This window comes from Microcoleus sp. PH2017_28_MFU_U_A (genome assembly GCF_020738035.1).
GTDB lineage: Bacteria > Cyanobacteriota > Cyanobacteriia > Cyanobacteriales > Microcoleaceae > Microcoleus.
In genome coordinates this window covers 1-44,242 of record NZ_JAEQCX010000047.1, presented here as the reverse complement: position 1 = coordinate 44,242, position 44,242 = coordinate 1, and the positions used below count along the sequence as shown (strand labels likewise).

The 44,242-nt window shown below is 43.9% G+C and carries 51 protein-coding genes; 24 read left to right on the top strand and 27 right to left on the bottom strand.

Annotation, left to right across the window (positions count from 1 at the left end; translation table 11 throughout):
- The first annotated feature begins 523 nt into the window (after positions 1–523).
- Positions 524–2,236 (top strand): zinc metalloprotease HtpX, encoded by a 1,713-nt coding sequence (locus JGK14_RS11810; RefSeq protein ID WP_293281285.1) that lies wholly within the window; start codon positions 524–526, stop codon positions 2,234–2,236.
- A gap of 365 nt (positions 2,237–2,601) precedes the next feature.
- Here the strand turns inward: JGK14_RS11810 and JGK14_RS11805 are convergent, their stop codons facing one another.
- The 6 genes from JGK14_RS11805 to JGK14_RS11780 all read right to left on the bottom strand — a co-directional run bounded on the left by JGK14_RS11805 (position 2,602) and on the right by JGK14_RS11780 (position 5,171).
- A complete protein-coding gene (locus JGK14_RS11805) occupies positions 2,602–3,021 on the bottom strand; it encodes a hypothetical protein (protein WP_293176223.1) in 420 nt (139 codons plus the stop codon).
- Positions 3,014–3,274 carry a hypothetical protein gene (locus JGK14_RS11800; RefSeq protein ID WP_293176221.1) on the bottom strand — a complete coding sequence of 87 codons (261 nt, stop codon included), beginning with the start codon at positions 3,272–3,274 and terminating at the stop codon, positions 3,014–3,016. Before JGK14_RS11800 ends, JGK14_RS11805 begins: the two co-directional genes overlap by 8 nt.
- A 247-nt stretch (positions 3,275–3,521) precedes the next feature.
- Entirely contained in the window at positions 3,522–3,854 is a 333-nt protein-coding gene (locus JGK14_RS11795) for a DUF5615 family PIN-like protein (protein WP_293191128.1), read from the bottom strand.
- The gene (locus tag JGK14_RS11790) at positions 3,851–4,075 is read right to left on the bottom strand and encodes a DUF433 domain-containing protein (RefSeq protein WP_293191190.1); all 225 of its coding nucleotides are present in this window, start codon (positions 4,073–4,075) and stop codon (positions 3,851–3,853) included. The genes JGK14_RS11795 and JGK14_RS11790 overlap by 4 nt, the downstream gene beginning before the upstream one ends.
- A gap of 280 nt (positions 4,076–4,355) precedes the next feature.
- Positions 4,356–4,778, bottom strand: a complete 423-nt coding sequence (locus JGK14_RS11785; protein ID WP_293176213.1) for a type II toxin-antitoxin system VapC family toxin — start codon at positions 4,776–4,778, stop codon at positions 4,356–4,358.
- Positions 4,779–4,790: 12 nt separating this feature from the next.
- Positions 4,791–5,171 (bottom strand): hypothetical protein, encoded by a 381-nt coding sequence (locus JGK14_RS11780; protein ID WP_293203327.1) that lies wholly within the window; start codon positions 5,169–5,171, stop codon positions 4,791–4,793.
- A 340-nt stretch (positions 5,172–5,511) separates the two neighbouring features.
- On the opposite strand from JGK14_RS11780, the gene JGK14_RS11775 reads away from it, so the two are divergent.
- The 3 genes from JGK14_RS11775 (at position 5,512) to JGK14_RS11765 (ending at position 8,602) form a co-directional block, all read left to right on the top strand.
- Complete coding sequence (locus tag JGK14_RS11775; RefSeq protein ID WP_293176209.1) at positions 5,512–5,961, top strand: hypothetical protein; 450 nt, start codon at positions 5,512–5,514, stop codon at positions 5,959–5,961.
- A gap of 83 nt (positions 5,962–6,044) precedes the next feature.
- Positions 6,045–6,641 carry a Uma2 family endonuclease gene (locus tag JGK14_RS11770; protein WP_293176207.1) on the top strand — a complete coding sequence of 199 codons (597 nt, stop codon included), beginning with the start codon at positions 6,045–6,047 and terminating at the stop codon, positions 6,639–6,641.
- Between the two features lie 218 nt (positions 6,642–6,859).
- Positions 6,860–8,602, top strand: coding sequence for a hypothetical protein (locus tag JGK14_RS11765; protein ID WP_325315095.1), 1,743 nt, complete (start codon positions 6,860–6,862; stop codon positions 8,600–8,602).
- A gap of 26 nt (positions 8,603–8,628) precedes the next feature.
- Here JGK14_RS11765 and JGK14_RS11760 read toward each other — a convergent pair whose 3' ends face one another.
- Positions 8,629–9,924 carry a helicase-related protein gene (locus tag JGK14_RS11760; RefSeq protein WP_325315094.1) on the bottom strand — a complete coding sequence of 432 codons (1,296 nt, stop codon included), beginning with the start codon at positions 9,922–9,924 and terminating at the stop codon, positions 8,629–8,631.
- A 219-nt stretch (positions 9,925–10,143) separates the two neighbouring features.
- On the opposite strand from JGK14_RS11760, the gene JGK14_RS11755 reads away from it, so the two are divergent.
- Positions 10,144–12,516 (top strand): restriction endonuclease, encoded by a 2,373-nt coding sequence (locus JGK14_RS11755; protein ID WP_325315093.1) that lies wholly within the window; start codon positions 10,144–10,146, stop codon positions 12,514–12,516.
- Here JGK14_RS11755 and JGK14_RS11750 read toward each other — a convergent pair whose 3' ends face one another.
- Entirely contained in the window at positions 12,517–12,972 is a 456-nt protein-coding gene (locus JGK14_RS11750; RefSeq protein WP_325315092.1) for a zinc-ribbon domain-containing protein, read from the bottom strand.
- A gap of 19 nt (positions 12,973–12,991) precedes the next feature.
- Here JGK14_RS11750 and JGK14_RS11745 point away from each other — a divergent pair, with 19 nt between their 5' ends.
- From JGK14_RS11745 to JGK14_RS11725, 5 genes are all read left to right on the top strand, one after another.
- Positions 12,992–13,816, top strand: coding sequence for a restriction endonuclease (locus tag JGK14_RS11745; RefSeq protein ID WP_325315091.1), 825 nt, complete (start codon positions 12,992–12,994; stop codon positions 13,814–13,816).
- 173 nt (positions 13,817–13,989) lie between these two features.
- A complete protein-coding gene (locus JGK14_RS11740; protein WP_293205634.1) occupies positions 13,990–14,586 on the top strand; it encodes a Uma2 family endonuclease in 597 nt (198 codons plus the stop codon).
- A gap of 216 nt (positions 14,587–14,802) precedes the next feature.
- Positions 14,803–16,305 (top strand): DUF1565 domain-containing protein, encoded by a 1,503-nt coding sequence (locus tag JGK14_RS11735; protein ID WP_325315090.1) that lies wholly within the window; start codon positions 14,803–14,805, stop codon positions 16,303–16,305.
- 265 nt (positions 16,306–16,570) lie between these two features.
- Entirely contained in the window at positions 16,571–16,906 is a 336-nt protein-coding gene (gene psb28, locus JGK14_RS11730; RefSeq protein WP_293149588.1) for a photosystem II reaction center protein Psb28, read from the top strand.
- Between the two features lie 83 nt (positions 16,907–16,989).
- On the top strand, positions 16,990–17,496 hold the full coding sequence (locus JGK14_RS11725; RefSeq protein WP_293149586.1) for a MogA/MoaB family molybdenum cofactor biosynthesis protein: 507 nt from the start codon (positions 16,990–16,992) through the stop codon (positions 17,494–17,496).
- Positions 17,497–17,591: 95 nt separating this feature from the next.
- Here the strand turns inward: JGK14_RS11725 and JGK14_RS11720 are convergent, their stop codons facing one another.
- The 3 genes from JGK14_RS11720 to JGK14_RS11710 all read right to left on the bottom strand — a co-directional run bounded on the left by JGK14_RS11720 (position 17,592) and on the right by JGK14_RS11710 (position 19,602).
- Positions 17,592–17,978 carry a tautomerase family protein gene (locus JGK14_RS11720; RefSeq protein ID WP_293176199.1) on the bottom strand — a complete coding sequence of 129 codons (387 nt, stop codon included), beginning with the start codon at positions 17,976–17,978 and terminating at the stop codon, positions 17,592–17,594.
- A gap of 167 nt (positions 17,979–18,145) precedes the next feature.
- On the bottom strand, positions 18,146–18,469 hold the full coding sequence (locus JGK14_RS11715; RefSeq protein ID WP_293176197.1) for a hypothetical protein: 324 nt from the start codon (positions 18,467–18,469) through the stop codon (positions 18,146–18,148).
- 197 nt (positions 18,470–18,666) lie between these two features.
- Positions 18,667–19,602, bottom strand: coding sequence for a class I SAM-dependent methyltransferase (locus JGK14_RS11710; protein ID WP_325315089.1), 936 nt, complete (start codon positions 19,600–19,602; stop codon positions 18,667–18,669).
- Positions 19,603–19,975: 373 nt separating this feature from the next.
- Here JGK14_RS11710 and JGK14_RS11705 point away from each other — a divergent pair, with 373 nt between their 5' ends.
- Positions 19,976–20,887, top strand: a complete 912-nt coding sequence (locus JGK14_RS11705) for a hypothetical protein (protein WP_293176193.1) — start codon at positions 19,976–19,978, stop codon at positions 20,885–20,887.
- A gap of 313 nt (positions 20,888–21,200) precedes the next feature.
- On the opposite strand, the gene purU is transcribed toward JGK14_RS11705, so the two are convergent.
- From purU to JGK14_RS11685, 4 genes are all read right to left on the bottom strand, one after another.
- Complete coding sequence (gene purU, locus JGK14_RS11700; RefSeq protein ID WP_293176191.1) at positions 21,201–22,055, bottom strand: formyltetrahydrofolate deformylase; 855 nt, start codon at positions 22,053–22,055, stop codon at positions 21,201–21,203.
- Between the two features lie 585 nt (positions 22,056–22,640).
- The gene (locus tag JGK14_RS11695; protein WP_325315088.1) at positions 22,641–23,006 is read right to left on the bottom strand and encodes a DUF6745 domain-containing protein; all 366 of its coding nucleotides are present in this window, start codon (positions 23,004–23,006) and stop codon (positions 22,641–22,643) included.
- A complete protein-coding gene (locus tag JGK14_RS11690; protein WP_325315087.1) occupies positions 22,954–23,778 on the bottom strand; it encodes a DUF6745 domain-containing protein in 825 nt (274 codons plus the stop codon). The genes JGK14_RS11695 and JGK14_RS11690 overlap by 53 nt, the downstream gene beginning before the upstream one ends.
- Positions 23,765–24,058, bottom strand: coding sequence for a hypothetical protein (locus tag JGK14_RS11685; RefSeq protein WP_293176189.1), 294 nt, complete (start codon positions 24,056–24,058; stop codon positions 23,765–23,767). The genes JGK14_RS11690 and JGK14_RS11685 overlap by 14 nt, the downstream gene beginning before the upstream one ends.
- Before the next feature lie 296 nt (positions 24,059–24,354).
- Between JGK14_RS11685 and JGK14_RS11680 the strand changes: the two genes are divergently transcribed.
- Positions 24,355–24,561 (top strand): DUF6887 family protein, encoded by a 207-nt coding sequence (locus tag JGK14_RS11680; protein WP_293176187.1) that lies wholly within the window; start codon positions 24,355–24,357, stop codon positions 24,559–24,561.
- Positions 24,562–24,653: 92 nt separating this feature from the next.
- Here JGK14_RS11680 and JGK14_RS11675 read toward each other — a convergent pair whose 3' ends face one another.
- Genes JGK14_RS11675 through JGK14_RS11665 form a run of 3 tightly spaced genes read right to left on the bottom strand, consistent with a single transcriptional unit; the run spans position 24,654 to position 29,878 of the window.
- Positions 24,654–26,384 (bottom strand): leucine-rich repeat domain-containing protein, encoded by a 1,731-nt coding sequence (locus JGK14_RS11675; protein WP_293274370.1) that lies wholly within the window; start codon positions 26,382–26,384, stop codon positions 24,654–24,656.
- 55 nt (positions 26,385–26,439) lie between these two features.
- The gene (locus tag JGK14_RS11670) at positions 26,440–27,021 is read right to left on the bottom strand and encodes a Uma2 family endonuclease (RefSeq protein WP_293274368.1); all 582 of its coding nucleotides are present in this window, start codon (positions 27,019–27,021) and stop codon (positions 26,440–26,442) included.
- Positions 27,022–27,046: 25 nt separating this feature from the next.
- Positions 27,047–29,878: a diguanylate cyclase gene (locus JGK14_RS11665; protein WP_325315086.1), complete on the bottom strand. Its 2,832-nt coding sequence runs from the start codon at positions 29,876–29,878 to the stop codon at positions 27,047–27,049.
- Positions 29,879–30,384: 506 nt separating this feature from the next.
- Here JGK14_RS11665 and JGK14_RS11660 point away from each other — a divergent pair.
- The 5 genes from JGK14_RS11660 (at position 30,385) to JGK14_RS11640 (ending at position 36,163) form a co-directional block, all read left to right on the top strand.
- Positions 30,385–31,080: a class I SAM-dependent methyltransferase gene (locus JGK14_RS11660; RefSeq protein WP_293216245.1), complete on the top strand. Its 696-nt coding sequence runs from the start codon at positions 30,385–30,387 to the stop codon at positions 31,078–31,080.
- A 302-nt stretch (positions 31,081–31,382) separates the two neighbouring features.
- The gene (locus JGK14_RS11655; RefSeq protein WP_293216247.1) at positions 31,383–31,928 is read left to right on the top strand and encodes an RNA 2'-phosphotransferase; all 546 of its coding nucleotides are present in this window, start codon (positions 31,383–31,385) and stop codon (positions 31,926–31,928) included.
- 71 nt (positions 31,929–31,999) lie between these two features.
- Complete coding sequence (locus JGK14_RS11650) at positions 32,000–33,208, top strand: AAA family ATPase (RefSeq protein ID WP_293191152.1); 1,209 nt, start codon at positions 32,000–32,002, stop codon at positions 33,206–33,208.
- A 288-nt stretch (positions 33,209–33,496) separates the two neighbouring features.
- Positions 33,497–35,689: a PAS domain S-box protein gene (locus JGK14_RS11645; RefSeq protein ID WP_293176173.1), complete on the top strand. Its 2,193-nt coding sequence runs from the start codon at positions 33,497–33,499 to the stop codon at positions 35,687–35,689.
- Between the two features lie 180 nt (positions 35,690–35,869).
- Positions 35,870–36,163 carry a TIGR03792 family protein gene (locus JGK14_RS11640; protein WP_293149554.1) on the top strand — a complete coding sequence of 98 codons (294 nt, stop codon included), beginning with the start codon at positions 35,870–35,872 and terminating at the stop codon, positions 36,161–36,163.
- A gap of 177 nt (positions 36,164–36,340) precedes the next feature.
- Here the strand turns inward: JGK14_RS11640 and JGK14_RS11635 are convergent, their stop codons facing one another.
- Positions 36,341–36,661, bottom strand: coding sequence for a type II toxin-antitoxin system RelE/ParE family toxin (locus JGK14_RS11635; protein WP_325315085.1), 321 nt, complete (start codon positions 36,659–36,661; stop codon positions 36,341–36,343).
- The gene (locus JGK14_RS11630) at positions 36,658–36,924 is read right to left on the bottom strand and encodes a hypothetical protein (protein ID WP_293216253.1); all 267 of its coding nucleotides are present in this window, start codon (positions 36,922–36,924) and stop codon (positions 36,658–36,660) included. The genes JGK14_RS11635 and JGK14_RS11630 overlap by 4 nt, the downstream gene beginning before the upstream one ends.
- 26 nt (positions 36,925–36,950) lie before the next feature.
- Between JGK14_RS11630 and JGK14_RS11625 the strand changes: the two genes are divergently transcribed.
- Genes JGK14_RS11625 through JGK14_RS11615 form a run of 3 tightly spaced genes read left to right on the top strand, consistent with a single transcriptional unit; the run spans position 36,951 to position 37,794 of the window.
- Entirely contained in the window at positions 36,951–37,085 is a 135-nt protein-coding gene (locus JGK14_RS11625) for a hypothetical protein (RefSeq protein WP_325315084.1), read from the top strand.
- A 23-nt stretch (positions 37,086–37,108) separates the two neighbouring features.
- A complete protein-coding gene (locus JGK14_RS11620) occupies positions 37,109–37,444 on the top strand; it encodes a DUF5674 family protein (RefSeq protein WP_293197080.1) in 336 nt (111 codons plus the stop codon).
- Positions 37,441–37,794, top strand: coding sequence for a hypothetical protein (locus JGK14_RS11615; protein WP_293197081.1), 354 nt, complete (start codon positions 37,441–37,443; stop codon positions 37,792–37,794). Before JGK14_RS11620 ends, JGK14_RS11615 begins: the two co-directional genes overlap by 4 nt.
- 95 nt (positions 37,795–37,889) lie before the next feature.
- Here the strand turns inward: JGK14_RS11615 and JGK14_RS11610 are convergent, their stop codons facing one another.
- The 5 genes from JGK14_RS11610 to JGK14_RS11590 form a co-directional block, all read right to left on the bottom strand.
- Positions 37,890–38,348, bottom strand: a complete 459-nt coding sequence (locus JGK14_RS11610; protein WP_293205616.1) for a type II toxin-antitoxin system VapC family toxin — start codon at positions 38,346–38,348, stop codon at positions 37,890–37,892.
- Positions 38,348–38,590, bottom strand: coding sequence for a hypothetical protein (locus JGK14_RS11605; protein ID WP_293197083.1), 243 nt, complete (start codon positions 38,588–38,590; stop codon positions 38,348–38,350). The genes JGK14_RS11610 and JGK14_RS11605 overlap by 1 nt, the downstream gene beginning before the upstream one ends.
- A gap of 40 nt (positions 38,591–38,630) precedes the next feature.
- Complete coding sequence (locus JGK14_RS11600) at positions 38,631–38,867, bottom strand: hypothetical protein (protein WP_293205614.1); 237 nt, start codon at positions 38,865–38,867, stop codon at positions 38,631–38,633.
- 72 nt (positions 38,868–38,939) lie between these two features.
- On the bottom strand, positions 38,940–39,293 hold the full coding sequence (locus tag JGK14_RS11595; RefSeq protein WP_325315083.1) for a hypothetical protein: 354 nt from the start codon (positions 39,291–39,293) through the stop codon (positions 38,940–38,942).
- Between the two features lie 78 nt (positions 39,294–39,371).
- The gene (locus tag JGK14_RS11590) at positions 39,372–39,827 is read right to left on the bottom strand and encodes a hypothetical protein (RefSeq protein ID WP_293205610.1); all 456 of its coding nucleotides are present in this window, start codon (positions 39,825–39,827) and stop codon (positions 39,372–39,374) included.
- Positions 39,828–40,049: 222 nt separating this feature from the next.
- Between JGK14_RS11590 and JGK14_RS11585 the strand changes: the two genes are divergently transcribed.
- The 3 genes from JGK14_RS11585 (at position 40,050) to JGK14_RS11575 (ending at position 42,477) form a co-directional block, all read left to right on the top strand.
- Entirely contained in the window at positions 40,050–41,429 is a 1,380-nt protein-coding gene (locus JGK14_RS11585) for an NB-ARC domain-containing protein (protein ID WP_325315082.1), read from the top strand.
- Positions 41,430–41,576: 147 nt separating this feature from the next.
- On the top strand, positions 41,577–42,053 hold the full coding sequence (locus tag JGK14_RS11580) for a Panacea domain-containing protein (RefSeq protein WP_325315081.1): 477 nt from the start codon (positions 41,577–41,579) through the stop codon (positions 42,051–42,053).
- Positions 42,034–42,477: a hypothetical protein gene (locus tag JGK14_RS11575; protein ID WP_325315080.1), complete on the top strand. Its 444-nt coding sequence runs from the start codon at positions 42,034–42,036 to the stop codon at positions 42,475–42,477. Before JGK14_RS11580 ends, JGK14_RS11575 begins: the two co-directional genes overlap by 20 nt.
- Positions 42,478–42,671: 194 nt before the next feature.
- Here the strand turns inward: JGK14_RS11575 and JGK14_RS11570 are convergent, their stop codons facing one another.
- The gene (locus tag JGK14_RS11570) at positions 42,672–42,806 is read right to left on the bottom strand and encodes a hypothetical protein (RefSeq protein ID WP_325315079.1); all 135 of its coding nucleotides are present in this window, start codon (positions 42,804–42,806) and stop codon (positions 42,672–42,674) included.
- Between the two features lie 88 nt (positions 42,807–42,894).
- Positions 42,895–43,113 (bottom strand): hypothetical protein, encoded by a 219-nt coding sequence (locus JGK14_RS11565; RefSeq protein ID WP_293210443.1) that lies wholly within the window; start codon positions 43,111–43,113, stop codon positions 42,895–42,897.
- 127 nt (positions 43,114–43,240) lie between these two features.
- On the opposite strand from JGK14_RS11565, the gene JGK14_RS11560 reads away from it, so the two are divergent.
- On the top strand, positions 43,241–44,071 hold the full coding sequence (locus tag JGK14_RS11560; protein ID WP_293223783.1) for a hypothetical protein: 831 nt from the start codon (positions 43,241–43,243) through the stop codon (positions 44,069–44,071).
- Positions 44,072–44,242 lie beyond the last annotated feature (171 nt).

Below are 44,242 nucleotides of genomic sequence, written 5' to 3'. Positions count from 1 at the left end.
GTTGACAATCAAAAATCTTCAATCCCCAATCGAAAATCCAAAATCCAAAATCCAAAATCGTTTGACAGTTGACAGTTGACAGTTGACAGTTGACAGTTGACAGTTGACAGTTGACAGTTGACAGCTTGAGGGCGACCTCGAATTGTCTGATTTTAATTTCTCCATACAAGGGTTCCGGCTTGAAACCAATTCTTTTTTGTAACTTTGAAATATAGCCTTTCTCAAAAAGATGAGGGATAACTGACAGCTTATATAACCAATTAAACCAAGAAGGGCCCAAGCCCAACAACGTACCTCATCTTTCTGATGACCGCTATAAATAGTTTTGATTGTTGAGTTTTGAAATGGGAATTGGATTTTTGGAAATAAATTGGGCGGGCGGTTTTCCATCTTAACAATTTACAGGAAATTATATATTTTTGTTGAGACTCCTTAGCGCGCTCCGTAGTGACAGGTTAAAACAGTGAAGTATAGATAAATTCCCACGGTAATTACCTTTTGTCAATAACCTTAGGAGAATATTATGTCATCTCAAGCTCCTTTACGCAAGGCAGGGCGATCGCCCAAAGCCGGGATTAAACTGATCCAGAAAACTGGCGGAAACCTCGTTTTAGCTTCCGGCGCCACTATCATCATGCTATTTGGTATGGTGTTCGTGTTATCCTTAGCCTCAGTTTTCATTCTCAACGGCCCCGATCCAGTTACCGGATTGGCGATCGCACTTCCCATAACTCTGATTTTTAACATTGCGGCTTTTTTCCTATCGCCTTACTTGATGGACTTAACTCAAAATTGGCTCTACAATACTCGCTGGGTTTCCCTAGCAGAAATTGACAGCCTGAGTCCAGAAACGGCGAAAGTTATTCAGAAGGTTTGCAAACAGAAAAACCTCAAACAGCCGCGTTTAGGAATTATCGACGACCAAAACCCTACTGCTTTTACCTACGGTTCTTTTCCTAACAGCGCTCGCTTAGTCGTCAGTCAAGGTCTTTTCACCTATTTAGACGACGATGAAATTGCTACTGTTTACGCCCACGAACTAGGTCACATCGTCCATTGGGACTTTGCAGTAATGACTTTAGCTTCGACTTTAGTGCAGATTACTTATTTAATTTACACTACAGCTCAAAGCCTCGGTCGAAGCGCTGGCGATAAAGCTAGAAGTGCGGCAGGTAGCGTCGCTGCTGTGGCTTATTTTTTTTACATCGCCGGCACTTATTTGCTGCTGTATTTGTCGCGGACACGAGAATATTTTGCAGACCATTTTGCCGCCGAAACTACCGGAAACCCCAACGCTTTATCGCGCGCTTTGGTAAAAATTGCTTACGGTATTTTGGAAGAAGGAGAAAGAGCAAAGGAACCCAGCCGCTTGTTAGAAGGAACTCGCGCTTTAGGCATTTACGATGCAAAAGCTGCGGTATCTAGCGGTACTGCTTACCGGATTTCGTCGAAACCGGAAAAAATTGGACGAGTTTTTCTGTGGGATATGTTCAATCCGTGGGGTTGGTGGATGGAGTTGAATTCGACTCACCCGCTGACTGGTAAGCGAGTTCGCGCGTTGAGCACCTATGCGGAACAATTAGGCTTGGATATTGAGTTTGATATGGGTCGGATTGTGGGCGAAGGCCACAATTTGAGCAAGCGGAAATTGTACGGAAATTTCTTTTTTGATTTGCTGCTGTACAGTGCGGAAACTCTGGGCTTGGCGGTGGGTTTTGCGATCGGCATTTCCCTCTCGGCTGCGAATCCGATGATGATGGTTGCTTGTGCTTTAATCGGTTTGGGCGTGGGAATTTTAATCAAAGCTTTGGTGATGTTCCCGAATTACGCACAAGCAGAAGAGTTGGATGTTTTAACTTTAATGTCTGACCCTTATGCTAGTCCTTTACGCGGTCAACCTGCGAAACTACAAGGCGAATTAATTGGTCGCGGTGATGCGGGTTATGCGTTTGGTTCTGATTTGAAATTGCAAGACAGAACGGGAATGATGTATCTACATTATGCTTCTCGTTTTGGGCCGATTGGTAATTTTCTGTTTGGGATGAAACGGGTTAAAAGTTTGATTGGTATGGATGTTAGTGCTTTGGGTTGGTTCCGCCGGGGTGTGGCGCCTTGGATGGATTTGATTCAGCTTGAAAGCGATAGCGGTACGACGGTTAGCAGCTATCACCGTTTCTGGTCTTTTGTGATGGGGATTGGTGCGATCGCGATCGGTATTGCAGTTCTATTTGTGTAATTTCCAGCTTAACCTTTGAAAGGACTGAAGTCCTTACTACAAACCTGGTTCGTAGTGAGGACTTCAGTCCTCTTAAGTCAGGGTTAAGGACTAGAGCATTAGTGTCAAATTAAGCAATATATGTCAGAAAGGGCGATCGCCCTACGGGATAGCTACGCTTCACGCTAAGAGTCTGCAATCAGTGCCCTTTGAGATGGTGGAAATCGATCGGATTGTCGGTGGAAAAAGAGGTTGGGGTGACGCGAGGGTTAAGCGAATATGTAGGAAAGGGCGATGCCAAAGGTCGGCTTCGCCAACGCACTAATTTACCTCATCCCAGTTTGCACAAGCATAAAATCGCATTGCAATGACTGTGCAGCCTCTCTTCATTTCTGTATTGGGTAAACCTCAAAAGCTAACTCATGACGAAAAAAGCAGACATTAAACTCCGCAAAAAAGTTGAGGTGTCCAAGGATTACCGGCGCATCTGTCGATCGACTCCAGGCAAATGCAAGTAAGATCGGCGAAAATTGAGCAACTGTACCCGAAAGAACCAATCCCCTGGCCTCGCTGCTAGCCAAATTCCCGCTCAACTGAATAGGAACGGTTTGCTGTTCCCATATTGCCCCTAGTTGTAGACCAATCTCATAGGGCAAGACGTTGACACTCGCACCCGTATCCAATAATGCCATCACTTCTACAGAGTTGCTGCCATTGGAGAGTGTGATGGGCAAATATGGCAGAATGCTCGAACGGCCAAGGCTATCAATTCGTTCTGTAAATGCAAATCTTTGACGATTAAGCATTGGCTGATTCCTGGGTGGCAACTAGAAGTTCTGATAATGCTTTAACTCCTGCACTATCTGCCTGTGGAGACCATACAACTGCGCTGGTTGATGCTAGTTGATTCAGGAGTACATTTTTTGAATTACTATCTTCATTAGGTTCTAAGCTGCATCCTTCTTCCTTGGCAACTGCAAGCAGGAGAAAGTGAATAAGTCGAAGTTTATCTTGATGGGATAGTTGGTTGACGGTAGGTAAAAGTTCGCTGAGAGGCATATCGTTTATTTAAGATTATATACATCTAGTTTAGCCTCTAAACTCGCGTTCTCAGAATAATCGCCCTTTTTTTGCTGTGGCGATCGCCCTACGGGATAGCTACGCTTCACGCTAAGAGTCTGCAATCAGCGCCCTTTGAAATGGTGGAAATCGATCGGATTGTAAGTGGAAACAGAGGTTGGGGTGACACGAGGGTTAAGGGAATATGTCGGAAAGGGCGATGCTTTCTGCGGGCAACGCCAACGCATTAAGCCAATACTAAGATGCTTTCTACTTCGCTATTCCAAAATTGAATTATAATGTCAAAATTATCTCTTAATATTTGAACAATCTTGGAGGTTGGACTGTTACCAATCCGAAGGTAGATAAATTTTGGTGGATGACCGTACAGCAAACTCCGTTGATGAAAATCAGAATCCTTGGAAACAATTACGAAATTATTCGCACGAGCATATTCCCAAATAATTGAATCATCAGTATTGGTAAGTGCCAAGGTTTTGACATGAGCGGAATCGGGATACAGATCGATAATCCTGTGAATAATTCCGTCTGATAAGTTTTCGTCCAGTAGTAGTTTCAAATCGATGCCAAAAATAATTTTCTCTCACGGTCAGCAGCAAAGGCAAGGCAAGCTTTGATATCTTGGGAAGTGAGTTCCGAAAAATCTTCTAGAACTTCTGCCTCTGTCATACCACCAGCTAGATACTCTAGGATATCGTACACAGTAATTCGCATTCCCCGAATACACGGCTTGCCGCTGCGTTTTCCAGGTTCAATCGTGATAATTTGATTGTATTCCATAGGTTTTTGAGAATAATTGCTTAAATCTATCATAGATCGTATTTTTCCCAATCTCCACTATCATCGTCAATATCTTTTTATAGGGCGATCGAGCAATAAAAAAGGGATCTCGCACTTTTTTGCTGTGGCGATCGCCCTACGGGATAGCTACGCTTCACGCTAAGAGTCTGCAATCAGCGCCCTTTGAAATGGTGGAAATCGATCGGATTGTCGGTGGAAAAAGAGGTTGGGGTGACGCGAGGGTTAAGCGAATATGTCGGAAAGGGCGATCGGCTACGCACTAAAGCGTCCAATCTTCGATTGACAATCCGGGAACTTGAGCAAAGTCTCGTTGGTTGCGGGTGACAACGGTAGCACCGACGGACAACGCAATGGCTGCAATCCGCATATCTTTTTGCAGGCGATTTTTCCGCAGAGGCGGATGATCTTTTAACAGTTTCTTGAGACAACTATCAGCTTCTGCTGTAAAATCCAGTACCTCAATAGTTTGGAGATATTTTACAGTTGTCCAAAGTTTTGAATAGAGTGTAGGTAGGTTATGCAGCATCGACGGATCGTTAATCCTGCCAATCCAGCCATTAAAGAGTTCTTGAACCGTGACAATCGTGACAGAAACTTGATGCTTTGCGACGTTAGCGGTGACTTGGGGATGATTGTAAAGAATCAGCGAAACGCAATCGGTATCCAGAATATATCGACACACTTTAAGCCGCCTCTACAAGTAATAGGAAGGATCGACTTCCGAGTCATCATCTGAGGTTCGTTCGGCGCGAATTGATTCCATAATTGCCGCAAAATCGGAATCGTCTTTAAAGACACCTGCAAACTTCATCCAGGTTGGTTCTGAACCCTGAATTGGCACGTTCCAGGAAATCGCTTCTATATTTTTGAGCCGTTCTAAAAAGGTAGCTTGAATTTGGGCGATCGCCATTTCTCGTGTTTCTGCTTTCACTCGACAGTCTGGAAACTCTCTGACAGATGCCACAACTTGCCCGGATGTCAGTGCTTCTAGCAGGAGCGTCACTTTGAGGTTTGTGAATGGATCAGATGGCGGTAAGTCTATGTTTATCATGTTAATTTTTGAAAGACTAATCATGAGCTTTACGTTTATTGTAGCGCATAGGGCGAGATCCCTTTTTCGCTGTGGCGAGATCCCTACGGGATAGCTACGCTTCACGCTAAGAGTCTGCAATCAGTGCCCTTTGAGATGGTGGAAATCGATCGTCGGATTGTCGGTGGAAAAAGAGGTTGGGGTGACGCGAGGGTTAAGGGAATATGTCGGAAAGGGCGATCGCTCTGGTTTGAAAAAATAAGAAGGGCGCTGGCTCGCAGCCCCAGCGCACAACAACAATCAGGCTATCTGAAATTACCATCATCATATATTTTACACTTTCCTACTTCAATTTTTCCCATATCAACAATGCCTCCCAGCTCAATTGTCTTACCTCTACGCCGCACGGGAAATCCTCAGAGATTATGGATTAGCAGACATCGACAACTACTCAGCATTGATTCAGCGCTACCAAGGCAATCTCCTCTGGTTAAAAAGCGTCGCGACTCTGATTCAAGAGTTGGGCGGATGCGTCACAGAGTTATTACCAGATGATACTATATTGTTACCCGAAGATTTGAAAGATGTTTTACAGCAGAAGTGCGATCGCCTATCCGAACTAGAAAAACAAGTCCTCTCCTGGTTGGCGAAAGCAAGCGATACAATAAACCTCACCCAATTGCTAGAAAATAGCCGAATTCCCCCATCAGATTTGGTAAATGCGCTGCAATCTTTATCCCGGCGTTGTTTGATTGAACAACAAGCAAATTTTTACACAATTTCACCTGTACTGAGGCAATATGCGATCGCCCAGAATCATCGCAGTAATATTTGACCGTCAAATTAACTTTGATGAATAGTCCCTATTTAGGTTATACTAAGGCAGGGCTACTGATTTTTATTCGGAGCATTGCGCCCATGGTCGTACAAGTTTCAGAACCAATAACAATTGTTAAAGAAGAACGCTTTACCTTACCCGGTTATTATACTTGGGAGCAATTTGAGGCGCTACAAACCTTAATAGAAAATGCCCCAGGCTTGCGAATAACTTATTTAGATGGGTGTGTGCAGTTTATGACGCTAGGCGAAGACCACGAACAGATAAAAAGTGTTTTGGCTATATTTATAGGACTTTACTTTTTTGAGAAAGGGATTAATTTCATTCCTGTAGGGAGTGCAACTCGCAGAAACCAGGCAAAAGACGTATCCTTTGAACCTGACGAGTCTTATTATATAGGTTCAAGGAAAGAGCATCCCGATTTAGCCGTGGAAGTGACGATTTCTAGCGGTAGCACAAATAAACTAACTAAATATCTGCGACTTCGCATCCCAGAAGTTTGGTTTTGGGCAAATAATCAGTTGGCTATCTATCGGCTGCGCGACGATGATTACGAGCAAGTTTTAAGAAGTGAGTTTTTGCCGGAGTTGGATTTAGAATTGCTGGTACGGTGCGTTTTGATGCCTTCAATAATTGAGGCAAGAACGGAGTTTCTCAACGGGATTCAGCCGCAGTAATTCGGTTAATTAATAGGATTTACGCAACGGGCACCATTACTGAGGCAATATGCCACCATAAGACTCGGCGGTTGAAACCGTGGCTACTGTAAAAACGATCGCGATTGGGAAGCACTCGTTAACCGAATTCACATTTCGATTACAGTAGCATAATCTTTGCAAGGTAAACTGGTTCGTGTTGTGCGTCCTTCACATTCTTTCCCAATCTCAAATCTCAAATGGTATTAATTGCCCGCTTACACAAGTTTCTGACGGCGACTGTGGATGAAAAATCCCGATCGCGCACAATATTCTGGTTGATGCTGAGCTTGACATTTGCCGCAGTTTATGGTGTTTTAGGAATTGCTCAAGCTTTCAGCGCCGAGTATGTGGTGCAAGACGATGCGAGACAGCACGTTTTCTGGATGATGCGGTTTGTCGATCGACAATTGTTCCCCAACGATTTCATTGCTAACTACTTTCAATCAGTCGCCCCCGCCGGATACACCACGCTCTACAAAATAGCTGCAACCATCGGCATTCACCCGCTATTTTTTCACAAAATATTGCCGCTATTTCTCGGCTTAATCTCCACCTATTACTGTTTTGGGCTTTGCTTGGAAATGCTGCCAGTGCCGCTGACTGGATTTATCGCATCTTTGCTACTAAATCAGCATATGTGGATGACGGATGATTTGGCTTCCACAACGCCCAGAGCTTTTATCTATCCGATATTTCTCGGTTTTTTATATTATTTGTCGCGGAGTTCGTTGCTGCCCTGTTTGGGGACGATCGCCCTAATCGGATTATTCTATCCTCCCTACGCCTTGGTTGCTGCCGGAATTTTAGTTTTGCGCCTGCTAATCTGGGAAAACGGCCGTTTGCGCTTGTCGGGCGATCGCACAAATTACCTATTTTGCAGTACCGGTTTGGGACTAATCTTTCTAGTAATGCTGCCCTATGCCTTGGATAAATCGGAATTTGGCCCGACTTATACCGCAGCAGAAGCCAAGCAAATGGGCGTATTTGCAGCCGACGGCAGAAATGCTTTTTTTCGTCCAAATCCGGTAGATTATTGGCTGACTGGTAGAGGTAGCGGGATGTTTCCCAAGTCGCTGTTTACGCCTGTAACTCACTGTGTGGGGCTGTTTTTGCCGCTGCTGTTGCTGTGGAGGCGATCGGCTTTTCCGTTAGCGAGTCGGATTAATAGCAAAATTTGGCTGTTGCTTCAGCTATTTTTAGCATCCTTTGCGATGTTTTTGGTGGCTCACGCTACCATTTTTAAGCTTTATCAGCCTGGACGCTATACTGCGTATAGCTTGAGGTTTATTGTTGTGTTTATAAGTGCGATCGCCCTGACGTTAATTATCGATGGCGTCGGCAACTGGGCATCAACAACGGAAACAAAATTTAAGTTAAAAAATCTAGTTGCACTAATTACAATGGTGATAATTGCGATCGCAGTTGTGCTTTATCCATGCTTAGTGGAAAAATTTCCCACAGTCGGGTATGTAGAAGGTAAAATGCCCGCTTTGTACAAATTTTTTCAGCAACAACCTCAAGATATTGTGATTGCTTCGATCGCCCCAGAAGCCGATAATCTGCCAACGTTTAGCCAGCGTTCGGTTTTGGTGGGAAAGGAATATGCAGTGCCGTATCAGAAAGGCTACTACAGCGGATTTCAGCAGCGAGCAAGCGATTTAATTCGCGCTCAATATACGGGCGATCGGGCTGTATTGCAAAACTTCATTAACATTTATGGAATTGATTTTTGGATGCTCGATCGCAATGCCTTAACTCTTAAGTATGTAAAGGATTACGGCTGGATCGATGACTTTGATGCGACACCGGAGGCAATGCTTTCTCTCAAACAAGGGAAAGTTCCTGTTTTAGCACAAGCAATGACAAGTTGTGCTGTGTTTCAGAATGAAATTTTAGTGGTTTTGGAAACATCTTGCATTGCGAAATTGGCTGGGAGTTAAGACAAAAACGAATTTTCAAAAGACCTCTAACTCTTAATAGCACGGATATGGGTAAATTTCCACATATCCTGAATGCTGATAACGGTAAATCCCAAAGCTTCTAAATCAGTTGGGAATTGACCCCAATCGCTAAACCGTGAAGCTGACTCGATAATATGCAACTGACCATCAAGTTTAAGGGTACGATGTGCTTCCCGTAGGTAGTTGGTGAAATTTGAACCCATCAAAGCAAGAGAAAAAATAGCCACATCTAGAGTTTCATCATCTAGCGGAACGTGCGTCATATCGCAGGCGATCGCATTATCATTGATCGCAATATGGTCAAAGCTGTAAATTGTATGTCTATCCGATACAGCCTCAGCTAATTTTGCTTCACCGCAACCAAAATCACCAATAGTGTAGCCGCTACGTTGTTGACACAAGCGAATCATCTCCTCGTAGGGAATAACTGCCCAATCTTTTCTTGATTCTTGATACAAAGTATGGTAATGCGCCCACTCTTCTGGGTTTTCCTGTAAGCGTTGGTGAGTGGTGGCGCTGTGGGTTTGGTTCCAGTGGCGATTCATGGTGGAGAAGTCGCCGTAACGCGCCAGTCGTTGCTGTACTTCCGCTGGGTTAGTATCTGGAATGGGGATAATAATTTTCGGGCGGGTGATGATTTGGACTTCGCCAGATGCGAGGCGTTCTAACCAGCCGATCGCATTTTGGTAAGCTTGTGCAGGCGATCGCAGGTGTCCTTCTGGTACAATGCCATCAACAGCAGCATCAGCGATCGACTTTTTGAATTTTAAGCGCTGCATTTTGGAATCACACCACGACCAGCGCTGACTGTTAACAGTTGCATAGGTCAGAGGAATCACCATTTTGACTGTATCGCGGGTTTGTCCTTGGCGATAGATGCGACCTTTCAATTGTTCAAATTCGGCATGAGTCCAAGGTAGGACGTTGACAATTAGCTGGTTGCAAACGTGCTGTAAGCCATCTACACCAGTCCCTATGGCGCTAGAACCGATGAGAACATCAATTTTGCAGTTTAAAAAGCCTTCTAAACCGGACTTGTCTTCGCCCGTGTAGAAACCCACTTTCCAGCCATCATTTACTAAGGCATCTCTCAATATGCGATCGATTCCCTGAATGTAATGAGTATAAATTAGGGTTTTGGGTTGGATGTGCTGGCGAATAATGGGTAATCTGGCAACAGTGAGAATTTTTTCTAATTGCAATGGAGTCCCATTTCCACCTAAAGCGCGAATTTTTTCGATGTAGTCGGCACAATCTACCGGAATTTCGATTTGTTCGTAATCTATATTATATTCTGGCATCCAGCGTATTCCCAAAGTAACGAGTCGCTGGTGTAGTCTCATACAGTTGTCAATAGTTGGGCGATCGCTTATTACGTGGTTATCTGTCCCCTAAATATGGTTAGGGAGATGGAAGGTGCGATCGGGGAGGTGCTAGAGGTTGAGGTCTAACGTGGGGCGTGTTATACTGAGTCATGGTTATGCAAGGCAATAAGTCACCTATAGGAACGACCAAAAAAAATGAATGTAAATGAGCCTAAAATAAGATTTAAAGTAGTCATACTACCTGAATGGAATAATAAGGAAAAAGGTAATTTCTGGGAAGAGGTGTCAGCAGATTTATTCAGTCAATATGACTGGAAAGTGATTGAAAATATAGAATTTGACGGAATGCAGACTGATATCTATATCAAGCACGATGAAGCTAGGGAAACAGGATTAATTGAATGTAAATTCCAGCAAGAAGAAATAAATGCTCCTACTATATTCAAGTTAATGGGTCAAGCTCTTTACAAAAAAGTTGACTTTGCTCACCTACTCTCAACTTCCGCTCTTAATGGAAAAGCAAAAGCGGTTGTTGATGAATACACAAAAACACAAAAACCATTTCGTTTATTCATTTGGAGTTCAGATAAACTTGCTGAAAAGTTTATGAAGATACATGGTATTCAACTCCCAGAGCGAAAATTTATTAGTAATGTTAGAACCATTACACTATTAGTGACTCATAAAAAAGAGTTTTTTTGGATAGCGGAAGAAATGGGAGAAAGCGCTATCCCATATCGTGCTATTATTTTTGCCACTTCAAATACAAAAAATAATTATAATTCAGAATATTGGAAAAAATATTTTTCTACTAATGAAATTTGGGAAAATCTTGAAATTACCGTTTTCGATGAAACACTAACAGAGCATGAAAATAAATCAACTAACGAGTCATTTTCAGAAGTTAAGAAAGTAATAGTATCGAATATTAATCAGGCTGAGAATTTTTATGATTACCATCGTCCTTGTCGCCCACAAGATTTTTTTGGACGTTGTAAACCTCAAGATGAATTTTGGAATTTTGTCAAAAATGTAAGAGATGAGGAAACAGACTTAAGAGTTGTTTCTTTTTCAGGAAGTACGGGGTTAGGCAAATCCTCTTTAGTTCTTAAGTTAGCATCAGACTGTCGGCAAAAACCAGAATATAAAGATAATTTTTATATACACCATGTAGATGTTACAAGCATCAACCAGGAAAAAGCAACTCTATTTGTCATAGCGGTTATTAGAAAAGCATTACAAGAGGCTATTGATAGTGGATTTGTTGATCTTCCCGATCATCAAGTATCTATTGAAAGTGCTGAACCACCTTATTTTGATAGTAAATCAATTAAATTATTAATAGAAACCCTTAAAAAAAGTGGTAAAGTTATTGTAATCTTTTTTGATCAATTTGAAGAAATATTGACTAAAGATTCACTTTCATATCTTTACGGGTTGTTTGAGCAAGCAGCTAAAGAAGTTGATTCCTTAAAACAAAACATAGTCTTAGGTTTTTGCTGGAGAACAGATGTTAATTTATCTGCAAAACATCAAGCCTATTTTACATGGCATAATCTAGCCAAAATAAGAAAAGATATTTATTTTAGTGAATTTTCTCAGCAAGATTCATTGAGCTTATTAAATGAATTTGAGAACTATTTGAATCAAAACGGAAATCGCTTACAAAACAGTATAAAAAAGTGGCTTCTGAATAATTGTCAAAATAAACCTTGGTTATTAAAAAGATTTTGCAGTGACATCTACCATCAACATAATGAAGCCGATCTTTATTCAGAACAGAAAAAAGTAATAACCAAGTTTGATATTAAAGCAATTTTTGACAAAGATATCGAAAGAGCTACTCTCATTCCAGGGAGTTATAAGTGTTTAATGAATATAGCTGAACTGTCTCCAGTTGATAAGGTGGATGTAGGTAACCAGTTTAATCACGATGTAATTAATAGCCTATTAAACAGCAAGCTAGTTATTCAAAATGGGCAAAATTATAAAATATACTGGGATATGTTTCGTGAATATTTGTTGGAGGATAAGCTACCTGAAATGACAATAAACTATAGACCCAGAACCAAGATTTCAACAGTTTTAAAAATATTTAGACTGCTTAAGACGTGTGAAACAATCTCCGACTTAGCAAGTGGATCGGGATATGCGAATGACACTGTTCAAAATGCTATTCTGGATTTGCAAAACTTTTTTCAAGTAACAAGAAATAAGGAAAACGGTAAAATAATAGCATCAGAGATATTTTTAAATTTAAAAGATGAGGAAATAGCTGAAAAATTAGCGGAACAAATAGAGGCTCATGTAGTTATTAAAAAAATCTATGAACAACTGAAGCCTGGTGAATCGATGTCGCTATATAAATTTCAAAAGTTGTTGTCTAATAGACAAACAACTGCAAAAGATTACGCCAGTAAAATGTTGTCATGGTTTTATTTTACTGGTTTGCTTGAAAAAAGACTTAACGGTATAGTAAGACCAACTCATGCAAAGCAGGGAAAAGAAAAGGGGAAACTTTTAGATCAATCAGATTGGGCACAACCTAGCTTATTAGACTTGTTATAATCACAAAGTGATATTTGCTAGGGAATTAGTAATTGACTGTCCAGCACAAAAAGGGCATCCTTTTCCTTTAGTCCTATTAGCAGGAGAAGCATCCCACTCATGCTCAGGATAATTGAAACATTGCCACCAAACTTTTTTTTCCGAATGCCTTGTCACTTGATCTGGAGTAAGATTTTCATTCTTAGTCGGATGCCATTCTTGAGCAAGTTTGGGGTCAAGACTTGCTAGGGAATTAGTTACTGAAACCTTCTGTCCAGCACAAAAAGGGCATCCTTGGCTTGACTTAGTTCTTTTACTGGGCGATGTATTCCATTCATGATCAGAGCCTTCGGGACATTTCCACCAAACTTTCTTGTGTGAGCCTGCCGAAACTTGGTCTGGAGTGAGTCCACCATTTTTTGCGGGATGCCACTGCGCGGCTAGTTGAGGGCTTATAATTGATAGAGTCTTTTTCATATTGAAGATGGAGATAGGTATGAAGTGGGAAACTTACGAAGAAACGGTCAAGAATATATACGAAGTATTGGGTGCTAGAAATGGAGTTAAAATTGAATGTTATGGCAACTCTTGTAAATGTACTGGCAAATCTGGAGTCAAGCATCAAATCGACGTACTGACTGTTCACACTGACGGACTTCATGACTATAAAACATCTATAGAATGTAAATATTGGAATAAAAAAATTAACAAGGATATAGTCATGAAGGCTTGGGGAATTCGTCAAGATTGTAATTTGCATAAAGGAATTATCGTTTCCAAGATTGGCTTTACTCCTGATGCCATAAAATTTGCTAAATACTATGATATTGGGTTGGTGGAACTGAGAGAACCGTTAAAGCAAGATATAGAAAATCGGATCACCGAAGTCAATATCAATACAATTACTCTCATACCTAATATAACTCGTTTCTACAATATTGTCCATGAGGAAGAAGAACAAAACCATACACAGTTTGAAATTAACACAAGTGAGAGTTATTATCTTTTCCCTGATGGTTGCCATAAAACGATTATAGATTTAATTGATGATTGGTTAAGGGAAATCAAGCAAGCTGGAAAATTGAATGTAGTTATGGAAGAAGTCATACCATTCCCTAATGGCACTTATCTTAAAACTCCTGAATTGAGTATTAAAGTTAACGCTGTTCATATTAAAGGTTCTTGGGTGACAGGTAGTATGGAAAAAGTGGAATTTAAGTGGGAGGATCGAATCAGTCTGATTATGAAGGATATTTTTGAAGAAAAGATGTTTACAGTTTCCCGCTCCGGAAATATACAAGAAGTTTCGTTTTTTGCTTAGCTCGATAAATGTCTACTTACCTCATTGTAGCATTAATCAACTGGCATTGTTACTGACTCTGATAGAACGAGAAAAACTGTTCGGATTCCTCAGCTATAATTGCTGCACGTATCTTCTTTAGCAGCGATCGCACAATACGCTATAATTCCCATAGGAGATAATGGTGTAGCTCAATGACACAAGTTCTCGATCGCGAAATTCTCGATGGGCGAGTGGTGCTCAACGGCACCTGGGAGCAATTCAAGTTAATCCAGAAGGGCTCCGAAGATTCCCCTGGGGTAAAATTGTCTTTTTTTGCAGGTGCGATCGAAATTATAATGCCGGGATTCCAACACGAAAATTTTTCGGAAATTATTGGTTACTTGGTGACAACTTTTTTGCTGGCGCAAGGCCTTAGGTTTTACCCTTCTGGTTCAATGACGCAGGAGAAAACGGGAGAAGTTTCAACCCAAGCTGATAAATCGTTTTGTTTGGGGCTACCTAAGTTGATTCCCGATTTGTCTATCGAGGTAGTTTATACTAGCGGTGGATTGAGCAAGTTGCCAAAATATCGGGCTTTGGGTGTGCCAGAAATCTGGTTTTGGGAGGATGGTACTTTGCGGTTGTATCACCTCCGCGAAGATGGATATGAAGAAGTAATTCAGAGTGAATTGTCAGGATTGGAAACCCTGGATATTGATTTGCTAAAACGCTGCATTTTGATGGGCGAAACTGATTTGGCTGAAGCGGTAAAGGTTTTTGGGCAGGGAATCTCGACTCGATCCGAATGAAAAAGCCTAATACCCAGGTACTCGACTTCTTCAAGAAGTCGGGTACCTGCTATTTCGGGTAACGAGAAATCAAGTATTTTGTAGGGGCAATCCCCCAGGGGTTGTCATCCCCTATGGCTGTCTTCCCAATCAAAGCTAAATATATATCCGCAGTCAAATTCGTACAGAATGAAAATTGCCTAAAAGTCGATCGCAAATTATCCATACAGCAAAAACATGGCAACACTTTACGTCAACCCCCAAACAGGCAGCGATGCAGCAGCCGGCAGCCAATCGGCTCCATTCAAAACGATCGCCCGCGCAATCAGTCGCGCTGCATCAGGAACAGTTATTCAGCTAGCAGCGGGAACTTACAGCGCAGCCAGCGGCGAACAATTCCCCTTAGAAATTCCCTCAGGAGTCAAAGTAACCGGCAATGAAGCCAGCAAAGGAAGCGGTACTCTAATTCAAGGAAGCGGCAAATTTGTCAGTCCCACCGCTGCGAGTCAAAATATCACTCTACTGCTAGCAACTGATGCGGAGTTACGGGGAGTAACTGTCACCAATCTAGATATTCGCGGTACCGGAGTCTGGATGGAGTCAACTTCTCCTACTGTGGCTAACTGCACTTTTACGCTTTGTAAGCGCGAAGGTGTTTTTGCTACAGGTACTGCTAATCCTGGGATTCTAGACAACATATTTCTGGAAAACTCAGCCGCTGGGGTAATTATGGCTGGAAGTGCTAAAGGTGTGCTGCGGCGCAATCTTTTTCAAAATACCGGTTTCGGCATTTCTCTACAAGCTCAATCGGCTCCTTTGATTGTTGACAACCAAATTGTCGCCAATCGCTCCGGTATCGTTTTAACGGGGAACTCTAAGCCGGTTGTGCGGAAGAATCGCATTGAAAAAAATACCGAAGATGGTTTGACTGCGGTGGAAAAATCTCTGCCAGATCTTGGTACGGCTCAAGATTTAGGGGGAAATATTTTTGCCAACAATGGCGAATTTGATTTGCAAAATGCTACTGCGACTAAGATTTTTGCCCTGGGAAATCAGCTCAATCCTTCGCGAGTAAAAGGTTTATTTGAGTTGGGAAATGTGACGCCAACTCCAACTCCAACTCCGACTCCAACTCCGACTCCGACTCCAACTCCAACTCCTGGAGGTGTAAAGTTTAGCGATATCAGCACTCACTGGGCTAAGGATTTTATCGATCGCCTCGCTAAGATGAATATTGTTAACGGGTTTCCCGACGGCACTTTTAAACCTGATGAGAGTTTAACTAGAGCTCAGTATGCGGCGTTGTTGGCGAGGGCGTTTCAGTTGGCGCCGCGCCGTGAAGCAACGGTTTTTAAGGATGTGGCGGCAGATTTTTGGGCCCAAAGTGCGATCGTCAAAGCGAATCGAGGCGGGTTTTTGGTTGGATATCCCGACAGCACGTTTCGCCCGGAACAGAATTTGACTAAAGCTCAGGCGATCGTATCATTGGTAAACGGGTTGCAGTTGGCGGGCGGCAATCCTAATTCTTTGAGCGTTTATGCCGATCGGGCTTTAATTCCCAGTTTTTCCACCGACTCCATCGCCACCGCCACAGAGCGCAAAATCGTAGTCAACTATCCCGCCCGCGACAAGCTTTCCCCCGCCCGCGACATCACGCGCGCCGAGATATCCGCCCTCGTCTACCAAACTCTGGTAGCCACAAACCGCGCAGAGCCAATTAACTCTCCCTACATCGTCTAAAGGTACGTAGTTGCGCTTGGGCGCTCTCTTTGGTACGTAGTTGCGCTTCAGCGCTCTTTGGGGATATCGGAAAAAACGAAGATAGCAAAACAGCGAATAGTGAAGGAGAGAGCCAGGGCTCAGGCAACTACGTACCTAAAAAATAGCCCCTCTCCTCCGATCCCCATCGGACAATCTCCGCAAGTCTTGCTTTCCGAGCGTCCAAATCGTTTTATGATAAAAATATTAAGAAATTCAGCAATCTTTAAGGTTCCACTCTCAGATTATGGCTAAAATTCAATTCTCCCGGGGTATAGACGAAGATACTGTACCCGAAGTCCGCCTAACTCGTTCTAAAAGCGGAGCTCAAGGCACTGCCACATTTATCTTTGAAAATCCGAAATCTCTCAGCAACGATAGTACCCAAGACATTACTGGAATGTACATGATCGACGAAGAAGGCGAACTTCTGACTCGCGAAGTTAAGGCTAAGTTCATCAATGGTCAACCTGCGGGTTTAGAAGCTCTTTATCTGATGAAAAGTGCCGCTGACTGGGAACGCTTTATGCGTTTCATGGAACGCTACTCGGAAGCAAACGGCTTAGGATTTAGCAAGGCATAATAGATAGTTAATAATTGGTAGTTGGTAATTGGTAATTGGCCGATAGCCGATTGCTGGTTGCCGATTACTTACGACAAGAAACAATGACGCAAATTCCTCACCCCGATTTATCTAAAATAACCGTAAATTGCGCTATCATGACTGTTAGCGATACGCGCTCTGCTGACACAGACAATAGCGGTTTGTTAACGAAAAAATTGCTAAAAGATGCAGGTCACTCTGTGGTAGCTTACACTGTTGTTAAAGATGATGCTGCAAAAATTGTATTGCAAATGCAGGCGCTTGCCCAGCGCGAAGATGTGGATGCGATAGTTTTGAGTGGCGGGACGGGTATTTCTCCACGAGATACTACTTACGATGTGATGGAGAGTTTGCTCGACAGGATTTTACCTGGATTTGGCGAGATATTTCGGTTTTTGAGCTATCAAGAAATTGGTTCAAGGGCGATCGCATCTCGCGCTGTTGCAGGCGTGTATCAAGGCAAGTTAGTCTTTTCTCTTCCTGGATCTAGTAATGGCGTGAAACTAGCTGTGGAAAAGCTAATTTTACCAGAGTTAGTTCACTTGGTCAAGCAGTTGAGGGGTGGATGAGGGCGGAAGTTGCTTTTTTCACTGAGGGGAGAGATTGGCGGTCGATCGAGCTTTACAGTCGATCGACCGCTTTGTTGTAAGTTAAGAGCGATCGGCTACACTTCGATTTTATAATTGAGTTGATGTTCGTCACCCGGTAAGCCTCGAAAACCCCAATTGTGTTTCGGATTCTCAAAAATCGTGATTTCTAAATCCTGTGTGGAAATTCCAAACGGCTGTAATCGCTCAAACAATAAACGCATCAACTGCTTTTTCATTTCCACACTGCGTCCTTCAATCATGCTCACCTCAATGATAGTGTAACGTTCTGTGCGCGCTGTAGGATAAAAGAAATCAGAGGAGTCGAACAGAAAGAATCGATGTGAACGTTTATCCGGTGGATACTGGAGTGCATCTACGACACAGGAATTAATGACATCAGAGAGTTGGGGCTTAATGGGATGGAGATGCTCTCTCAAGCCGGATATTTTGACCTGTACCATAATTCTATGTATGACAACAACTCTCTATTAAAACCTAATTGCCGCGCTTGAATTTGTCAAGATCACATAAATTTAAGGGTGCCAATAAGTTGGTAGTGAGGACTTCAGTCCTCATAGTTTTATGTTTTCTGAGGACTGAAGTCCTCACTACCAACCTGGATCTGACATCATGCTATGAAAATCCCAGCAACCTTGTCTCCATTCATAGTCATGCGTGCCACAAATTCATCTCCACCATCTGCAAAACTCAGCTTCCACAAATAAATCTGAAAACCATCTTGTGTCAACTCACCAAAATAACTAATTGAATATCCATTTTGCAGGCGCGAACCGAGTTCATCGCTAACATTATCAAACATTTCTTGTGCAATTCCCGTTTTGTAGTCTGCATCGCCCACCGTGGTAAACAGCTCGTAATTTTTTGAGGCTGTGGCATCCAAAATAACCTGCAAACAATCAATGACCTTTTGAGGGGGGGCTGTCGGGTTCATGATGATATCCTTTTTTTAGGTTTCTCTCAACACGATATAGCTAAGACTGCTGTCTAAGTATTAATTTTACCACATTTGCGATCGCATCCAGTTTTAGAGCCTCATTGACCGCCAACATTTTTGACATTAAAATACAGTAGGGACACAGCACTGCCGTGTCCTACCCAAGCATCTCAAATACAGTCAACTAAAAACCGCTATATCGCCTCAGCAACAATAGTCCGGTGTCTGAGAGTATTGCAAGTGATTGTCGGCGCCGCAAAACCCGAATCAACCAAAGCCTGCTCAATATCCAACCCAAAATACTGATCCAAATAAGGCTCCGTACTCTTGAGCAAAGTCAAAATATAAGGAGGCATTTTGGCATAAACTTCCGACTGAGGATTCATATCCATAATTGTCAAATGTCCGCCAGCGCGTAGCAAACGCCTCGCTTCCCGGAATACTTCCTTAGAAGCTTTCTGGGGCAATTCGTGACAAACTAAACAAATAGAAACTAAATCAAAAGAAGCCGTAGCTAAACCAGTAGATTCAGCAGCAGCGTGCACCCAAGTCGGAGATTTTTGATTAGAAAATTCTGCTTCTCGCTGTTGAGAACGGTATTGAGCAACCGACAAAAAATAAGGCGACAAATCCACCCCAGTCATCTTTGCTTCCGGGTAAACATCCCCAAGCGCAAACGTACTCATTCCCACACTGCATCCCAAATCGACAATATCTTGCGGTGTTTGGGAAATTTGAGCTTTGACGATTTCGTGATAGCTAGCGCGGAGTTTAGCATCGCCTTCTGCACCCGCTTCTGGCCAAATTCCCGCATGAACTGCACGGGCTGCAACTTCAACTTCTGTGGCAGCTTCCCAACTCATATTACCTTTTTCGTAAGCGTGGAATGAAGTTAGATAATATTTCGGGTAAACCAAATCGGGATTTTCTACGCTGAGCAATTCTGCATCCCAATTTCGGGACAAAAGTGTTTGCGCTTCTTCTCGCCAATGCACTCCGATTTTTTCGGCTCTGTTTATCATCATTTCCCGCGCTTGGTGCTTGGCTAGAGCGGCCAAAGGTTTGATGGAGAGTACGCCATTTACTAAACGCGATGCTAATCCCGGAGTTTTGTTAACTGCAACAGTCATATTTTATTGTTTTCGATTTAGCGCTATCGATTTTAACACACTTGGGTCATTTTTACTTATTTGATATAAGGAAACTTTACAAGGTTCGTAGTGAGGAATGCGAGTCCTTTCTTGGATGCGGACTCGCATTCCTCACTACAAGCCAATCAAGGTTCGTAGTGAGGAATGCGAGTCCTTTCTTTGATGCGGACTCGCATTCCTCACTACAAGCCAATCTGTCCTTTCTTGGATGCGGACTAAAGTCCTCACTACGAACCAATCTGACTATTAGCATTAGATCTCAGATGAGATGGCCGGGAAATCTGGAATCGGATTTGTCGGAGTTGGAGTATTTGGAAGAACACTATCAAATATGGTTATTTAGGAGTTTGTTGTGAGCAAGTCAATTGTGGAATTGGTTGATAATTTGCCGGATTCTGGGATTACTGTGATGATGCTCAAATCCCTGGATTTTGTGGTTCCGGGAGAATGGAATAATTTATCTGGTTTTGATAATACTATTCGATCGCTCACAGGGGAAACCGATCGCGCTTTAGTGGAAAAAATTCGCGCCCGGGCGATCGAGCTTTACGCCAACTCCAACGAACCCTATCAAGGCGCAGTCAAGCTTTACCAGCTTGCAGACAGCGCTGACAGTGCCTTAGGAGCGACTGCTATGGCGAATAAAATCGGCGAAAAAATCGGCTTTCTGTCGTTTATGAGCCGCCTGACTCCCAAGGCTGACACCACTCAAACGATCGACTTATGCGTCAAAGTGGCGATCGAACTCATCGTCTTCTGCAAACTCAACAAAATTTCCCTTGACAACGTGGGAAGCTTTGCCAATTACTTATCAGAATACAAAAGCGAATCTCTAATGCGGATGGCTGCATTAGTATGCGCTGATGGCTTAATTCCCCTCGGCCCGGACTTTATCAAAGTAGCGCAAAATACCCTAAGCAGCTTAAATCCTGGAACCTTGCAGCAAAACTCAACCTTTCAAAACATCAGCAACCTAATTCCCGGCGCCAACAATGCCCAAAAATTCGGATTCGTGACAGCAACCTTCGCCTCAGCCCAAGGTTGGATGAACAATTTAGTGGTATCTCGCGGCTTAACTCCCGCCACAGTTTTAGGCAATCTCAAGCAATACGTCGATGTTACCGATGACAAATTGGATTATGTCGCCGCGTTTTTGGACATGACTACCAATTATTACGAGCATACCGGAATTCAGACGGTTGCTCGCCAATTGATCGATCGCGCTTACGCCGAAACATTATCCGCCCGGATTTCATTCAGTTGACAGTTGACAGTTGACAGTTGACAGTTGACAGCAACCTCTACCTGGAAGTCCGAGGATTGGAGCAATGAATCGTCTGATTTTAATTTCTCCCTAAAACGGAGACGCTTTCAATCAATTATTTCTGGTAATCTCGTGAGATTAATCAAATGCGAGGAGCTATTTCAGGCACCTCGCATCTTTCCAGGATTGCTTATTATCCGTCTTATAAAAATAGCTGGACAGGCAAGATGCCTATCTCACATTTTTGTTGTGGGATGGGCATCTTGCCCGTCCCCAAAATTAGAGCAACGCACTAGCCAATCAACTCAAAAATTCAAGCAAAAACAACAGTGCGATTGCCATAAACCAAAACACGATTTTGTAAATGATATCGAACCGCCCTTGCCAAAACAATCCGTTCTAAATCTTTACCTTTCCGAACCAAGTCCGACACTTCATCGCGGTGACTCACCCGCACAACATCTTGCTCAATAATCGGGCCAGCATCTAGATCGGGCGTCACATAGTGGGCTGTGGCACCAATAATCTTCACTCCTCTTTCATAAGCCCTTTCGTAGGGATTTGCACCCACAAACGCGGGTAAAAATGAATGGTGAATATTAATCACATTGGGGAATTTACTCATAAAATCTTGACTCAAAATCTGCATATATTTTGCTAAGACTACTAAATCAATGTTATATTTTTTGAGAGTATCTAACTGTTGTGCTTCTTGAATAGCCTTGTTCTCTTTATTAATGGGAATATACTCAAAATCGATACCATATTGTTCGGCAATGGGCTTTAACTTTTCATGGTTACTGATAATCAGGGGGATTTTCCCAGGCATTTCTTTAGAGCGTTCTCGCCAAATCAAATCTAACAAGCAATGATCTTGGCGGCTTACCCAAAGCGCAATCCGTCGAACTTCCTCAGAGAAATGTAATTGCCAATTTGCTTGTAAATCCTTGGCAAGTTCACTAAAAGCATCTGTCATGTCTTCAATGCTTAAGTCAAAACCGTCTAATTGCCATTCGAGACGACTTAAAAATAATCCTGCGGTAAAATCAGTATGGTGATCCGCGTGGATAATATTGCCATTATGGGAAGCGATAAAATTAGCAAGTAAGGCGACAAGCCCTTTGCGATCGGGACAGGAAATCAAAAGAGTTGCAGTAGGGCTAGTCATGATCTAATGGCAAGGGTATTAATTTTTAATTGATTATATCAGGTCGGTCGTCCTATGGAGCATCTCAGTTTTACTTTTGTAGTGCTGTCGCGAGCTGGTGACAGCTTGCACTGTAAAAAATGATTTTTGTTAAAATGAGATGTTTCCGGTTTGATGTCTGATATTTAATTGCCAGTGAGCTCCAGGTAAGCATCGCGAATTAAATAATTTACACATATTTGTGGGATGGGCGTCCCGCCCGTCTAGAAAGGACGGGCGGGACGCCCATCTCACAAGAACAATAAAAACTGTAAGTTATTTAATTTTCATTCGTTAGTATCAACTTTCTACGCGACTGCGGCACTATCCGGCAGGGGTTTAAACCCCTGCTTCATACATAGCGAAAGTCGGTTTCAACGGACTGATTTTAAACATAAATTAAGGAGAGTAAGAGCGCAATTTCATAAAATAGTGGCTGTTAATTTGTGGGGTGTTTTAATACTACCAGTCCGTTAAAACGGACTTTAGCTAAAAGCCCCGTGGGTTTAAACCCCTGGCGGGCTTTCATAAGGACGAACTAACTGACTTTTAGGTAAATAGAAATATTCAAGTTTGCACCGAAAACTCCTCCGGTTCAATTCCCCAGTTTACCCAACGAATTGCTTCTTGTGCAGAGGTCACATTTGGAGGAACTCGCAGCGCATGAACAAACCCCGTACTCGGACAGGTCATTTTTAACAAAAAAACTGGTAATGGCATCCCATCGGCGTCGAAATCGTCCTCAAAATCCATTTTTAACAGGGTATATTCCTGCCAAGTGTCTAACTCTGTGGCTGCTAGTTCTTGACAAATACGATCGCACCCGATGCCCTGAATTAACGCTCGCCGAACCTCTGCGTTGTGCTCCTTCAACAGCCATTTAGACTGCCACTCGCGGGGTTGCAGGCGGCCGTACCATTCGGGTAAAATCACGCCGTGATAGGCGTAAATCGCCAAACCGTCGGCAAATTGTACGGCGGGTGCTGCTTCCGGCGTGCAAGCGGTGGTTGTTGTCTGCGGAAAGTGCGATCGGCTTTTCGCACACTACACAAACTTTGTCATAGGGAAAAATCCAGCCGCAAGTCTTGACAAGCGATTGAAAAATTGTCCAGATATTGCCGTAGGAGTGCGCGCAATTCAACACAGAAATGCAAAAATCTAACAAACTCCCGCCACTAGCCCACAATTCCGGTTGAATGCAATTATCTAGTTGTTTGTTGAGATGGGTGTAGTGCAAATACCGGGCCCGCTGTCCCCTTAAATCGATCGGCAATTTGCTCGCTATTTCCATCGCTAAATGATCGCGCAGGGGACTCCACAGTTGGCTTTGCAGTTGGGTGTAAAGTTCATTTTCGAGTTGATTTTGCAGTTGACGTTTTAGCTGGTTTTCTAGTTGTCCGCGCAGACAAGTCAGCAGTTGTTTTTCAAGTTCGCTGCGAAGTTTGCTCTCTAATTGGCTCCGCAGGTGACTCCTGGGCTTGTCTGCGTGGCTGGCGATGATGTTAGCGGCTTGGTAGGGACGATCGCAAAAAATGATTTCCGGTGCTGGTTTGCCGATCGCCCTGTAAGCTAATGTAATAGTTTCCGCAGCTTGAGAGCGATCGATCGGGCCAGTCGAAAGTGCGATCGCCTTCCACTTGTCGCGATAAACTCGAATCAGAGCCTCTTGTGCTGGCGTGAGTTTTTTAACCTTAGTCTGCGACATACCTCCAGCCTTGGGGTTCGTATTCGCGCTGAATCCGCACCATCCAATTACCTTCAGGAATTGCGATCGCTTTGTGCTCTTCGTGACTCAATAAAGCTGTCGGCGAAAGCACTCGCAAGTACAGGGTGCCGTCTTTTTCGTACAGTTCAGCTTGCCCCTCAATAATCTGGTGAGAATGTCCGGTGACTTCACCTTCGGCGAGGGTGAGGTGAGGTTTTTTGTCACCTTGGATTTGCGGTACGGGGGTGAGAATTACGTCGCCTTGGCGAATGGGTTGCATAGGTTTTTATTAATTTTGGTTGGTGGTTTTGGTAAGTCGATCGGGCTTTTCTACCACTATTTTATACTACATTGGTAATACAGGAGCGTCAAGGGTGGCAATCCATGTTCCATAAGTCTTTGCTGTACTGATAGGGGTTAGGTTCGAGGGTGAAAGTGCGATCGACAATAGAAATGCTATAATTGATGCCAGTTTCGAGAAAGTCGCCTGGGTGGGGGCGGGTTTATAGATATTGTCGGTGTGAATGAAAGATTGTTGGTGAAACCCGCCCCTACATGAATTACGGTTAATTTACAATGAGCCAAGTAGATTATACTGCAATGGGCGATCGAGAATTGAAGCGTTATTTCCTGAAAAATCGCGGGGATAAAGCAGCACTGCAAGCTTACTTAGACAGGCGGAAAGAGCGATCGAATTCAATCATCACGAAAGTGGGAGATCCGGATTTCGATACTAAGATTGAGGCAGCCATTCGCCAGCAAATGAAAGAATATAAAGATTAGTCTTCAGTCCCTCGCTCGCTCGGACATTGTTTGTATAGATGCGGTTTCAACCGCCGACTCTTATCAACGAGGTTTCTAACTTCCCCAAAACTTCAAGTTTGCATCGAAAACTCCTCATAATCGACATCCCAATTTACCCAACGAATCGCTTCCCTCGCAGATTGCATATCGGGCGGAACTCGCAAAGCATGAATGAATCCGGTGCTCGGACAAGTCATTTTTAACAAATAAATTGGCTCTTTTTCATCGGTATCGAAGCCATCAATATCAGCATCGATTCTTAGCAGCGTGTATTCTTGCCAAGTATCTAAATCTGTTGCTTGCAATTCTTGGCAAATTCGATCGTAACCAATTCCTTGAATTAACACTCGCCTGAGTTCGGCATTTTCTTCTTCTAAAATCCAGGTAGCTTCCCATTGATTGGGGTGAATTTGTCCGTATTTTTCGGGCAAAGTTACGCCGTGGTAGGAGTAGAGTTTGTAACCGTCGCTAAATGCGATCGCGCTTTCCCCTTCTGCGTGGAGGCGGTACTCGCTGTCGAGGCAGAGTTTGGTTGGGCGATCGCACACATAGCAGACATTTTCAAAGGTCAAAATCCAGCCACATTCTACTAAAATCTGTTTGAGGCATTCCAAAGCTTTTTGTGCCTCTGGCTTCAAAACAATGCCCAAGGCAGAAACACAAAATTCAGCAACAGTGACAGCATCAACGGCATATCTCGGATTAACTATCGACATTAAGTGGTTCTTATAGTTAGAAAAGTCTGCTCTTAATTGTTGTTTAAGCTGTTCCTCCCATCTAAGAAAATATGAAGAAGATAGCTGCTGGAATTCTGTTGTGAATGTTAAAGGTAATAGTGGATCTTTTACTTGTTTTTTAAGTTGATCGATCAAATCATTATTATTAGATTTTTTCAACATGGGTAATTGTACTAATGCAGAGTGAGGGCCACTGCAAAAAGTGATTTCAGGGGCTTCTACACCGAGGAGTTCGTAGCCAGCTTTAAGGGCGGCTGCGGCTTTGCGGTAAGAGATGGGTTCCGTAGAGTGGGCAAGAGTTCCCCACGAATTCTCATAGGCTTCTATGAGAGCCTTCTGTTCAGGTGTAAAGTTTACATACAAAGAAGTCAAATTAGTCAGAGATTGCAGCAGTATGATGTCTGATATTCGATTGGAGTCCAGATTCAGATAAGTCAAATTTTTCAGAGATTGTAGCGATGTGATGTCTGATATTTGATTGCCCATCAGATCGAGATGAGCCAAATGAGTCAGAGATTGCAGGAGTGTGATGTCTGATATTTGATTGTAGCTCAGATTCAACTCAGTCAAATGAGTCAGAGATTGCAGTGGTGTGATGTCTGATATTTGATTGTTGTCCAGATTCAACTCAGTCAAATGAGTCAGAGATTGCAGTGGTGTGATGTCTGATATTTGATTGCGGTACAAATACAGCCTAGTCAAATTAGTCAGAGATTGCAGTGGCGTAAGGTCTGATATTTGATTGTTGCACATAGACAGCTTAGTCAAATTAGTCAGAAATTGCAGTGGCGTAAGGTCTGATATTTGATTGTTGTCCAGATTCAGCTTAGTCACATTAGTCAGAGATTGCAGTGGCGTAAGGTCTGATATTTGATTGTTGCCCAGCGATAGCTTCTTCTTTTTCCTACTTGACAGTATGCGGTTCGCTTCATTAATATCAGAAGTCCCAGCATAATTTAACAACATTTCAACAGTATGTCTGGCTTCGGGAGAAAGGCTTTTTTTGTGCAAGCACCAATCGGCAAAGCTGCTGAATTCTGCGGGATTGGGCTGTTGTTCTGACATGGCAATAAGATTTTAAATTTTTTACGAAAATAAGAATTCTTGGTCAACTTTTCCTCTAAACCCCAGAAATCCCGCGCCGAAACTCCTTAACAGCTTCAATCCTTGAAGCCATCAGCAAGCACCGAGACAGCAGGTTAATATCTAAATCTGGCAATATTTCACTTTGAGCAATTTTTTCATAGCCGTGCGATCGCAAATGATACAGACCAAATAATCCATCCTCCCAAAACCAAACTTCCGGTACTCCCAAGGCTTGGTAGCGATTCAACTTGCTCTCTCCCCCACTGGTAAATACTACTTCGATGGCAAGATCGGGGGTTTTACCTGTTGATTTTCCAATTAAAAAAGATTCATCAGCTTGTACTGAGACTTCCTGTCCTTTCTCTTGAGTAAAGCTACCCAAAGGGTTAAACTCGATGTCTTTTTCCACAAAGTAGTCCATCAGCAGACCTGCGATCGTCCTGCTGAATGATTCGTGTTCTTGCGAAACTGCCAAAATTTCTACCTCGCCTTTGAAATAAAACAGTCTGATACCGGGGGAGTCGGAGAATCCCTGTTCGATTAGTTTAAATTGTTGCCAATCAATCCCGGAGTGAGTTAACCGTTGGTCTTTGGGCTTATCTAATATTAGTGTCATGGCGCGACCTCCTTTAACTATTATATTATCCTAGAAATGCGGCAACCGAAACCCGATCGCGCCCAGCAGCTTTCGCGCGATACAGCGACTCATCGGCGATCGCAATTAACGTCGCCGGCTGCGACATCGGCGCCGGAATGCAGCAAGCCACACCCAAACTCAGCGTGACATATTCGCTGACAGCAGACTGCGCGTGAAGTATCTGCAAATCCCGCACCTGTTGGGCGATCCTTTCAGCAACGCAAGCCGCACCTTCAATATCCGTATTCGGCAAAACTACCGCAAATTCTTCTCCACCGTAACGCGCAACTAAATCAGCCGATCGCTTTACCGAACACTGCAAAATCTGCGCCACTTGCCGCAAACACTCATCCCCTGGTTGGTGGCCGTAAGTGTCGTTGTAAAGTTTGAAGTAATCGATATCGCACATAATCAATGACAGCGGCGCTTCTTCCCTCGCCAAACGCCGCCATTCCGTATCGAGATAATCATTAAAAAAGCGGCGGTTTCTTACCTCAGTCAAACTGTCGTAAGTTGCCAAATACTGCAAGGCTCGATTCACTGTTTCTAACTGCCGTTTCTGCTGCTGCAACTGGCGGTTGAGCACCGTCAACTGCTGTTCGGCTGCGTGGGTTCTGAGCAAATTTCTGACCCTCGCCAACAGTTCCCTCTCGTCAAAAGGCTTGGAAATATAATCGTCAGCACCAGCATCCAAACTTTCGATCCGAGCTTCCATGCCCGATCGCGCTGTCAAAAAGATTACCGGAGTCGAACTCAACTCCGGCGTCTTCCGAATCTCCTTGAGCAAATCCAGTCCGTTTTGTCGGGGCATGATTTGGTCGCTCAAAATCAAATTTGGCTGCAAACTTTTGGCTTTTTCTAAACCTTCAACCCCGTCTCTTGCCACCGCAACTCGATAGTACGGACTCAATAAAGTTTGGAGGTAAGCCAGCAGAGAATAGTTGTCTTCTACTACCAGCAACAGCGGTAATTCTCGGCTGTCAGCCGTCAATTGTCCGCCATTATTTTTGTCGTCACAACTGTTAGAGTCCGGGAGCGGGGCGATCGCCCCAACATTTCCCGCGTCTGAGCAGCCAAATTCACTCATCCCTGCCAATTGGACGATCGCGCTTACCAACAGATTCGCCTCCACCGGCTTCGACAAATGCCTCTGAAACCCCGCAGAGAGGGCCGATGCCGAATCCTCCTCACGGACGCCTCCCGTCAGGGCCACCGCCGGCAGCAGTTCCCTTTGCTCGGACATTTCCATGGCTCTGATGCGGCGGATCAAATCGGAGCCGTCTGTTTCCGACACCGCCATATCGCTTACCAACACGTCGGGCCGCGACTGTTCCAACTGCGCCATCGCTTCGCAAGCGCTACCCACCGCTGTTACCTTGGCTCCAAATGCTTCCAGGGCAGTTTTGAGAAATTCCCGAATCTCGGCGCTGCTTTCAACTACCAGCACTTGCTTTCCGGCTAAGGGTTTGGGAACCGATTCCGCGTGGTTTTCGGTGCGGCCGATCGCGCTTTTGCGATCGTCGCGCGAATTGTTGCTGTGCGCTACGGGTAGCAGCACCCCAAACGTCGTCCCCATACCCAGGCCGGGACTGGAAGCCCAAACAGTTCCCCCGTGCAATTCCACCAAATGCCGCACAATTGAGAGCCCCAACCCGAGCCGATTTTGTTCCTTCGACTGAAAGCTATCTCCGGGGCGGAAGTAGTCAAAGATGTGCGGCACAAATTTGGGTTCAATCCCGCAACCGCTGTCGCTGACCCGAATCAAGGTACCCGACTCTGTAGGCTCGATCCGCACTTCAACTGGGTCTGGTGTCGATTCTGGGGTGAATTTGATGGCGTTGGCCAGGAGGTTCCAGACTATTTGCTGCAAGCGCTCTACATCGGCCACAACGTAGCTGACGCCCGGGTAGAACTGTGTTTCTACGCGGAGGTTTTTGGCCTCGGCGGCGGGGCGGACGGTCTCAATAGCCGATTCTATGACAGATGGGAGGTGAACCCGAGCCAGGTTCAGGCGGACTTTCCCCCGCAGCAGCCGACTCAAATCGAGGAGATTGTCTATTTGGCGGTTTTGCAATTTGGCGTTGCGCTCGATGATTTCCAAAGCGCGGTTGGTGGTAGCTTCGTTTAACTTGCGCGATCGAGCTAGCTGCACCCATCCCAAAATCGCGCTCAGGGGCGATCGCAGTTCGTGTCCCGCAATGCCCAAAAAATCGTCTTTGGCGCGGTTGACTGCGGCTTGGGCTGCTTCTACGGCTTTGCGATCGGTGATGTCAAATCCGATCGCCAAATACTGACAGGGTTTCCCGTTAAAGTCCAAAAGCGGAACTACTGCTGCATACACCCAATAATCGCTGCCATTCTTGGCTTGGTTCTTCATTTCTCCTTGCCAAACTTCATTTTTGGCAACTGTTGACAGCAGATTTTTGATTAATTCCGAAGACTTATATTCCGAATGGAGGATGCAAAAATGGCTGCCTATTAGTTCAATACGCGAATAGTTAGAGATGCTGCACAGTCGATCGCTGACATAATTGATAATTCCTCGGGCGTCGGTTCTCACCGCCAGTGCCGATTGGTCGATCGCTACTTTAAAATCTAAACCTTCTTGCAGCGACGAATCTAGTTCTTTTATCGTAGAAATTTGACTGAGGCGATCGCGCCGCTCCTGGCTCCGCTCTTGAATTTCCATTGCTTCTATTGTCCCCTGATGACTGACACCTAATCTACTCGCATCCTGATTAATTATCACTGTTTTTTCCGCACCGGCAGGTGTAATATTTTGTATATTTTTATTTTCATGAATGCTCGGCAAACAGCACATCCACTCAGGAGTCATACCATTTGAGATTCGAGATTTTAGATGAGGAATGAACAAGAACTATCGGGGTTGGGGATAGCTGCCTACAGTGGCACTATTTTGGAAAACTGGAGTCACCTGAAATTTTATTTGAAGTTTAGACTAAAATTGGTCAATCTGAAGACAGATTTTCTCAGATCTGCCCGCTGGGCCGCTGGCTGCAAAAACCCAACTTTTTTCTGAAAATTACCCTGCCGCATCTGGCACAAAATCTCTGCCCCAGGCTTTCGACTCTCCCGCATTCTGCCTCATCTCCACATCCCAGATATATTTGCAGGGCTTGACAGTTCCCAAATAATTGGCTGAGAAATGGCTAACAAAGTCTGTGTTTTGCGATCGTCAGCAACTTCAGTTAAATTATTTTCTCCTACCTCTTGACAGGTCTGTAAATGTTTTGTATTATAAAATGTAATACGACATTTAACCAAAGAGCAGCCCAACTGCATTAACGCACTCAACCATTAAAAGTTTGAGGAAAAGTTTCTGTGAATTTATCTATGAATTTAGACTTAGTACGCGAGCAATTTGAACAAAGAGCATTTGATTATGACGGTTTAATTCCCCGCCTCATTCCGCAGTATCGCGAGCAACACGAAATAATATTGCAATTAATTGATTTTGAAACCCATGCCAACATAAAAGTTCTAGATTTAGGTGCGGGAACTGGCATACTGTCTGCAATGATTTTGCAAGCATTTCCTCAAGCAAAAGTCACAGCCTTCGACATGGCGGAAAATATGCTAAAAGTTTGTCAAACTAACTTATCCGCTTTCCAAGAACGCCTGACATTGCAGCAGGGAAACTTCGCCGAAGATGATTTCGGCAGCGGCTACGATTTAGTAGTTTCAGGGTTGGCAATCCACCACCTCGACGGCGAACAAAAAAAACAGCTATTTCACAAACTTTTTCACTCAATGAATGCCGGGGGAATCTTGCTAATCCGAGATATTGTCACAGGTGCTACCCCAAAGCTAACCGAGCAATACGAACATTTGTGGCGGCAGTACATAAAAGCTAATGGAGAAGACGATGCAGCGTGTTTTAACAGCTATCTAAAAGAAGATATTCCTTCCTCTGTGGAAGAGCAAACAAAGTGGCTAGCAGCAGCGGGTTTTGCAGACGCAGCTTGCCACTGGCGCCATCTCAATTTTGCTATTTTTGGCGGAATTGTCCCAAGGTAGAAGGCAAAGTTTTTCTAAAAAAAATACCCCTTAATAAAGGTACGTTGTTGGGCTTTAGCCCTCTTTCGACATATATATAAAGAGGGCCCAAGCCCAACAACGTACCTATCTCTTTCCCAACAATAAAACCACGCTGCTTCTTAAGGGGGATTTAGGGGGAGTGAGATTCAGCTATAAACGAGAGATACAAAAAAAATCATACTTGAGTTGACCGCATAATTTCACTCAATCCCTCTCCCAGTAAAAACAGATTAAATAAACCCGATATACCCACAAAATAACTCAATAAATTAAGTAAAAGGATGAACGATTCCCGATTAATAAAAATTAGCCGATATCTCAGCAAACACCTGCGCCACGCGCCCTCGCGCATCGGCATTCAACTCGCGCCGGGGGGCTGGATTGCTGTTAGCGAACTCCTCGATGCTTGCCAAAAAAATAACTTTTCTGTTCAGCTTTCCGAACTCAAGGAAGTAGTCTCCCAAAACGACAAACAGCGCTTTTCCTTCGACTCGACAGGCACTCTAATTCGGGCCAACCAAGGACACAGTATAGACGTTGACTTGCAGTTAGAACCTGCTGTTCCCCCAGATATTTTATATCACGGAACAGGTAAGACTGCCGTCGAGTCTATTCTCAGTGAAGGAATTCGGAAAATGTCGCGGCATCACGTTCATTTGTCGGCGGACATTCAAACAGCCCGTAAAGTAGGTGCCAGACACGGCATCCCGGCAGTCTTGATTGTAGATACCGCAGCAATGCAATGCGACGGCCATACATTTTACTGTTCGGATAACAAAGTTTGGTTGGTAGATATGGTGCCGCCCAATTATCTAAAAGTATATTGAGAAAATCCTGTTTGGTTCTAGCAAGTGTGCGGCAAATATTTTAAAATAAGAGTAACTAGGAGTTTTACAAGATGAGTGCGGAAGATATGGGCGATCGCGACAACAATTTTAATCAAAACAACCCTCAAAATCGAGGGCTGCTAGGATCGGGCTGGCGACCTCTCTACCGTCAATTTGATTGGGAACACCTGCTGCACTTAGCATCTAGCGACCCTGTAGAACTCGCTCAAAAAACTTTAGATGCAGCCAGCGATATCGCCGATGCCATGGGACGACACCAGTATACTTGGTGGGCGAATATCTTAAATGTATTTTCGGAAAATACTCGCTACGAAATAGACGAGTTTTGGGATTACATTACTCCGCAGCCAGTTTACCCGGATTACCGTTACAAAGATGTTTTAGTCACCGAAACGCCTGTTGTTCAATTGGTCAGCCGCGCTAGCATTCCCATCGACTACGTTCTCAACAAACTCCAAGAGATTGCTGTTTTCAAAGTTCTGGATTTGCTGGGGAAACCGGATGTGATTACCCAGTTTTTTATGGAACGGCATTTTTCTTATCCGCGGGAGCGATTTGTTAGCTGGGAACGCTTGGAAGTTTTGGGTACTGTTTATGCTTATTGGGGACAAGCAGGCTGCTGGCTGCAAATTGACAGCTACGACAGGGGTCGGCGGTGCTACACTCTGATCTGCAAAGATATTGCGCCGTTAGTTAGCAAGGCTACTTATAATTTAGCGGTGATTCTCAGCGGGTACAAAAGCCGTGTCGGACAGGTTCACAGTTACTTCCCTATTCGGACTTTTTCTGCGGAAGTTCAAAGTTTTACTGATACTGTTCAGCAGGCAATTCTCGACCAAAATCAGTTGGCTGTGTTGGTTAGTGGCGAACCGGGGACTGGCAAAACTGCTTGGACTCAAGCGGTAGCAAAGGAGATTTTAGTGCCGCTGGGTTATGTGATCTTTATCTTAGATCATGATGCTGTGGAAAATTTTGTGCCGCCGAGTTATTTGGAGCGGATTTGCATTATTATCAACGAGGCTGATAATTTGGCTCAAGATCGATCGACCGCAGCGGCCCAACGCAGTAACAAAACTGAACATATTTTGAGTTTGCTGGATGGAACTCTGTATCAAAGCGTGATGGACGAGCACGGGATTCAATTTCAGCAGAAACTCGTAGTGTTACTCACTTGCAACACGATTGAAAGATTAGATCCTGCGATGCTGCGGAAAGGAAGAGTGGATTTTACCAGTGAATTTACGCACAAATTTGTTTGACGAGGCACGTAAAGTCTCACACACTTTGGGCGATTCACGAAGAGGGATAGCATTGCCGCGCGTACTGCTGCGCCACCTCAAATGTTGAATAATTATGAGGAAATTTCCTGAATGTCAAAGTTTCGGGAACAATTTATTAAGTACCTATGGACACATCCCCTAAAAAATGATATTACTGATGGGTGAGACCCTCCAAGGGTATCACCCAAAACAGCCAATCAGGGGAAGAGTGTTTTAGGTCTGAAATAGATTTTTCAAACTTGACAGCTATGGAGGAAATCCCAAATCGTGCAAACTAAGCCAGTTAAGCAAGAAATTCGACTGGGAAGGTATGCCGGGGGGAAAATCCCGATCGCCCACCAACCCCCTGATGCAGCCATGTCCGAAAATAAAGAGGGATTTCGGCGGTTTGTGGAGCGCTCCGCCGACGCCGTGGCAATGGTAGATTGTGAAATGCGCTATCTGTCGGTTTCTCGTCGCTGGGAAACAGATTGCGGGTTTGGTGGCGGTGAGGCCCTTGGTCGGTCTCATTGGGAATTGTTCCCAAATCTCCCGGAATATTGGCACCAAAATGCTCGCGCTTGTTTGGCGGGAGTTTTGGAATATAGCGAGTTTGTCGTAGGGCAATCGCCCGTATCTGTAGCAGGAAAAATCGAAGTTGGGGTCAGCGCTTCGGAAAAATGGGTATTTTTGCCGTGGAAAAATAACGAGGGTGCGATCGGCGGTTTGATCCTGTTTGCCGAAAAGATAACAGAAAGAAATTTCTACAATATATGGAGGCCCGGTGGCAAAAGCCAGCAGTTAGAAACAAAACTACAACTAACTCAAAATGCCCTCGACAATGCTGCTGATACAGTTTTTTTTACCACCTCCGACGGTCAAATTTGCTATGCGAATAAAGCGGCTTGCGATCGAGGAGGTTACTCGGAATCGGAACTGCTAAACCTGAGATTGAGCGACATCGATTCGCAATTGTCAGCATCGGATTGGCCAGATCGCTGGGTTGAACTCAAGCAGCAAAACAACCTTACTTTTGAAACCAGTTATAGAACTAAAAACGGCACCAGTTTTCCCGTCGAAGTTCAAGTCAATTATTTAGAATACGACGGCTGCGAATACTGCTGCACGATCGCCCGCGACATTTGGGCTCGCCTCGCAGCAAAATCTGCGCTTTTAGAGGCAAAAGAGCAACTTCAAGCCGTCTTGGATGCGGTGCCCGGATTAGTTTCTTGGGTAAGTTCCGATTTGCGCTACTTGGGAGTAAACCGACATTTAGCTTCCGCTTACCAAATGCCTGCGGAACTATTTACAGGTAAAAAAGTAGGTTTTTTAGATACAAGTCCCAAATTTAACGACTTAGTATACGATTTTTTTGTCGGCTCGAACCATAAGACCTCTCAAGAAGTAACAGCGAGCATCAGAGGAGAAAATAAAACTTATTTAATTGTGGCTCAAAAATATCAAAAAAATACGGCAGCAGTATTTGTGGGATTGGACATTACAGAAAGCAAACAGTCTTTGTTGGCTTTGCAAGAATCGGAAGAACGCCTGCGCCAGCAAGCGGCAAAATTAGAGCGGACGCTGTTAGTTTTGCAGCAAACTCAAACTCAACTGATTCAAACAGAAAAGATGTCATCTCTAGGGCAGTTGGTAGCAGGAATAGCGCATGAAATCAACAATCCAGTTAGTTTCATTTCTGGCAACGTCAGCCACGCCACTGGCTACATTCAAGAACTGCTGCGTTCGATCGACCTTTACCAAAAAAATTATCCCGATCCAGCTCCGGAAATTCAAGATTTGATGGAAGAATTAGACTTAGACTTCATCAAAAAAGACATACCAAAACTGCTAAATTCAATGAAAGTCGGTTCGGAGAGAATTCGGGATGTTGTGCGATCGCTCCGCTTGTTCTCGCGTACTGACGAACCTGAAATGAAGCCTGCGGATATCCATGAAGGTTTGGACAGCACTGTGCTGATCTTGCAAAATCGCCTCCAAGCTAAAGGGGGACGGCCGGGTATTTCTCTAGTTAAGGAATACGGGAATTTGCCGCGAGTCCGCTGCTATCCGGGACAGTTAAATCAAGTGTTCATGCACTTGTTGACAAATGCGATCGACGCTTTGGAAGCAGAGGGAAGAAATCCGGAAAAGTATGGTACAATCCAAAATCAGTCTTTGCTGTCTGCCGGTAGCTCGGGAACTGAAATATTCAATCCCGAAATTCGGATTCGGACAGAAGTGATAGGGGAGAGCGAAGTGGCGATCGCCATTAGCGACAACGGCCCTGGAATGACTGAAGAAGTTCTCTGCCGTATCTTTGACCCTTTATTTACCACTAAATGTCAGGCCACGAGCACAGGTTTGGGATTGGCAATATCCCAACATTTGGTAGTAGAAAAGCATGGTGGTGACTTGCTGTGTATTTCTCGTCCGGGAGAGGGAACTGAGTTAATCGTTAAAATTGCGATCGGTAACGATTAATCGATTCGATCCAAACCTGGAATTATTTGAGGGTGCTTTTCCTATCAGAATGTGGCGACTAAGGACTAATGTTTTTTCACTAAGTTTTGTAGGTGCGTCAGGAATGAATCTTATACGAGATACCAATCATTTTTTGCCTGAGGCACCCTACAAAATCTACAATCTAAAATCTAAAATAATATGGTAATTGAATGGCTGAGATTTAAAGTACCTCGCGAAAAATGGGAACAGTTTATTCTGCGAGATGAAGAAGTTTGGACGGCCGGACTCAAAAGTTTTCCCGGTTATTTGGGCAAAGAAGTTTGGGTGGATGCGGTGGAAAATGAGGTGCTGATGTTGATTCGCTGGGAAACTAGGGAACAGTGGAACTCGGTGCCGCAAAGCACAATCGATGAGTTGGATGCTAAAATGGGGGATTTGCAAATGCCGATCGTCGAAAGTCGCGAATATCAAGTTCGCAAGTTTTTGCATTAGTATCGCAACTCGTACAATCATCGCAGTGTTTGGTATTTGGTATAAAGGGCGATCGCTCTTTCATTTTAGGCGATCGGTCGTCAGAAACAAGAAAGGGCGATCGCACTCCGTACAATGATCGCAGTGTTTGGTATTTGGTGTGAAGGGCGATCGCTCTTTATTGACTATTTGATGCGATTACTCTGGTGGTTCAGTACCTAAAGGAGCTTGATGACGGTGACGAATGTGTATTATCGCGACGGTATCGCCCTCCACCACAAACAGAATCCGATGGGTTCTTCCTTTACCAACCCACAGTTGTCGAATTTCCCGACCAATTATGGCAGCTTCGGGTGCAACTGAGCAACGGTAAGGAAACTGCTGCAAGGATGCGATCGCGTCTTGGATATCGTAGTACCACTGATTTGCGATATCAGCACTCAGATAATCGCACATCCAACGGTAGGCGGTTTCAATTTCTTGAAAGGCAGGTGGCTGAATTAGAACTTGATAACTCATAGACGGGGAGGAATGTTGAACTGCTGTTGTAGCGCTGTCATGGCTTTCTCGGCTGGGATTCCTTCACCTCGATCGAAGCTTTCGATCCCTTTGCGGATGCCGATGATAGCTTCGAGGTAGTCGATACGCTCTAGCAGTTGTTCGTAGGTATTGAGTTGGGGGTGTGGAGGCGATTTGAGCGATCGCACCAAACTGAGAAGATCCGCAAGCAGTTCGTCAGGGGTGCTATCGATTTCTTGGATGAGGAGTTCTTTGATAGTCATCGCGGCATCTCAGGAGGATTGATACTTTGATTATAACAAGTGTCGATCGCTCTTTTTTAACTCAAGCATCGCGCTCCGTACAACGATCGCAGTGTTTGGTATTTGGTATGAAGGGCGATCGCAACTCGTACAATATCACACTGTTTGGTATAATGTTATAACTGAATCTAAAACATAGACAGAGATGATTAATCTGATTCAAGAGCGTGCGACTCAAGAGCAACTTGAAGAAATGTTAGAAATCCTTAACAGTTATATTAAACTAGCAGTGGATATCGAACGGGGAATTTTGGCAGGTGGTGGAGAACTTCACGCTGATTGCGAAGCTGTGTTGCTTGAAAATGGAAGCAAACAGGTAGATATTTGGGGAGCAGATTGGTATCCGCTGACAGAAGAGGTAGGATATGAATCTCTAATCAATATCCGTCCCCGTCAAAACAATCGTTCGATGGAAATTCAAGATCCGATGATTCGAGAACAAGTTGCTCAGATCGTTCAACAGTTATTAGGAGGATTATGAGAGATTGGAATGCTTTAAAGGAACGCTATTTGCGAGACGAATTACCCATTCGTTTGGGAAATTTAGCATCGAATTTGGCACGAATTAAATCTCGATGTCAAAATGTAGCTAATGGCGCAATAATTGAAAGTCTGCTGCAAGAAAGTAAGCTGTTTATTGAATGGACTGCTCAAGATGCAGAGATAGAAATAGCTGCTGAGTTAGTTGAGTTGCAGATTCAGTTAGCTTGCTGGCAGTATTCTTGGGCAGGGATTTGGGAGGATGCGGAACAACGAATGAGGGTTGGAGAAGAGGGAAGGATTTGGTCAGAAAAAGTGCTGAATATGTCGGGTTTATTGGCTGGGAATTAGATAAATGCGATCGCTCTTTCATTTTAGGCGATCGGTCGTCAGAAACAACAAAGGGCGATCGTTCTTGATGCGCGATCGGGCGAGATCCTTCATCCTTACTCTGGCGATATTAAAATCCAGGATTCCAACTCAAATGGCTGAACTGATTTAATACGCTGGAAATCTCGATCTGCTGTCACTAAGGTGAGTTGATGCTGGAGTACAACGGCGGCAATCCACAGGTCATTTTCGCCGATGCCCAATTGAGTCATGTTGGTTCTACGGCGCTGGGCTTTGTCTTTTGGGGCGTAGCGATCGAAAACTGCCGCTTTGAGGTTGCCGTAAATTTCGGCGGTTGTTTCGTCGATGGGGTAGATGTATAGCCCAAGCAGAAAGCGTTGAACTAGGGCAAGATTAGCCTGTCGTTGTTGCGATCGCGCGGCCATGTCAATCAGTTCACCCTTGACAATGGTGCAGGTGGCGATCGACTCATCCCCAAGGTTGGCAAGGCGATCGAGTATTTGAGTGTTGCCTAGTAAGGCATAGCTACAATGGTTGGTATCTAGGAGAAACATTATTCAAAGGGATTGGGGCTGTAGTCAAATTGTGCTTCACCGCGTGAATTTTGGACGGCTTCTAGACATTCATGGAAGTCGTCGCCTGACCAAGTGCCGATTGTCTTGAGGTGAGCGAGGAAGGATTTAGCAGATGTGATAGAAGGTTTGGTGGAGAGAGATTTCATGAAGCTGAGGGCTTCGACAAGCCTTGTGCTGGGCAAAGCTTCGATTGCTTCCAAGAGTTGTTCTTTGATGGTCATAGGGTGTGCTGGGGTTCTTGACTTACGGGCGATCGCTCTTTCATTTTAGGCGATCGGTCATCGGAAATAACAAAGGGCGATCGATCTTGGTAGAATCATCGTACTGTTTGGTATTTGGTGTGAAGGGCGATCGCTCTTTCGTTTTAGGCGATCGCTCGTCAGAAACAACAAAGGGCGATCGCTCTTGATGCGTGATGGCGATCGCACTCCGTACAATCATCGCAGTGTTTGGTATTTGGTGTGAAGGGCGATCGCACTCCGTACAAACTACAAACATCACATGAGAATGCTAGAAATAGATAAGCTTGTGAGTAAAAAAGGTGTGCGCTGCCCACTCTACTAACCAATATTACTGTCGCCGATCACACCATGCTGCGATAGATATAGGGACTAAAAATAAAGATAGTAACGCGAAAAAGAAAAGATGGTTAGGAAAAAAACCTAATAATAATAACTTCCAAACAGTCAACCACCAAACAACACCAGATAATAAAAGCATCAAAACAAAGCTTCCATTTGAATAAGGTGCCTCATAACTGCTGCTTTCTCTCGCCATTTTAGCACGTCTTTCATTTTCATTTTCTTTTTCCTTTCTTTCATCTCCTGCTGCATACGCACAGGAGGAAGAACAATATTTTGTGCCGTCATGAAATCCAAAACCAGGTTCATAGTGTTGACGACAATATCTGCATACGTTAGACATATTCTTATTCCCTTAATGAACAATCTACCTTCTGAATCTTGAAACTAGGCGAATAGTTTACGCCTTCGTCATGACTAATCAAGGATGCACACAAAATATCCTCGTTCGCGACTGATTCATTCTGACTCTAGATGTACCTTGTTGAAGCTTACAAGCAGAACCCCAAGATGGTTCGATTTGTGCTTCTTTCTGCTCAGATTCTTCCCAAGATTCGCCGTAGTTTCCACCCGCCTCACCACTAACGACCTTCCCATCTGCCCCGACTTTTCCATTAACACCCCAGCCACCTGATGTATTTATGACGTATTTATACTTACACAAATGTTGAACAACTCTCCCATTCCTCATTTGTGGGGAATGCCAACCGCCTGAAGTTACTTGACGATTACCGATAACTTTTCCGTCTGGATAAGCATCTACGCAATAACGCTGAATGTCTAAAGCTTCCAGGCGCTCTGCTTTAGCAGGCAATGCGTTGAGTGCGGTTCCGAGTACCACCGAACTCACTGCCAAAAGTGAAAAGATTTTGGTCATTTTCATAGTGACTTTCCTGTACAAATTGATTAACTCATCGGAACCTTGATATTGTTACTGAAAAATTCAAGCTTTGTCGAGGTCAAAAAAGTTCAAGTTTGTTACTGTTTTTTTGACTGTTTCACTCTATCAAATCTATTTTTTGTACAAAAATGTAGATAAATGTACTAAACTGTTTCTGAATGTGAGCTATAATACAGAAAACTCATCTCTCTCTTCCTAATGAGCCTAAAAGAAGCCTTAAAACTTGCCGATCGCATAGTCTTCGAGAAAACTGGTCAACACCTAGACGACTTACAGGAAGCGGTACTCAAAGGCACTCTAGAGCGTGAGACATACAAGCACATAGCCAAAGACTTTGATTGTTCGGAAAGTAGTGTGAGGAAAGTGGGCGCAGAGTTATGGGAAATACTTTCAGAAGAGTTGGGGGAAGATGTTAGTAAATCAAATTTATCTTCGGCAATAGAGAGGTTGCAAGTCTCCTTGTTCTCATCAAATGTTGCACAAGACTCTGTGCAAATTAGGAATATTAATTATTGTGGAGAAGCTAGACACCCACCAGAACAAAGAAACTCACACCCACCAAATCAAGAAACATCTAACTCAAAACAAAGCAAAACTCTACATCAAGATTTAAGCGAAATGCCGGAGTTGGGTAATTTCTTCGATCGCACCCACGAACTCCAAACCCTCACAACCTGGATTCTACAACAAAACTGCCGCCTCATCACCCTCACCGGCATCAGCGGTATCGGCAAAACATCCCTAGCAGTACAACTCGTACAACAAATCAAAGACGAGTTTGAGTACGCAGTTTGGTACACCCTAGACGAATTTCCCACCATCGATAAATTTCAATCTAACCTAACACAGCTTTTTTCCCAGTCAGAAAACCTAGATTCATCCCCAACAAACCAGAAACGCTTACCACTAATTAAATATTTACAAAACCATCGCTGTTTAATAGTCTTAGATGACGTTCACAACCTTTTATGTAGTGGCGAATTAGCAGGAAAATATAAACCAAAATACGAAGAATATCGATCTTTATTCAAACAAATACAAAAATTATTCCATCAAAGTTGCTTTCTGCTAATCGGTTGGGAACCACCCAAAGAAGTTCCTCAACTCACCAGCGAAAATACTCCCATTCGTACCTTACAACTGACTGGTTTAGACACCGCAGCCGCACGGGAAATCCTCAGAGATAAAGGATTAACAGAAATCGATAATTGCGAAGCACTCATTCACCGCTACCAAGGCAATCCGTTATGGTTAAAAAGCGTGGCGACTTTGATTCAAGAGTTGGGAATCGGCGCGGCAGAGTTATTAATAGATGATACCATATTATTGCCAGAAGATTTGAAAGATGTTTTAGATGAGCAGTTCGATCGCACTTCCGAACTAGAAAAACAAGTCCTGTCATTGCTGGCGACAGAAAACCAGCCAGTCAACTTCGCCAAATTGCTACAACATGGACAAATATCATCATCAGATTTGCTCAACGCCTTGCAATCTCTATCGCGGCGCTGCTTGATCGAAAAACAGGCAAGTCTTTATACTCTGTCACCTGTACTGAAGCAATATATCAAAGGATTGTAACGGAGATGTTGCACCATTGTTAATAAACCTTTTATTTATTAGTCTGCGGAGGCAGACTTTGTTTGTGTAGAAGCGGTTTCAACCGCCAAATCATAAAGAGTGGTGACTGTGCTATCATAGAATACAAAACTTATTGAGTAGAATTATATGACCACAATAACTACAGTCACAACAGCCTCAAAACTCGCTGATTACTACATCTGGTTCGCCAATGACGTAGGCTCCTATCTCAGCAACCACAAGCTACAAAAACTATTGTACTATGCCCAAGCCTGGTATTTGGCATTTGAGGATACACCGCTTTTTGATGAAGATTTTGAAGCTTGGGTGCACGGGCCGACTATCCCGGCTTTATTTTACGAATACAAAGAACAATTTGACTGGAAGCCAATTCTCAAAGAAGTCGAAAAACCGGAGTTTCCAGAAGAAGTACAAGAGTTTTTAGACGAGTTATCCGATGATTATTTCTTTCGGGATGCTTATGAGTTAGAATTGATGGTGCGACGCGAAGATCCTTGGATTAATGCTAGAGGTGAGTTGCCAAGAGATGAACCTTCTCATGCTATTATTACGAAGGAATCTATGAAAAAATTTTACAAAACCCGTGTCATCGAAGAAGCATAAAAAAAGACAAGATACAGAGATTCGCAGTCAACCATCTTCGGCAAGGAGAGAGGTTGTCAATATCCAAATTCCCGAAGGAATTAGTTTTTCCTTCCGGTACTATCAGGATGATAAAGATAAGTTCTCCATTGGCGGTAGAGATGCTAAGTATCTAGCGTCTTTACTGAGAAGGCTGCGCGATTTGTCACAATTGAAAGCTCAAGAAATTATTAATAGCCAGAGTAAAAGCCTGCGCTGTCATGGAATTATCTGGCTAGATACAACTGAGCCTAATGGCTTCGGGATTCCCAATGAAGCTGCGCTAGTAAATGTTCCCTACCAGTTTCAAATATCTGCTAATGAATACGGCAGGGTGCATGGATTTTTTAGTGAAAATGTTTTTTATATTGTCTGGCTAGACCCAGACCACAATCTTTATAATTGAAATTATGATAAATTACCCACAGTCAGGACACTCAAGATGCCGTTTCCCTACAATTAATCGGGGTAGGGAAACGGCATCTTGAGTGTCCTCCGTTACTCCGAATCAAGAAACCGGGTTTTTTACCTAATCTGTGGCTGCTATGAAATATTATCGCAAAAAACCCGGTTTCTGAACCCCATGCGTAAGTCCTAATTTTAAGCAAATTTAGCAGAGAGAGCTGAAATAAAATTCACGCTTAAAAAGCCGACTGCTAGGACGAGGATGATAAAGATTGTGATACTGAAAATAGATTTAAGCCGATCGGCATTTTCGGGTTTTTCTGATTTCATTTGTCAAGTCTTGCTGTAAATTATATCCGAAAAATTGAGAAAAATTAAATTATACCAATGCACGAACAAAAACGCAACTACCGATCGCCTAAAAGCTTCGATCGCCCTCAGTAGGTGGCAGTTTTAATCTCAAATCGAAAAATGGAAAATCTAAAATCGACTGGCCTGTGCAGCAATTGTCGATCGCCTGCCTGCGATCGCGCCCCCGTCCTGTAAAATAGAGGGCGCCTTGGGGCTCAGCTTTTAACAGCCCCAATTGTGGGCGACAGCAAGACGGCTCGCAAATACATAATAATGTGTCAATCATCCTTAACTTACTGAATTAGGTAAAAATAGAAGAGTGCGCGGCAATAATCAAAAACATATAACTGAAAAAAGGATATAAATGAATGCTCCACCCAGTCTCGCAACCTTACCAACAACGAGAAAATACTATGACCCAAAGAGCCGTGCGGAAGCCAAACCCCTCTGTTAGAAACCGCTTGAGGCCAAGTTTTCCTCAAAGGCACTGGCTGGAGGTGGCAGAGTACGCCTCTCTGGCGGCCTCTGGTTTGGGTTCCTTGGCGGTGGCAGTGTCTGGTCAAGCTTTTTACGGGGTGGCTCCCCTAACCTTGGCTTTGTCGCTGAATGTGGCTAATCGGTATCGGTTCGAGCAGCAAGTGCGGGTTCATCAAACTTCGGAATTGGCCCAAGTACAAAAGTCTGTAAATAAGGTCGAAAAAACGGCGGTAACGGTAATTGTTAAATTGCGGAGGCATTTGTCAGCAGATATTGCAGCGCTGCGCCAGCAAATGGCTGCATTGCCTAGGAATGCAGCTTTTGAGGAGTCGATCGACATTGAGCGGCAATTGCTGAGTTTGGGAGAGTCGGTAGCTTCTTTGCAAGAAATTGTGGCGTCTGCTGTGCTCGATGTTCGCCAGCAGGTGAGGGAACAAATGCAAGATTTATCGGTGGGCCAACCGACAAATATCGAAGCTGTGGAACAGGCGATAGAACAACTGCAAAGTGCGATGAAGAGCTTGACAGAAACTGCTCTCACCCGAGATGACTGGGAATTAGTAAATACTCGATTTTTGGAAATCCAGAAAGTTATGGCTAATCTGCAAAGCCAAGTGCAAGCTCCTGCGTACCAATCGACTCCGGATTTGTCTGTAGTTCAAGCTCAAATTCACCGTTTGGAACACGAGCAGCAAGAAGTTGTCAAACCTCATCTCAAGCGCTTAATCTCGGTTGTCAAGGAGTTGCAGCACACACAAGACAGGTGACTGTTGATAGTTGACAGTTGACAGTTGGCAGTTGGCAGTTGACAGTTGACAGTTGGCAGTTGGCAGTTGATAGTTGATAGTTGGCAGGGGAGCATCTCAGTTTTGCATTTAATAGTGCGAGCGTCCCCGCTCGCGAGTATTGCAATACTCGCGAGCGGGGACGCTCGCACT

Bases quoted from the DNA above. Each gene is read 5' to 3' on its own strand.
- JGK14_RS11810 (WP_293281285.1), top strand. From the start codon at position 524: ATGTCATCTCAAGCTCCTTTACGCAAGGCAGGGCGATCGCCCAAAGCC.
- JGK14_RS11805 (WP_293176223.1), bottom strand. From the start codon at position 3,021: ATGCTTAATCGTCAAAGATTTGCATTTACAGAACGAATTGATAGCCTT.
- JGK14_RS11800 (WP_293176221.1), bottom strand. From the start codon at position 3,274: ATGCCTCTCAGCGAACTTTTACCTACCGTCAACCAACTATCCCATCAA.
- JGK14_RS11790 (WP_293191190.1), bottom strand. From the start codon at position 4,075: ATGGAATACAATCAAATTATCACGATTGAACCTGGAAAACGCAGCGGC.
- JGK14_RS11780 (WP_293203327.1), bottom strand. From the start codon at position 5,171: ATGATTAGTCTTTCAAAAATTAACATGATAAACATAGACTTACCGCCA.
- JGK14_RS11770 (WP_293176207.1), top strand. From the start codon at position 6,045: ATGGTCGTACAAGTTTCAGAACCAATAACAATTGTTAAAGAAGAACGC.
- JGK14_RS11765 (WP_325315095.1), top strand. From the start codon at position 6,860: ATGGTATTAATTGCCCGCTTACACAAGTTTCTGACGGCGACTGTGGAT.
- JGK14_RS11760 (WP_325315094.1), bottom strand. From the start codon at position 9,924: ATGCCAGAATATAATATAGATTACGAACAAATCGAAATTCCGGTAGAT.
- JGK14_RS11755 (WP_325315093.1), top strand. From the start codon at position 10,144: ATGAATGTAAATGAGCCTAAAATAAGATTTAAAGTAGTCATACTACCT.
- JGK14_RS11750 (WP_325315092.1), bottom strand. From the start codon at position 12,972: ATGAAAAAGACTCTATCAATTATAAGCCCTCAACTAGCCGCGCAGTGG.
- JGK14_RS11745 (WP_325315091.1), top strand. From the start codon at position 12,992: ATGAAGTGGGAAACTTACGAAGAAACGGTCAAGAATATATACGAAGTA.
- JGK14_RS11740 (WP_293205634.1), top strand. From the start codon at position 13,990: ATGACACAAGTTCTCGATCGCGAAATTCTCGATGGGCGAGTGGTGCTC.
- JGK14_RS11735 (WP_325315090.1), top strand. From the start codon at position 14,803: ATGGCAACACTTTACGTCAACCCCCAAACAGGCAGCGATGCAGCAGCC.
- psb28 (WP_293149588.1), top strand. From the start codon at position 16,571: ATGGCTAAAATTCAATTCTCCCGGGGTATAGACGAAGATACTGTACCC.
- JGK14_RS11725 (WP_293149586.1), top strand. From the start codon at position 16,990: ATGACGCAAATTCCTCACCCCGATTTATCTAAAATAACCGTAAATTGC.
- JGK14_RS11720 (WP_293176199.1), bottom strand. From the start codon at position 17,978: ATGGTACAGGTCAAAATATCCGGCTTGAGAGAGCATCTCCATCCCATT.
- JGK14_RS11715 (WP_293176197.1), bottom strand. From the start codon at position 18,469: ATGAACCCGACAGCCCCCCCTCAAAAGGTCATTGATTGTTTGCAGGTT.
- JGK14_RS11710 (WP_325315089.1), bottom strand. From the start codon at position 19,602: ATGACTGTTGCAGTTAACAAAACTCCGGGATTAGCATCGCGTTTAGTA.
- purU (WP_293176191.1), bottom strand. From the start codon at position 22,055: ATGACTAGCCCTACTGCAACTCTTTTGATTTCCTGTCCCGATCGCAAA.
- JGK14_RS11690 (WP_325315087.1), bottom strand. From the start codon at position 23,778: ATGTCGCAGACTAAGGTTAAAAAACTCACGCCAGCACAAGAGGCTCTG.
- JGK14_RS11685 (WP_293176189.1), bottom strand. From the start codon at position 24,058: ATGCAACCCATTCGCCAAGGCGACGTAATTCTCACCCCCGTACCGCAA.
- JGK14_RS11680 (WP_293176187.1), top strand. From the start codon at position 24,355: ATGAGCCAAGTAGATTATACTGCAATGGGCGATCGAGAATTGAAGCGT.
- JGK14_RS11675 (WP_293274370.1), bottom strand. From the start codon at position 26,384: ATGTCAGAACAACAGCCCAATCCCGCAGAATTCAGCAGCTTTGCCGAT.
- JGK14_RS11670 (WP_293274368.1), bottom strand. From the start codon at position 27,021: ATGACACTAATATTAGATAAGCCCAAAGACCAACGGTTAACTCACTCC.
- JGK14_RS11665 (WP_325315086.1), bottom strand. From the start codon at position 29,878: ATGACTCCTGAGTGGATGTGCTGTTTGCCGAGCATTCATGAAAATAAA.
- JGK14_RS11655 (WP_293216247.1), top strand. From the start codon at position 31,383: ATGAACGATTCCCGATTAATAAAAATTAGCCGATATCTCAGCAAACAC.
- JGK14_RS11650 (WP_293191152.1), top strand. From the start codon at position 32,000: ATGAGTGCGGAAGATATGGGCGATCGCGACAACAATTTTAATCAAAAC.
- JGK14_RS11640 (WP_293149554.1), top strand. From the start codon at position 35,870: ATGGTAATTGAATGGCTGAGATTTAAAGTACCTCGCGAAAAATGGGAA.
- JGK14_RS11635 (WP_325315085.1), bottom strand. From the start codon at position 36,661: ATGAGTTATCAAGTTCTAATTCAGCCACCTGCCTTTCAAGAAATTGAA.
- JGK14_RS11630 (WP_293216253.1), bottom strand. From the start codon at position 36,924: ATGACTATCAAAGAACTCCTCATCCAAGAAATCGATAGCACCCCTGAC.
- JGK14_RS11620 (WP_293197080.1), top strand. From the start codon at position 37,109: ATGATTAATCTGATTCAAGAGCGTGCGACTCAAGAGCAACTTGAAGAA.
- JGK14_RS11615 (WP_293197081.1), top strand. From the start codon at position 37,441: ATGAGAGATTGGAATGCTTTAAAGGAACGCTATTTGCGAGACGAATTA.
- JGK14_RS11610 (WP_293205616.1), bottom strand. From the start codon at position 38,348: ATGTTTCTCCTAGATACCAACCATTGTAGCTATGCCTTACTAGGCAAC.
- JGK14_RS11605 (WP_293197083.1), bottom strand. From the start codon at position 38,590: ATGACCATCAAAGAACAACTCTTGGAAGCAATCGAAGCTTTGCCCAGC.
- JGK14_RS11600 (WP_293205614.1), bottom strand. From the start codon at position 38,867: ATGTTTGTAGTTTGTACGGAGTGCGATCGCCCTTCACACCAAATACCA.
- JGK14_RS11595 (WP_325315083.1), bottom strand. From the start codon at position 39,293: ATGTCTAACGTATGCAGATATTGTCGTCAACACTATGAACCTGGTTTT.
- JGK14_RS11590 (WP_293205610.1), bottom strand. From the start codon at position 39,827: ATGACCAAAATCTTTTCACTTTTGGCAGTGAGTTCGGTGGTACTCGGA.
- JGK14_RS11585 (WP_325315082.1), top strand. From the start codon at position 40,050: ATGAGCCTAAAAGAAGCCTTAAAACTTGCCGATCGCATAGTCTTCGAG.
- JGK14_RS11580 (WP_325315081.1), top strand. From the start codon at position 41,577: ATGACCACAATAACTACAGTCACAACAGCCTCAAAACTCGCTGATTAC.
- JGK14_RS11570 (WP_325315079.1), bottom strand. From the start codon at position 42,806: ATGAAATCAGAAAAACCCGAAAATGCCGATCGGCTTAAATCTATTTTC.
- JGK14_RS11565 (WP_293210443.1), bottom strand. From the start codon at position 43,113: ATGATTGACACATTATTATGTATTTGCGAGCCGTCTTGCTGTCGCCCA.
- JGK14_RS11560 (WP_293223783.1), top strand. From the start codon at position 43,241: ATGACCCAAAGAGCCGTGCGGAAGCCAAACCCCTCTGTTAGAAACCGC.